Below are 43,745 nucleotides of genomic sequence, written 5' to 3'. Positions count from 1 at the left end.
GTTATGCGGACGTGGCTCAGCGGTAGAGCATCGCCTTGCCAAGGCGAGGGTCGCGGGTTCGATTCCCGTCGTCCGCTCCAAACTTTTATGGCGCCATAGCCAAGTGGTAAGGCACAGCTCTGCAAAAGCTTTATCCCCAGTTCGAATCTGGGTGGCGCCTCCATTACAACTAAACATGCGCCCTTAGCTCAGCTGGATAGAGCGTTTGACTACGAATCAAAAGGTCAGGAGTTCGAATCTCTTAGGGCGCGTATATTTTTCACTTGCTGGTGTGGCGGAATGGCAGACGCGGCGGACTCAAAATCCGCTTCCGGCGACGGAGTGGGGGTTCAAGTCCCTTCACCAGCATTGATGAATCGAAAAGCTCATTATCTGAACACTCAGATAATGAGCTTTTTTGTGTGATGTAAAGCTCCGTATTTCGTACACAATCTGTTAGAATAATTTACATTCCGTTGATGCGGCTTTGAAAATTGTTGAACAATAGGTGCATAAACTTATTGTATAATATAGAAAAATCAAATTGCCGAATGGGGGTAGCCAATTGGATGTACATGACGCGACAGCCTGCAGCTGGAGAGCACGTCGAGTTTTAAAGAAACATGGTTTGGAAGCGCTTCAAATACTGTTAACAATGAATAAACGTTATGAAATTCTCGATCCGACCGGAATGGAGGTTCATCCTTCGTGAAAAAAACATGGCTGCTAGGATTCGGTTTTTTCAGTATTAGCATCACTTGGGCGCTGTATAACGCGTTTGTGCCCTTTTTTCTGGATCATTATATCCATAAAGTTTCACTCATCGGTTTTATGATGACGATCGATAATTATTTTGCTTTATTTTTGCAGCCCTGGATCGGTAACCTGAGCGATAGAACGAATACCCGCTTTGGCAAACGGATGCCGTTTATGTTGATCGGGATGCCCCTCGCCGCAGTATTTGTCATTTTGATTCCATTACATACAACCTTTATTACATTAGTTCTTTTCATGATGCTGATGAATCTGTCCATGAGCATATACCGATCACCTACGGTCGCCTTGATGCCGGATATCACGCCCGATCACCAACGAACGAAGGCAAACGGGATTATTAATTTCATGGGTGGCTTCGGCGGTATTTTGGCTTTCGGAGTCGGTTCAACGCTGTATGGAGCGAATCCGGCCTTCCCTTTTGTGGCAGCAGCGGTGATCACGTTAATTTGCTTGTTCATATTAGTGCGTTACATTAAGGAGAAAAGAGACGTCATCGTCCCTGTTCATACGGAAAAGCAGCCTAAGATCAAGCTGAGAGGGGAATTGGACCGTACGACCGTCCTGCTCCTCATTGCGATTTTCTTTTGGTTTGTGTCCTATCAGGGGGTCGAGGCTATGTTCACTTTATACGGCAAGCACCATATGGGATTAACCGAGCAGGACGCTGGATTCTCACTGACCTTCTTTTCCTTGTTCTTCGTGCTGTTTGCGCTCCCGAGCGGTTGGCTCGGCAACAAGTACGGCAAACGTAAAATCATAATTTCGGGCGTTATCGGATTGTTTCTTGTATTTGCGGTCATTCCGCTGGCCAAGACGGTGCTGGTGCTCCGAATTCTTCTCGCCTTGGGCGGCATGTGCTGGGCTTTGATCAACATCAATTCCTACCCGTTTGTCGTATCCATCGGCAGTGAAACAAGCATCGGAACGAGGACGGGACTGTATTACCTGGTATCCTCGCTTGCAGCCATCGCTTCGCCTCCGCTGCTGGGTCTGATCATTGACCAGTTCGGGTACGGCTCGATGTTCATCTATGCTTCGTCCGGCATGCTGCTTGCGCTGCTGTTCATCTCCCTGGTCAAGCATCATGGCAAAAGCACGGCGGTTCCGGCAGAAAGCGTTCAAGCAAAAGTATAAGCATAAGCTAAGCATGATTCGCGGCTATAATATGATATCAGCATGTACAAGAGCGCCTGAAGTCCGCAGGGCGCTCTTTTTTGACCTTTAAGAAGGGTCCGGTACTTGAAAGACATCGAAGTAATGCCCCGTTTTGCGGGGTTATTTTGCGTCAGACCATCATAACGGCGGGGACCTGCACATAGGGAATAATCACGGATAGCCTTAGGTCTGAAACGTACCCCGTCTAAGGTCTAGGATCAAAAACCGTCTGCGGTCTGTTTTGGAAAAGGGCCGAACCACCTAAAATAAAGACATAAGGTTGATGCAATGAAAGGAAGTGAGAAATGTATGAAAAACCGCAATAACGGAACAGCCATCGTATTGATCGTTATCGGGGCCCTGATGCTTTTCGGATTGTTCGCCCCACTGTTTGGCAAGCTGCTCGGTCTGCTCTTCCCGATTCTGATGATCGCCCTAGGCTATTACGGAATCCGCAGAGGCAGAACGCTCATCGGGACCATCATCCTCGCGTTTGGTGTTTTGTCCCTGCTGGCTAAACTGTCCTGGTTCATCGGACCGCTGCTCGGCATCGCGCTGGTGATCTTCGGAATTTCCCTCCTGAAGGGAAAAAGAAATTCCTACTAACATAAATAACGTCTAACAAGAAAAAAACGAATAAGGAGGGGCTATACAAGATGAGTGTTTTCCGTCGGGTGCGGGATATCACCGCAGCTAATTTAAATGAACGTTTGGAACAAAGTCAGGATCCGGTACGGCTGATCGATCAGTTCCTGGCAACCACGCGGGACGACATCGTCGAAGCCGAAAAGCTTGTACAGCAGTCCACGGCACATATGAGACAGCTGAAGCAGCAGGTGGATCAGGCCGAATCGATGAAAAACAAGCGTGAAGAGCAAGCGCTGCTGGCCTTGAAGGCCGGAGAGGATCATCTCGCCAAGCTGGCTCTGCAGGAAAAGATCATTTATGAAGAAAAGCTGGAGCAGTACAGCGAACTGCTGGACACGACGAAAAGATCCCTGATTGATCTGGAAAGCCAGCTGAACGACCTTAAAATGGAGTATCAGACGGTATACAACAAACGTCAATACTATGCGGCGCGCATGGAGACGCTACGGCTTCAGCAGCGCATGAACCAACGGATGGACGGCTATGGAAGCGGGCAGGATGTACCAAAAATGTTCAATCGCCTCGAAGACCGGATTTCCGATTGGGAACTTGAAGCTCAAAGCTTGCGTGATCTGCGCCGTATGGGTCAACAGTACTTAGACCAGGCCAGCGAAACGGTCTCCGGCATTCTGGAGAAAGAAATGGCCCGGTTGAAACAAAAGCTGAACAACAGCGGAAAGGAGTAACCATATGAGTAAACTCTACCGTTCGGCGCGGGATCGAAAGGTTACAGGACTTTGCGGCGGACTGTCGGAGACGATAGGCATGGATTCCACGCTGCTGCGGGTGCTGTTCATCATCTCGATTTTCTTGACGAGTGGAACGACGCTGTTCATTTATTTCATCGCTTCCCTGGTCGTACCGAAAGAACCGGTACCTCCATACAATCCGTATGGACCGGGACCTGGTTATGGAGCAGGCGGCTACTACGGCGGTCAGCCCGGCAATGGTGGTTACTATGGCGGAAATGGCGGAAACGGTGGCTATGGAGGCCCATCCTTTGATCCAAGAAGCAAATATAACGATCCGTCTTTTGGCAGCAGACCTGCCGGAAGCTTCTCTTCCCAAGCGTCCAATCTGGACGCCATGATGGAGGATATCGAGAAAAAGGCTATGAAGAAAGAACTGGAAGACTTGAAGAAAAAATTGTCCAAATACGAGAAGGGAGAAGTGTAAAACATGGGAGTATTTAAAAGACTGAAAGATATGACGAAGGCGTCGGTAAATGAATTGCTGGATAAAGTAGAGGATCCGATTGTCATGTTGAATCAATACCTCCGCGATATGGAGGCTGAAATTCACGAGGCTGAGGTGACCGTTGCGAAACAAATGGCCAACGAGCGCCGCATGAAGCAGCGTGTGGAGGAAGCGGAGAAAATGTCCGTACAGCGCGAGGCTCAAGCCGAGCTGGCTCTGAAGAACGGTCAGGAGGAAGTGGCACGCAAGCTTCTGGAAGAAAAAATCTACTTCGATCAAAAGATTACCGAATACCGCGATCTGCATGCGCAGTCCGAAACCCAGGCGAAAGAACTGGTACAGCAGCTGCATGACATGAAGGACGAATTCTACAAAATGCGCAACAAACGCAATGAGCTCGTTACACGTGCTCAAATGGCGAAGGCCAAGAAGCAGATGTCCCAAATCAACAGCCTGCATACGATCGAAAGCGGCAGTGCATCCCTTGGATTCCACCGCATGGAGGAAAAAATCATGCAGCTGGAAGCTGAAGCTGATGTGATGCGTGCTCCTTACCGTCCGGCAGCGAGCACATTCACAAGTCCGGTAGACGCTGAAAAGCAACTGAAAGTGGAAGAGCAGCTTAACGCTCTCAAAAGCAAAATGAATCCTACCAGCAGTGCCGCAAAAACAACGAAAGAATAAGTATTCACAAGATAGGGCAGTATGATATGCTATGAAAAGTGAATAAAGAGCGAATTCTTTTGTTCAGTCGATCTAAAAAGAGGAGAGCCATATTGGTGCGCTAGCTGCACCATATGGCTTTTCGAACCTTTACGATATACGATAAACTGACAATCACGAGGAGGTGCGGCATGGAAAAAAGAAATCGCGTTATTGCACTTATACTCATCGGCGTTGGCCTTCTCATGCTGGTCGGCAAGTGGGACGGCTTTTTTACCATCGTCGCACTCCTGTTTTTGTTGATGGGTATTTATACAATCCGCGGAGGCAAGGTGAAACGGGGCTATCGGCTGCTGGCAGTCGGCGCCATTCTGCTGCTGCTGGATCATTTGATGATGGTGCTCGGCATCGCGCTCTTATCGCTTGGATTCTTTTTTATCAAAGCCAAAAAGGTTCAGCCGAAGGAAGGCTTCCTACAGAAACAGAACTTTTCGTCGCATTTTGACTGGGATCAGCAGCCTTGGGTCATGCGCAGCATGAGCGTATGGCATGTGCTGGGGGAGGCGGATCTTGACCTGTCGCTGGCAATACCGGAAGATCGTCAAACGGTAATGATGTTTCAGGGAATCATGGGGGATATGGATCTGCAAATCCCGGAATATTACGGCGTGGAGATTGAGGCGTTCGTGCTGTTCGGCTCCATCGATTTCAGAGGAAACCGCGACAACGGCATGATGAATCGGCTCAACTGGAAGTCGCCCAACTACGACACCAGCGATCAAAAAGTGAAATTTATCGTTTCGTATCTGATTGGAGACTTGGACATACACATATCTTAGGAAAAGGGGGTCCCCGCATGAAGTCAAAGAAGCCGGTGAATATGGTCTCCCGGAGCATGGGCGAGGGAGCCCTTCTTTCTTTTGTTTTGCTGCTGATCATTTTTTACGTTATGTATACATATGGTTATTTGGCTCCATTCGACTCCTGGACAAGGGTGGTGCAGGCAGTGACGACGCTGGTTCTCGTCCCGGTGGGGATCGGGGCCGTGTACGGATTTTATCAAAGCTACCGCACGAAAAGAAGGCTGGAGCTGCTCCGGGATACGCTGCTTTCCTGGGAGAAGGGGAATTTAACCCGGGATGTTCCCGAGCTTGGCGTGGATGAAGTAGGGCGGCTCGGTGAGCAGCTGGGACGGATCAGCAAAAAGTGGGAGGAGCAGGTGACCTCGCTTCAGCGCTTGTCCACCAACAATGCTCAGCTTGCCGAGCAGGCAAGAGTATCGGCGATCGTCGAGGAACGCCAACGTTTGGCTCGCGAGCTGCATGATGCGGTCTCGCAGCAGCTGTTTGCGATTTCGATGACGGCAACGGCCGTCGGACGGACGCTCGCCAAGGATTTTGATAAGGCGCAGCGGCAGGTGGCCTTGATCGAGGAGATGGCTGCCGTGGCGCAGTCGGAGATGAGAGCGCTCCTTCTCCATCTCCGGCCGGTATACCTGGAAGGCAAACCGCTGGAGCAGGGCTTGAAAGAGCTGGTTAAAGAGCTTAAGGTAAAAGTACCGATGGATATCGTGTTTGAGATGGATGAAGGCATTCACCTGATGAAGGGAATCGAGAATCACCTGTTCCGGATCATCCAGGAAGCGATGTCCAACACGCTGCGGCATGCCAAAGCGGAGAAGATGGAGATTCGCATTCACCAAAAGCAGGACACCGTATGGGTGATGATGCGGGATGACGGCCAGGGATTCGAGCTGGATGAGAAAAAGCAGGCCTCTTACGGCCTTTCCAATATGCAGGAACGGGTGAATGAAATCGGCGGTTCGATTCAATTCATCACGGCTCCCGGCAAAGGAACCCGAATCGAAATTACAATTCCGATCGTAAATGAAGATAAAGGAGGGGATGAGGAATATGGAGGAGCTGGAAAAGCCGGAAATTAAAGTTCTGCTCGTGGATGATCACGAAATGGTTCGCATCGGACTCGCGGCTGTGCTTGGCACGGAGGACGGAATCGAGGTCGTAGGTGAGGCGGGCAGCGGCGAAGAGGGAATCCGCCTGGCGCGTGAATATAAGCCGGATGTCGTGCTGATGGACCTGGTCATGGAAGGCATGGATGGTATCGAAGCGACCAGGCAGCTGCTGAAGCTGTATCCGGATTGCAAAGTCATCGTGCTGACCAGCTATCTGGATGACGAAAAAATGTATCCGGTCATTGAAGCCGGGGCGTTCAGCTACCTGCTGAAAACGTCCAGAGCCAGCGAAATTGCGGAAGCGATACGCGCAGCGGCGCGGGGGCAGTCCGTCCTGGAATCCCAGGTTGCATCCAAAATGATGAACCGATTCCGTCATCCCGAGACGGAGGCGCCGGCTCATAAGGAACTGACTGAACGGGAAATGGATGTGCTGCGGCTTCTCGCGCAGGGCAAATCGAATCAGGAGATCGCCGACGATCTGATCATCGGCATTAAAACCGTCAAGTTTCATGTCACGAACATTCTCGCCAAGCTCGGCGTAGATGACCGGACGCAGGCTGCGATTTATGCTTATAAAAATGGCCTTGCGGAATAAAGTTGAATATCTGTTTTTCATAAAAGTAAAAAATGCACCCTTGCCAGCATCGTTCAAGGCACCGTGAAGGTACTTGGCGGAGCAGGGGGTGCATTTTTTATTTAGATCAAGAAGAGCAGGGCAAGCAGACCCAGGCTTAAGGCGAGTCCGGCACCGTATCCATAGCCATAAGGCCGGTAACCATACCCGTATCCGTAACCGGGGTAAAAAGCGCGAATATGGGCTTTAGAATCTGATTTTTTATTTTTGGAGGCTTGCGGACGCTTCTTGTTTGTTTTGACATTGGCTGCATGCAGCGCCGTTTCTTCCTCACCATCCAATATGATGTGACCATCCTTGCAGTGTGTCAGCCTGCCGATGTAGGTCCTTCCGTCGTACGTGCAGGCGAGAACCATTTTACCGCGATGCTGCAAAATATTTTCGGTTGAAAGGGGATATACAGGGATCATGAAAGGGTCAATCCTCCCTCTACTATTTTTATTACAATGTATTCACACCTAGGCCACGGCGCTATGGTTATTCACCCATTTATCCGCATCCATGGATAAGTATAAAAGTCTCTGAAGTCGGACATCCTTTTTAGTAGAATCATAGTTTACAGATTAAGGGGATGGAAGGCGATGAAGGCGACTGCAAAGCTGGTGGGTTTTGGCCTGTTGTGCATTACCGTATTGGGATTCATGTGGGGGAATTTTTGGAATGGCATGACTCAAGCGGAAGCCAAGGAGGCAGATGAGCTGCATGCCTTGCTGGATCTCGGGCAGCAGACGGTTGACCAGCCGTTGAAGGTCGTGGTGAAATGGCAGGGCGAATGGGATGGAAGCGGGACCGATGACGCCAAAGCCGCTGCCCAGAAGCTTAGCCAGTCGCTGGAGCTGCCGCCTGTCTCCGAACGGATGGAAAACGGTCATACGACCTATCGCGTTCTTGATGAAAAAAACAAAGTGGGCATCCGCTTCAACTGGCAGGAAATCAGCGCCGAGCAGAGCTATATCATCATCCAGCTGGAAGCCGGAAGCCCTTCAGAGTGGGCTAACCTGTCCGACCTGCAAAAGGAATGCGGCACGAAAATGCGAGCTGCGGGAATTGATGCGAAATGGAATGCATCTTTGCAGGGATTGGGTAATAAAGAAGAGGACCCCGCTGCCCTGATGGATCGTATTGAAGGGAGCCTTGAGCGCACAATGGATGCCGTCCCTATGGAAACCTATCAGGATGCAACGACGGTGAGCAATGCGTATCAGGTGCCATCCCTGACATCCCGCATTAGAAGCGGAAGCACCTGGCTGAACATGCAGGTGGCTGTGCACGAGGATGAGACAACCGGGGAAAACCGCGTCACCATTGGGCTTCCGGTCATTACGATCGAGTACTGAATGCCGGATACTTTTTTAATCTTATGGGCATAATATCGGAGTGTTTTTGTAAGAAAACGGATGGCATCATTTTCATGAATATGCTAAAATGACGTAACATCATTTTTAACATTGTCTCGAAAAGCCTGTAGGAGTGCAGGCATTTTGTATAAAAAAATACACTATACTACATAGGAAAGAATGAGGGCCATGGCTGAAAATCAAAGTTTAGAAACGCTGCAAACACCAGGCGCTGTATTTTTTATTTTTGGAGCTACGGGGGACCTGGCAAAACGCAAGCTGTTCCCGGCAATCTATAGCCTGTACCGCGAAGGAAAACTGGCTGAAGATTTTGCCGTGGTCGGCGTAGCGCGCCGCCCGCGCACCCAGGATGAATTCCGTGAGGATATCTTCCATTCCATCCAGGAATTTTGCCGTTACAAGACGGAGAAGAACGAAGAATTTCAGGCTTTTGCGCAGCATTTTGAATATAAATCTTTGGATATCAACAATGTGGACGGTTTCCGCGAGCTGCATGAACAGACGCAGGCTTTGGAAGAGAAATTCCACATTCCGGGCAACCGCATGTTCTATCTGGCGCTTGCGCCCGAGCTGTTCGGCAGCGTGTCCTTCAACCTGAAAGAGGGCGGCATGCTGGATGCCGGGGGCTGGCAGCGGCTCGTTATCGAGAAGCCGTTCGGCTACGATCTGAAGTCGGCTGAAGAGCTGAATGAACAGATTCGCCAGGTGTTCAAGGAAGAGGAGATTTACCGGATCGACCATTACCTGGGCAAGGAAATGGTGCAGAACATCGAAGTGATCCGTTTCGCCAATGCTTTTTTCGAGCCGCTATGGAACAACAAGCATATCGCCAACATTCAAATTACGCTCGGCGAGACCGTCGGGGTCGAAGAGCGCGGCGGATACTATGATCATGCCGGAGCGCTGCGCGACATGGGGCAAAACCATATGCTGCAAATGCTCACCATGGTCGCCATGGAGCCGCCTAGCCGCCTGCTTCCGGAGGATATCCGGGACGAGAAGGTAAAAGTACTCCGCTCGCTTCGTCCATACGCTAACGGTGATGAAGTGAAGAAGAATGTCGTGCGCGGTCAGTACGTACAGGGAAGTTCGCGTGGCCGCGATTTACCCGCTTACCGCGATGAAGACAAGGTGGATCCGAACTCCAATACGGAAACTTATTTCATGGCGCGCGTATTCGTGGACAACTTCCGCTGGGCGGGGGTTCCGTTCTACATTCGTACGGGCAAGCGCCTTCCGGTCAAGACGACAGAGATTGTCGTGGAGTTCCAAGGCATGCCGAATAACGTCTATCTCGGTCAAAAGCACAAGCTGGAGCCGAACCTGCTGGTCATCCGGGTCAACCCGATGGAAGGCATTTACGTGAAAATCAATGCCAAGAAGCCGGGCTCGGAATCCGAGATCGAGCCGCTGGCGATGGATTTCTGCCAAAGCTGTATGGTTGGCATCAATTCCCCGGAAGCATACGAGCGGCTGCTGCATGATGCGGCACGCGGTGATTCGACCTACTTTACGCGGTGGGATGAGGTTGCCTCGGCGTGGTCCTTCGTTGACCGCATCGCAGAAGCATGGAGACAGGACGCCGAAGGCCCTTGCCATTATCCGGCGGGCTCCTGGGGTCCGAAGGAAGCGGATCAGCTGCTTGCAGAGGATGGCTTCCACTGGTGGCCTGTCAACGGACAGGATGAAGACAACGTCGTGTGGCAGTTGAACAAATAACCCATCCGATCCATACATTTGAATAAGAAAAAATAATCATCCTCATGCAGTTCCTGCATGGGGGTGATTTGCGTATGGAATGTGGTACAATAATAGACATGACTTTAGTGATGAAGGGAATAGTGAAATGAGCAAAGCGATCAATCAGGCCTTGCAGCAGGAAGTCGATAAGCGAAGAACCTTCGCGATCATTTCCCACCCGGATGCGGGTAAAACAACATTGACAGAAAAGCTGCTGCTGTTCGGGGGCGCCATCCGGTTAGCCGGTACCGTCAAAGCCCGTAAAGCCAGCAAGCATGCAACCAGTGACTGGATGGAAATCGAAAAACAGCGGGGGATTTCGGTAACGTCTTCCGTGATGCAGTTTGACTATATGGGACATCGGATTAACATTCTGGATACACCGGGCCACCAAGACTTCAGTGAGGACACGTACCGGACCTTGACCGCGGCAGACAGCGCGGTCATGCTGATCGACGTGGCCAAAGGCGTCGAGGCGCAGACCATCAAGCTGTTCCAGGTGTGCGCGAAGCGCGGAATTCCGATTTTTACATTTATCAATAAACTCGACCGTGAAGGGCGCAACCCCTTTGAACTGATGGAAGAGCTTGAGCAGGTGCTCGGGATCCGCTCGGTGCCTATGAACTGGCCTATCGGTACCGGCCGTGATTTGTGCGGCGTGTATGACCGCATGAAAAACCAGGTGGAGCTGTTCCAAGGCAATGACCACTCCACGATTAAAGTGCAGAAGGTTGAGGACTACAACGATCCGATCATTCGTGAGATGGCCGGAGAGTATTTGCATGATCAGCTGTGCCAGGATTTGGAGCTCCTGGACGTTGCGGGTGACCCTTTTGACATGGAAAAGGTACTGAAAGGCGAATTGACGCCGGTATTCTTCGGCAGTGCCATCAACAACTTCGGCGTGCAGACCTTCCTGGAGAACTTCCTGCAGCTGGCACCGAAGCCGCAGCCACGCAGCAGCACCGCAGGGGTGATTGAGCCATCGGATGAAAAGTTCGCCGGATACGTATTCAAAATTCAAGCGAACATGAACCCGGCTCACCGCGACCGGATCGCATTCATGCGGATCGTATCGGGCAAATTCCAGCGCGGCATGAGCGTCAAGCATGTCCGTGCGGGCAAGGATATCAAGCTGTCTCAGCCGCAGCAGTTTCTGGCGCAGGACCGCGATATCGTCGAAGAGGCATATCCCGGCGATATTATCGGTCTGTTTGACCCGGGGATTTTCCGGATCGGGGATTCGCTCAGCCAGGGCAGCGAAGTGGTGTTCGATGAGCTGCCGACGTTCTCGCCGGAGATTTTCGCCAAGGTGACCGTGAAAAACGCGCTTAAGCACAAGCAGTATCAGAAAGGGATCGACCAGCTGACCGAGGAGGGGACCATTCAGGTATTCCGCACCGTCAGCTTCGAGGATACGATTCTCGGCGTGGTCGGTCAGCTCCAATTCGAGGTATTCGAATACCGGATGAAGGGTGAATACGGCGTCGACGTCCAGCTTCAGCGGATGCCGTACCAGTTTGCGCGCTGGATTATCGACAAGGATATCGATGCAAGCAAATTCCGGATTAACTCGACCTTGGTCACGGATAAGAAGGGCAACTACGTCGTCCTGTTCGAAAACGAATATGCGATGCGCACCGCCATGGAGAAGTTCCCGAACGCGAAGTTCCTGGATACCGCTCCATAAGTCGTCGCCAACTTCGCATCATCAAAAAACCCCCGCGGCTTTCGCGGAGGGTTTTTCGTCTACCTGGACGTTGTTAAGTTAAGGGACCCGGCGTAATGGTTTTCAGATGTTCCTGCACGATATGGACCAATTCGTCCTGCTTCGCCTTATCTATGTTCTTCCAGATCATTTCAAAAATAACGCCAAGCCCGGGCAGAGCCTGCTCCGGTCCGTCCACCGAGCCTTCGATCATTCCGCGCAGATCGGCGTCATTGCTTCCATGCACCTTGTGAATAATGGCCTGGCGCAAATCAAGTGTAATCGGCATCATTTTCCCTCCATCCAAGAAATCATGGTACCCTCATAATGTTCCCTGGTCTTCACGCCAAAATTCAAGTTTTTCGGACGGTGTGATATAATAATCAGGATAGACTTTTATATAACCCGGGGGGTTAACAAATGGCGAAAAAGCAGTACGCCGTCATAGGCATGGGGCGTTTCGGATTTAGTGTATCCAACGCGCTTAGCGAGATGGGCTTTGATGTGCTCGCAATCGATTCCGATGAGCAGCGTACCCAGGCGGTTTCCAATATTGTAACGCATGCCGTATCGGCCGATTCCACGGATGAGGAAGCACTGCGGGCGCTCGGCATCCGCAATTTCGACGTGGTGGTTGTCGCGATCGGCGAGGATATCCAATCGAGCATTTTGACGACGCTGATCCTGAAGGATATCGGGGTGGAGACGATTATCGTCAAAGCGCAAAACGAGCTTCACGGCAAGGTTCTGAACAAGATCGGAGCGGACAAAGTCATTTATCCGGAGCGGGATATGGGCATGCGGGTCGCGCATCATCTGACTTCTCCGAATATTTTGGATTACATTGAAATTTCCGACGACTACAGCATAGTGGAAATGAAGGCTTCACAAGATATGGTAGGAAAGAACCTCAAGGAGCTGGACGTGCGCGCCCGGTTCGGCTGCAACGTTATGGCCATCAAGCGAGGCAACAAAATGAACATTTCGCCGTATGCGGATGACCGCCTCGAAGAAGGGGACATTCTTGTCATCGTCGGCGAAAAAAGCGATTTGACGAAGTTGGAGCTTGCCTATCCCAAATGAGCTTGAAGGTCATTTGATGCGGAAGCAAGGCTTGAAGAAGGACGGTATTCATGGATATTTTATCACCGCAAAATCCCCGTGCGAAGGAATGGGCGCAGCTGCTCGAGAAGAAGCACAGGGACAAGCAGCATAAATATATAATCGAGGGCATCCACCTGGTGCAGGAGGCCCTTCGCTCAAACGCGGATGTGGAGTGCGTGGCTTTCGATGTCGAGCAGGGCATTCCCGGCGAGCTCTCGCCGCTGGCAGGCACCGAGACGCACGCCGAATGGATCGGCGTATCCGCCGCCGTTATTGCCAAATGCTCGGATACGAAGACGCCGCAGCCGGTGTTTGCGGTGGTTCGCAAGCAGCTGGCTGATGTCGGCTTGCTTGTACAGCGGAAGGACAGTCTCGTCATCGTGCTCGATGGCGTCCAGGACCCCGGAAACGTAGGCACCATTATCCGTACCGCCGATGCCGCCGGGGCGGATGGCGTGATCGTCGGCCGCGGCTCGGCCGATATCTATAATCCGAAAACGATCCGCTCGACGATGGGGTCGATTTTTCATCTGCCCGTAGTCGAGGGCGATCTGCTGGAACTGCTTCCGCAGGCAAAAGAACAAGGCGTTCGTATCGTGAGCACGAGCCTGCAGGCCACCTCGACCTGCTACGGGTATGATTTTACCAAGGCAGCCTGGCTTCTCGTCGGCAATGAAGCCAAGGGTGTCTCGGAGGCTGCACAGCAGCTGGTGGACGACGCGCTGATCATTCCGATGAAGGGGCGGGCGGAGTCGCTGAACGTCGCGATGGCTTCCACCGTGATGCTGTTTGAGGCGATGCGGCAGCGGGACTACCGCAACGCGTAAATGATGAGTGTGATATTCTCTTATAATAAAGGCTGGAAGCGGATCGGTCCTACCGACCCGTTTCCGGTCTTTTCTGCAATATGGCAGCGACGAAGGGGTGAGAATGAGAGGCAGAAAGGATATACATGATGTCCAATAACCTGAAATGCTTGTTATAATGGACATAAATGACGAATTAATGGAGAGTGGCAGAATTGTCGGTACAAAAGGAACATGATGTCGTTATAGACTACGGCGATCCGGCGGTTACGGGCGGCGTGTCTGTGTTCGATGCAAGGTTCGACGAGCTGTTCGCATACGACGGCGATGATCTCGGCGTGCGGTATACGCCGGAAGAAACGAAATTCCGTTTATGGGCACCGACAGCATCGGAAGCGAAAGTGCTGCTCTACCCGGTATGGGCCTGTACGTTTGCTGAAGAAATGGATATGCACAGGGATGTGAAAGGCACATGGACGCTTCGGCTGGAGGGCGATTACAAGGGGATCGGCTACACATTCAAAGTGAAAGTCGGAGAGCAGTGGAATGAGGCGGTAGACCCTTACGCGGCTGCCGTTGGCATCAACGGGGATCGGGGGGCGATTATCGATTTGCAGGCAACAAATCCCGGTCATTGGACGGATGACAAGCCTCCTCTTGCTTCTCCGGTTGACGCGATTATTTACGAGCTTCACCTGAGGGACTTATCCATTCATCCGGGCAGCGGCATTGCCCATCCCGGAAAGTATCTTGGCTTGGCGGAGGAAGGGACGAAGGGCCCCGAAAATATCCCCACCGGACTTGACCATATCCGCAACCTGGGGGTGACGCACGTCCAGCTCCTGCCCGTGTACGATTATTCCACGGAGAGCGTGGATGAATCTAGGCTCGACATGCCCCAGTACAACTGGGGGTATGATCCGAAAAACTACAATGTGCCCGAGGGCTCCTATGCGACAGATCCCTATGAGCCTGCTGTGCGCATTGCCGAGATGAAGCAGATGATCCAGACGCTGCATGACAAAGGCTTGTTTGTCATTATGGACGTAGTATATAACCATGTGTACGACTGGTATCTGATTAATTTCACGAAGCTGGTGCCGGGCTATTACCTGCGATACAAGGATGACGGGACGCTGTCGGATGGAGCGTTCTGCGGCAACGAATTTGCTTCCGAGCGAACCATGGTTCATAAATTCATCGTTGACTCGGTCGTGCATTGGGTGAAGGAATATCATATCGACGGCTTCCGTTTTGATCTGATGGGACTGATGGATATCGATACGATGCGCGAAATCCGCAGACGTCTCGATGAACTGGACCCTTCCATCCTCATGATCGGTGAAGGCTGGAACATGAGCACCATCCTGCCGCCAGAGAAGCGGGCGAACCATGGGAATGCATCCCGGCTTCCGAACATCGGGCAATTCAACGACGGCTTCCGGGATGCGATTAAGGGGAGCATTTTTATTCATAAAAATAAAGGCTTTATCAGCGGCGCCTCCGGGTTTGAGAACGATATCCGCCGAGGCATCGCAGGTGGAACTCCATACAGCGGCAAGCTGCGCCATTTCGCGGAAGAACCGGTCCAATGCGTGAACTATGTTGAATGCCATGATAATCATACGATGTGGGACAAGCTTGTCCTGTCGACAGTTGGCGTCTCGGACGAGGAACGGGTTCACATGCATCGGCTTGGATCAGCGCTGGTGCTGACAAGCCAAGGGATTCCGTTTATCCATGCGGGTCAGGAGTTTATGCGGACGAAGCAGGGCGTGGAGAACAGCTACAAATCCCCGGATGAGATCAATTGGCTGGATTGGGAGCGCTGCGCCGCCCATCCCGGCGATATTCGCTATATGCAGCAGCTTATCAGGCTCCGCAAGGAGCATCCGGCGTTCCGGCTGCGGACCGCTGCGCAGATCCGGGAGCATCTCGTGTTTGAGGAAGCGCCTGACGGCTGCGTGGCCTATACGCTGCGGGAGCATGCCGGAGGCGATCCGGCCAAGCATCTGTATGTGCTGTATCACGCGAGAGCAGGGGAGACGGAAGTCGAGCTTCCCGCGTTGGGAGCATGGAAGATAGGGTTTGGTGAAGAGCAGGTAGAGGCATGGAATACGAGTCGCATCACCGTGTCGGGAATCGGCATGGTTGTGCTCCAGGTTGAATAAGATGGAATCGAAAAAGGGCTGTCCGGGCCAAACCTTATCCCGGACAGCCCTTATCTTAATTAACTAGCATCATTAGACTCTTGCCTTGGTTACACGCCCGCATATGCCATAAAGCCGCCGTCCACGGGAATGACCGTCCCCGTCACGAATCCCGAAGTCGTCTCATCCACAAGCCACAGCAGCGTACCGAGCAGATCCTCAGGAACGCCGAAGCGGCGCATTGGCGTATGCGTGATGATTTTATGAGAACGCTTAGTGAGCGAACCGTCCCCGTTCATGAGCAGATCCCGGTTCTGCTCCGTCAGGAAAAAGCCGGGTGCGATGGCATTGACGCGGATACCCGACGCTGCCAGATGAACGGCGAGCCACTGCGTGAAATTGTTGATGGCCGCTTTGGCGGCGCTGTAGGCGGGCACTTTCGTCATGGGAGACGGGGCGCTCATGGAAGAGATGTTCAGCACGACGGCGCCGGGACGGCCCAGCATGCTCCGGGCGAATACTTGCGTGGGGATCAGCGTCCCCACAAAGTTCAGGTCCAGCACCTGCCGGAATCCCGGAATGCTTAGATCAAAAAAACTGGTGACATCGGCCTGTTCCAAATCCTCCATCCGGAAGGTTTCATGCGTCGTGTTGGCGCTGGGATGATTGCCGCCAGCCCCGTTGATGAGAATGTCGCATGGGCCGTAAGCTTCACGTACAACGTTCTCGGCGGCCTGCACGCTATCCTTGTCGGTGACATCACAGGCCACGGCGATCGCTTCGCCTCCGGCCGTCCGAATCTGTTCGGCGATGGCCTCGCCTTTCCCCGGTGTGCGGCTCAGGATGGCGATACGCGCGCCTTGGCGCGCGAGCTCTTGAGCCATCGCCCGGCAGAGCACGCCGGAGCCGCCGGTAACAACCGCGGTTTTTCCTTGTAAAGCCGGATGATTAGGCAATGCCTGCATGGGAATCCCTCTTTTCCGGTTGCTGTGAAGCTTTGCCGTACGCATCCCAAAGTCCCCATAAATACATAATGCCAAGCGCCCGGTCATACAGTCCATAGCCGGGACGGCATTGTTCTCCCCAGAGATGGCGTCCGTGGTCGGGGCGGCAGTAACCCTCGAAGCCGATGTCATGGTATGCCTTCACAATGCCGGCGATATCGACCGTGCCATCCTGCGTCCGGTGCGAAGTCTCGATGAAATCCCCGTTGTCGTATACGCGGACGTTGCGGATGTGTGCAAACGGTATTCGGCTTCCGAATTCACGGATCATGGCGGGAATATCATTGTCCGGATTGGCTCCGAGCGAGCCGCTGCATAAAGTGATGCCGTTAGCCGGGCTATCCACGAGGGAGAGCAGTCTGCGCAGGTTATCTTGGCTCGTCATGATCCGCGGCAATCCGAAAATAGGCCATGGCGGATCGTCCGGATGAATGGCCATTTGAATTCCGCAGCGTTCGGCAGTCGGAATGATCGCATTCAGGAAGTAGGAAAGATGCTCCCATAAATCTTCTTCGCTTACGCGCCGGTAAGCTTCAAACAAGGTGGTCAGATGGGCGAGCCGCTCAGGCTCCCACCCCGGCATCGTCAGCATGCTGTTATGATTGATGGTCCGCACCAGATCGAACGGGTCAATGCCGTCAATTTTAGATTTCTCGAAAAAGAGGGCGGTGGACCCGTCATCCATCATTTTGTGCAGATCGGTGCGCGCCCAGTCAAAGACGGGCATGAAGTTGTAGCAGACCACCTTAACGCCGACAGCCGCAAGCTTCTCGATCGTCCGGATGTAATTTTGGATATACCGGTCGCGGCTGGGAAGCCCCAGCTTGATGTCCTCATGGACATTCACGCTTTCCACGACATCCAGATGAAATTCATGCTTGTCGGCCTGCTCACGGATCTCCCTGATCTTCTCCATCGGCCATTCTTCTCCCGCCGGAACATCATGCAGAGACCACACAAGCCCTTCCACACCCGGGATTTGCTTGATTTGATCCAATGAAACCGTATCGTTTCCTTCGCCAAACCAACGGAATACCATCCGCATCGTTCACACCGCCTTTTGTATGTATTAAGAATGAAAAAAGTCTTGAACCTGCTTTAATTTGTGAACATCGAAGAGAAGCCTTTACTTAAAATAGTCCGGGTACTGCTTGGTGAGCACGGCCAAATTGGAAATGCTGAGGCTGAGATGCTCTTTCATGAGCTGTTCGGCAAGGTCTGCATCATGATTACGGATGGCATGCACCATATCTTGATGCTGTTTGCAGAGCACGTCCCAATGGGGATCTGTAGACAGCCAAAGAATACGGCTGCGATTCAGATGCGCGTTCATTTGCTGGATGACGTTCCAGGTACCCTGCTTACGTACGCCTTCGAATAAAATGCGGTGGAATTCCTCATCGAGGTCAAACATGCGCTTGCCGTCTTGCTGCTGCATGCTTTCCAGCTGCATCGACACATTGTTCTCAAGCACCGCCAGCTTGTCGTCTTGAAAATGTTCGCATGCGAGCCGGATCACGGCCTTCTCCAGCTGTTCCCGCATGAAGCGGGCTTCTTCGACGAGCTCGGAGTCGATCAGGCTGACGCGCGTCCCTCGCTGCGGAAGCACGAGGACGAGCCCTTCCTGAGCCAATCTGACAAAGCTTTCGCGAACCGGCGTCCGGCTGACCTCAAAGGTCAGGGAGACTTCCTTTTCGGAAAGGAGGGTGCCAGGCGAAAGCTCCAGGCTGACAATCTGCTGCTTCAGCCGGTTGTAGACGATGCTGCCTGCGGAGGCAGCGGAATGCATCGGAATATCGATATGAAGTCACCTCCCGTTTGCACCATACTACCATACAAGTATGGCAGTGAGAATGGGTTATAGGAAAATATTTACGGTAATTATCGTCTCATATGAATTCACAAATCGTTGATTATTCGTATGACCGCAATCACATGGATGATAGGGATCGGTCTTTATACTGGACCTATAGCAAGCAACGGAGCGGGAGAAGTCCCACCCGGATTATTTGCTCAGGTAGTCTGAAACCATCACATTCCATTCACTGGAGGTCATTCCATGAGTCAAATCACGCTGCAAACGCAAGTTTCCGATATTGTCACCGCCATCCCCCAATCCGCCGATCTGTTCCGCGCGCTGCGCATCGATTTTTGCTGCGGCGGCAAAATCCCTCTGGAGGAGGCTGCCGCCAAGCGGAAGCTTCATTCCGGCGAGGTGCTGGAGCAGATAAAGAAATTGGAAACGAAAATAGCAGAGCATCAGGAAAGCCGTCCGGGAGACTTGACCGAGCCTGAACTGATCAATTATATCCAAAACAAACATCATGCCTTTCTGCGTGAAGAGCTCCCTGCGCTGACGCCTTATGTGACGAAGCTGGCCCGCGTGCACGGTGAACATCATCCGGAACTGCTGCGGGTGCAGGAAATTTTTACGGAATTGAAGAATGAGCTGCTTGATCACACCGATGATGAGGATCAAAACGTATTTCCGAAGATAGCGAAATTTGTTGAAGAACGCGACGCTGAAGCCTGGGCCGAGCTAAAACCGTATGTATCCGAGCTGGAGCAGGAGCATGAGCAGGCGGGGGATTTGTTGAAGGAGCTGCGGGAAATCACGAGCGATTTTGCGCTCCCCGCGGATGCATGCGGCACATACCGGCTGGTATATCAACGCCTTGCGCTGCTGGAGAAGGATACTTTCGAGCATATTCACCTGGAAAATAACGTGCTTTTCGAGCGGATTCGCGCGGCGGTGTAGTTCATTAAGATAGCTGCGGTATTCAAGGCCCCTTCTTCATGAAGTGAAGAGGGGTATTTTTTTGTTCAGAGAAAGGTCTGCAATCCCCTGCTTCCCAGCATACTTCTCCTGCCAATCAAGGGATTTCACGAGGGAATATAGGAGTTTCCCTAATAGGAACCGCCATCGGAGGCGCTCATAATTAAGTTAAACGAATGGACGACACATTGATTCCCCGATCATGGTCATTCACAGAAGGAGTTGAAGCGTCCTATGAAACGAAAGCAGGGACTGAAGTTCTTCAAACGATTGGAAAGCTACTCGGACAACTGGTCCGTTCTTGAAGAGAAAAGCCGGGACTGGGAGGATATGTACCGCAAGCGGTGGTCCCATGACAAAGTCGTGCGCACGACGCACGGTGTGAACTGCACGGGCTCGTGCAGCTGGAAGGTATTCGTGAAGAACGGCATCATCACCTGGGAGAACCAGCAGATCGATTATCCGTCCTGCGGACCCGATATGCCGGAATTCGAACCGCGCGGCTGTCCGCGGGGAGCCTCGTTCTCCTGGTATGAATACAGCCCGCTCCGCGTGAAATACCCTTATATGCGCGGCAAGCTGTGGCATATGTGGAATGAAGCCTTAAGCCAGCACAGCGATCCGGTCGCTGCCTGGGCAAGCATCGTGGAAGACCCCGAGAAATCCAGATCCTATAAACAAGCGCGCGGTAAAGGCGGTCATGTACGCGTAACCTGGCCGGATGCGACTAAGCTGATCTCCGCGCAGTTAATATATACGATTCGCAAATACGGTCCAGACCGCATCGCAGGCTTCACCCCGATCCCGGCGATGTCGATGATCAGCTACGCTTCGGGCGCGAGATTCATTTCCCTGCTTGGCGGCGAAATGCTCAGCTTCTATGACTGGTATGCCGATTTGCCGCCGGCTTCCCCGCAAATTTGGGGCGAGCAGACGGACGTGCCGGAATCCAGCGACTGGTACAATGCCGGTTACCTGATCATGTGGGGCTCGAACGTGCCGTTAACCCGGACGCCGGACGCCCACTTCATGACGGAGGTCCGCTATAAAGGCACCAAGGTGGTATCCGTAGCTCCGGACTATGCGGAGAACGTCAAATTCGCGGATAACTGGCTGGCACCGAATCCCGGAACGGACGCGGCAGTCGCTCAAGCGATGACGCATGTTATTCTAAGCGAATTTTATCACAAGCGTCAGGAGCCGATGTTCCTGAATTACGCTAAGCAATATACGGATATGCCGTTCCTTCTGCTCTTGGATGAGCATGAGGGCGGTTATAAGGCAGGACGCTTCCTGCGGGCAAGCGATTTGGGCGACGCCTCGCAGCATGCCGAGTGGAAGCCGGTCATAATCGACGAGAACAGAAATGAAATTACGGTTCCGAACGGTACGATGGGACAGCGCTGGGAGCAAGACAAGAAGTGGAACCTGATTCTGGAACGCGAGGACGGCTCGGTCATTGCGCCGGCGCTTTCCGTGGAATCCCAAGGGGCGGAGACGCAGACGATTAGCTTCCCGTTCTTTGATAACAACGCCAACGGTACGTTCGAACGCCAAATTCCGGCGAAGAAAATTTGGCTGGCCGACGGAACCGAACGCCTCGTGGCCACGGTTTATGATTTGATGCTCAGCCAGTATGGCATTGAACGCGCGGGCAGCGAGCAGCATGCAGTTCGATATGAGGATGCGGACTGCTTCTACACGCCGGCCTGGCAGGAGAAAATCACCGGCGTGAAGGCTTCGGTCGTCGTTCAGATCGCAAGGGAATTCGCACAGAACTCGCTGGATACCGGGGGCCGCTCCATGATCATCATGGGCGCAGGCATCAACCACTGGTTCAACAGCGACACGATCTATCGCTCCATTCTGAACCTGGTCATCCTGACAGCCTCCCAAGGCGTGAACGGCGGCGGCTGGGCGCATTACGTCGGCCAGGAAAAATGCCGTCCGATCGAGGGCTGGTCCACGGTTGCCTTCGCCAAAGACTGGCAGGGTCAGCCGCGTCAGCAAAATGCGACTTCGTACTTCTATTTTGCGACCGACCAGTGGAAATACGAAGAGATGGGTGCCGATTCCCTGAAATCGCCTACGGGAGGGGATATCCGTTACCAGCATCCGGCCGATTATAACGTCCTTGCCGCCAGACTCGGCTGGCTTCCGTCCTATCCGCAGTTCAACAAGAACAGCCTGACGTTCGCTGAAGAAGCGGCCAGCCAGGGCAAGACGAGCAATGAAGAGATCGTGAAGCATACGCTTGAACAAATCGTTTCCGGAGATACCAGGTTTGCGGCCGAGGATCCCGATGCGCCGGAGAACTTCCCGAGATCGCTGTTCGTATGGCGCTCCAACCTGATTTCGAGCTCCGCCAAAGGCCAGGAGTACTTCATGAAGCATTTGCTTGGCGCTTCGGACAGCCTGCTCTCGACCCCGAACGAAGAGGATAAGCCGGAGGAAATGGTGTGGCGCGAGGACGTCGAAGGCAAGCTGGACCTGCTGGTCGCGCTCGACTTCCGGATGACCTCGACGCCGATGTATGCGGACGTGGTGCTGCCGGCAGCGACCTGGTACGAAAAAACCGACTTGTCCTCCACCGATATGCATCCGTTCGTCCATCCGTTCAATCCGGCAGTGGATCCGCTGTGGGAATCGCGCTCGGACTGGGATATTTACAGAACGATCGCGGAAGTCTTCTCGGAGATGGCCAAAACGCATCTTCCGGGCGTATACAAGGATCTTGTGACCAGCCCGCTGGCCCATGATTCGATCAGCGAGATTGCCCAGCCTTACGGCAAAGTGCTGGATTGGCGCAAAGGCGAGATCGAAGCGATTCCGGGCAAAACGATGCCAAACCTGACGGTGATCGAACGCGACTATACGAAAATTTACGATAAATTCGTGACGCTAGGTCCGAACCTGGCCACGGGCAAGGTTGGAGCGCACGGCGTCAGCTTCTCGGTAGCTGAGGAGTATGAGGAGCTGAAACGCATGAACGGCACGTATTACGACGACACGATCAAAAATGGCCTGCCGAAGCTTCATACCGCAAGAAACGCGGCAGACGCCATTCTCAATATATCTTCGGCGACGAACGGCAAGGTGTCGCAGCGCGCCTGGGAGTCCGCGGAGAATGACACGGGCGTCAGCCTGAAAGATATTTCCGCGGACCGCGCGGCCGAGCGCATCACGTTCCAGAGCATCACGGCCCAGCCGCGGGAAGTCATTCCGACGCCGGTGTTCAGCGGCTCGAACAAAATGGGAAGAAGATACTCGCCGTTCACGACGAACATCGAGCGGCTCGTGCCGTTCCGCACGCTGACCGGCAGACAGCATTTCTATATCGATCATGAGATCTTCCTGCAGTTCGGCGAGGCGCTGCCGGTGTATAAACCGACGCTGCCTCCGATGGTGTTCGGACCTCGCGACAAGCAGATTACCGGAGGCAAGGACACGCTCGTGCTCCGCTATTTGACACCGCACGGCAAATGGAACATTCACAGCACGTACCAGGATAACCTGCACATGCTGACGCTGTTCCGCGGCGGACCGACGGTATGGATCAACAATGACGATGCAGCGGCGAACGACATCCAGGACAACGACTGGCTGGAGGTATACAACCGCAACGGCGTCGTTACCGCCCGCGCCGTCGTCAGCCACCGGATGCCGAAAGGCACGATGTACATGTATCACGCGCAGGATAAGCATATCAACGTGCCGGGATCGGAAATTACGAAGGATCGCGGCGGCAGCCACAACGCGCCGACAAGAATACATGTGAAGCCGACCCAGATGGTCGGGGGTTATGCCCAACTCAGCTATGGATTTAACTACTACGGACCGATCGGCAACCAGCGGGATGTATACGTGGCTGTCCGCAAAATGAAAGAGGTGGATTGGCTTGAAGATTAAAGCGCAAGTCGCCATGGTCATGAATCTGGATAAATGCATCGGCTGCCATACGTGCAGCGTGACGTGCAAGAGCACCTGGACGAACCGTCCGGGTGCGGAATACATGTGGTTCAACAACGTGGAAACGAAGCCGGGCGTCGGCTATCCGATCCGCTGGGAGGACCAGGAGAAGTACAAGGGAGGCTGGACGCTGAAAAAGGGCAAGCTGCAGCTGAAATCCGGCAGCAAGCTGTCCAAAATCGCGCTCGGCAAAATTTTCTACAATCCCGATATGCCGGAAATGAAGGATTACTATGAGCCCTGGACTTACAACTATGAGCATCTGACGAATGCCGGGGAGAAAAAGCATCAGCCGGTAGCCCGTCCGAAATCGGCGATAACCGGGGAAACGATGAACCTTGAATGGGGTCCGAACTGGGAAGACGATCTGGCTGGCGCCCATGTGACGGGTCCGAAGGATCCGAATATCGAAAAGATCGAGGAAGAGATCAAGTTCAACTTCGAGCAGACCTTCATGATGTATCTTCCCCGCCTGTGCGAGCACTGCCTGAATCCTAGCTGCGTGGCCTCCTGCCCATCGGGCGCCATGTACAAGCGGGATGAGGACGGCATCGTGCTCGTCGACCAGGAAGCCTGCCGCGGCTGGCGTTACTGCATGACCGGCTGCCCTTACAAAAAGGTGTACTTCAACTGGAAAACGAACAAGGCCGAGAAATGCACCTTCTGTTTCCCGAGAATCGAAGCGGGACTGCCGACGGTATGCTCGGAAACCTGCACTGGCCGCATCCGGTATCTGGGCGTCATGCTTTATGACGCGGACCGCGTGCAGGAAGCAGCCTCCACGCCGGATGAAAAGGATTTGTACCAGGCTCAGTGCAGCCTGTTCCTTGATTCGAACGATCCGGCGGTCATCGAGCAAGCTCGCAAGGATGGATTGACCGAGGAATGGATCGAGGCAGCCCAAAACTCGCCGGTCTATAAGCTCGCGATCGAATACAAGCTGGCCTTCCCGCTTCATCCGGAGTATCGGACGCTGCCAATGGTATGGTATGTACCGCCGCTCAGCCCGATCATGAACTATTTCGAAGGCAGGGATTCGATCGAGAATCCGGACATGATTTTCCCGGCAATCGAAGAGATGCGCACGCCGATCCAATACCTCGCGAACCTGCTGACGGCAGGCGATACCGTGACGGTCAAGGAAGCCTTGCAAAAGATGGCGATGATGCGCTCCTACATGCGTACTCAATCTTCCGGCGCCGAGTTTGACGAAGCGCGGCTAGCGCGGGTCGGACTCACGGCCCATCAAATGAAGCAGATGTACCGGCTGCTTGCCATCGCCAAATACGATGACCGCTTCGTGGTGCCAACGTCGCACAAAGAAAGCCATATGGACGTGTACCGCTCCCAAGGCCTGGAAGGCTTCAGCTCGGGCTGCAGCGGCTGCGGACCGGCAAGCCCGCAGGGCAAAACCGGCAAGGAACTGTACGAAGAGAACTTCTATGGGGGGATCTGGCGTGATTAATCTCGGAAAGCTGCATGAATATAAAAATGTGTTCGGATTTTTCGCGCAGATGCTGACCTATCCGGAGAAGCTGGATTTTCACCCGTCCGTTCTGGAGGAGTCGCTGGACTCCTCCCATCCGGCCTACGCATCGGTCCGGACATTCTGGAACCTCATGCATGAATACAGCATGGAGCAGATCGAGGAGCTGTACGTCCAGACGTTCGATTTTCAGAAAAAGACGACGCTTTACATGACCTATCATAAGTTTGAGGACAGTCGGGACCGGGGTCAAATGCTTGCGAAACTCAAAGAAACGTATCCGCTGTTCGGTCTCGATATCGACAGCTCGGAGCTGTCCGATTACCTTCCGCTTATGTGCGAGTTTATCTATGCCGCCCATTGGCAGGGGCATGAGAAGGAAGCGGCGGAGAGCCTGGATCTCATGCTGGCGGTCATGGAGGACGGCACCTACCATCTGCTGAAGGCGCTGGAGAAGTTCGAAAGCCCGTATTTCCATCTCGTCCAAGGGCTGCGCGAAACGTTCAAAGCATGCATCCAACAGGAGGCGGAGGCTCATGAGCATGATTAATCAGTTTCTGTGGGTCATCTTTCCCTACATCTGCCTCGCGGTATTTATCGTCGGACACCTTTACCGTTACCGCACCGACCAGTTCAACTGGACGGCCAAGTCCAGCGAATTCATCGAGAAAAAGAAGCTGAAGCTGGGCAGCCTGATGTTCCATCTGGGCATCATTCCGGTGATCGGCGGTCACGTCGCGGGGCTTGCCATTCCCCAGTCCTGGATGGAGGCGATGGGGATCAGCAATCATATGTATCACATCGGAGCCGTGTACATTGGAAGCATCTTCGGCATCCTGACTTTGGGCGGCATGATTCTGCTGACCTCGCGCCGCTTTACGATCAAGAACGTCCGCCAGCTCAGCTCCGCCTCGGATATGATCGTGAACGTATTGCTGCTGTTTATCGTGTTCATGGGGATGTACAGCACGCTCGTCACGAACGCCGTCCAGCCTGAATTCAATTATCGGGAAAACATTTCGATTTGGTTCCGTGATTTGTTCATACTCCGGCCGGATGCGGCGCTCATGGCAAACGTACCGCTGTCCTTCAAGATTCATATGCTGGCCGGATTCGGGATTTTCGCGCTGTGGCCGTTTACCCGGCTCGTGCATGTGTGGAGCGTTCCGTTGAATTATGCCGGCAGAAGATATATCCTTTATAGAAAGCACCGCAAATATGAATCGTAGACAAAGAAGGCGAAGAGCCTTCTTTTCTACATCAGAGGAGTTATCGTTATGAAGAATCAGCCGATTTATCATTACCAAGAGGAAATCGACAAGCTCCGGGGCCGGTTTCAATTCGACTTCGTGTCCATGGCTCTGGTGCAGCCGGCTGAGGACCGATTCGTATTAACGTGGCAGTATGCCTCCGGGAACATTAACGAGCGCTATAAGCGGATCGTGCTGCATTCGGGCAAGGGCATTGCGGGCATGGTGTTCAAAACCGGCAAGCCGATGCTGATCCAGAACGTGAACGCCGATATCGAATCCCGGGATTTGTTCAATTATCCGATCATCGTGGCGGAGCAGCTGAAGAGCCTGGGGGCGATCCCTTTGTGGGAAGATAGCCGGGTTAAAGGCGTTTTGCTTGTCGGTTACCGTAATGAAAACCGGCTGGACCAAGCTGCTTTCGAACGGTTTCAGGAAGGGCTTGGAGCGGAATTCGGCGCTTTTCATGCCAGGGAGGTGACGCAGTCTTGATTCAGATGACGGATGAGCATTTAAGCGATCTGCTCAAGAAGATGTACGCGAACAGCATGGAAGCCATTTTTTTTATCGACGAAAAGGGCAGCGTGGTCGCCATGAACCCGGCGGCGGAGAACATTCTGGACATCGACGTGATCGAGCGGATGCATTCCGGCGTCGACGACTCCTTCTGCCAGACCTGCAAAGGCTACACGGATGAAAAGGATCAGATATCCTGCGCGAAATGCTATCTGGATTATCCGAAAGGGGATTTTTCCTCGTTCCAGGTGTATCTTAAAACAAGGAACGAAGGCGTGGTTCCTTATGCGGCCAGCTATCATACCATTGACGAGGAACGGGGGATACGCGTCTTAATGCTGCTCGACCTGACCAAACAGCAAAAGACGCAGGAGATGCTCCAGCGCTCGAATTTGCTGAAATACGTTATTAAAGCGCAGGAGGACGAGCGGAAACGGATTTCCCGGGAGCTTCATGACAGCGTCGCCCAGGAGCTGCTGAGCTCGCTTGTGGACCTGCGTGTGGTCAAATATATGGATGTAGGCGAAGATGTGCTGCAGAAGCTGCAGCAGACCGAGGTGTCGTTGACGCGCCTGCTGGACGATATCCGCCATATGTCGGTGGAGCTGCGACCGGCATCGCTGGATGACTTGGGACTCGAGGCCGCATTCCGCTCGCATTTCAAGTGGATCGAGAAAAACTACGGCCTGCTCGTCGATTTCTCGGCAGAGCTGTCCGCGGCCCGCTACAGCAGCGAGATCGAGACGGTCGTATACCGCATTTGCCAGGAAGCCGTCCTGAATGCGCTGAAATACGCCGGTACGGACGAGGTGCATGTCCGTCTATGCGAAGAGATGGGCAGCCTGCAGCTGACCGTGAAGGATACCGGCGCAGGCTTTAACATGAACGTGAACGAAGCCAAAGGCACGGGCCTCGGCTTGTACGGCATGCGCGAGCGCGCCGAGCTCGTGGACGGGCAGTTCAAGCTGCATTCCGCTCCCGGTGAGGGAACGCAGGTAGAGCTGCGCATTCCATTGACACAGGATAACAAGAGGGAGGCCGATACGCGGTGAAAATTGTCATAGCGGATGATCATGCGGTGGTTCGAAGCGGCTTTTCCATGATCCTGAACTATCAGGAGGATATGGAGGTCGTCGCGACCGCGGCAGACGGCATAGAGGCTTACGCGATGGTGGCCAAGCACCAGCCGGATGTGCTCCTGATGGACCTCAGCATGCCTCCGGGCGAGAGCGGGCTGATTGCGACAGGCAAAATCAGCGGCGATTTTCCGAATACGAAGATCCTGATCCTTACCATGTATGACGATGACGATTATCTGTTCCATGTACTGAAGAACGGCGCCTCCGGCTATGTGCTGAAGAATGCGCCCGACGAAGAGCTGATTTCGGCCATCCGGATGGTATATAAGGGAGGAACCTATATTCACCCGCAGATGGCCACCTCGCTGGTCAGGGAATTCATCAAGAAGGACAGCGAGAGCGCGGACAACGATCCGTTCAACAGCCTGTCCAAACGCGAGATCGAGATTTTGCCTCTGATCGCCAAAGGGTACGGCAATAAGGAAATCGCTGAAAAGCTGTTCGTCTCCGTGAAAACGGTGGAAGCCCATAAGGCCAAAATCATGGAGAAGCTGAATTTGAAAAGCCGTCCGGAGCTGGTGGAGTATGCGCTCAAGAAAAAGCTGCTGGACTTCTAATAGAGGGATTTAGGGAGATCGGATGATTCTGGTTGCATGATATAGGGAAGTTCCCTGATGAGTTTCAGGGAACTTCCCTATTATCTTTGTGAAGGATGTCACGTACAATGAGACATGGGGATCAATGAAAGCAGCCATTCATTACGTTCAGAAAAGGTGATTGGAAATGAATAAAAAAGTGCAGCTGCCGCTGCAAACAATGAATTTGGTGCTTGGTTTTATGGTATGGGTCATCATCTCCGCGCTGCTGCCGTTTATCAAGGAGGATATTTCCATCCCGGCGGACCGGCTGGCGATCCTGACCGCGATTCCGGTGGTGCTTGGCTCTATCCTACGGCTGCCGCTGGGGTATTACGCCAACATCGTTGGCGCACGGATTGTTTTTATCGCCAGTTTCATTTTGCTGCTGTTTCCGGTTTATTTTATCAGCGCAGCCTCGTCCTTTACGCATCTCGTAATCGGCGGACTGTTTCTCGGGGTGGGCGGAGCCGTGTTCTCGGTCGGCGTAACCTCGCTTCCTAAATATTATTCGAAAGAAAAGCTGGGCCTGGTGAACGGGATTTACGGCATGGGCAATGTCGGTACGGCCATCACTACCTTCGCAGCACCTGTCATCGCAACGCAAATCGGATGGTCGAAAACCATCCAGCTGTACCTGATTCTGCTGCTCGCATTCGCCGTATTGAACGTATTCCTGGGCGACCGCAAAGAAACGAAGGTCAAAACGCCGCTCATGGAACAAATCAAAGGTGTCTATAAAAACGAAAAGCTGTGGTTTTTCTCTCTGTTCTACTTCATTACATTCGGTTCGTTCGTGGCTTTTACGGTGTATCTGCCGAACTTCCTGGTAACGAATTTCGAGCTGGCGAAGGTGGATGCGGGAATGCGGACTGCCGGCTTCATCGTGGCCGCAACCTTCCTCCGTCCGGTAGGCGGGTGGCTCGCGGATAAGTTCAAACCGCTGTTTCTGCTCATGGGCGTATTCGTCGGTCTGACGATTGCCGCCATTATCCTGGCGTTCTCGCCGTCCATCGGCCTGTACACGGTCGGCTGTTTGACCATAGCGGTCTGCGCGGGACTCGGCAACGGAATTATATTCAAGCTCGTACCTTTTTATTTCAACAAGCAGGCGGGGATCGTGAACGGGATCGTGTCCATGATGGGGGGCCTGGGCGGCTTCTTCCCGCCGCTGATGCTTTCCTTCATCCATTCGGTTACCGGCCAGTATTCGATCGGCTTCATGGCGCTTTCGCAGGTTGCGCTGGCCAGTCTCGTGATCGTCGTATGGATGTATTTTCAGGATAAACTGGCCATTTCTTCGGAAGTGTTCAACTCGACCGGCCAGGGAATTCTCGTGACGGATGTAAGCGGAAGAATTAATGCCGTGAATCCCGCCTTCACGAATTTGACGGGATACACGGAGGAAGAAGTCATCGGCAAAAATCCAAGCGTGCTGAAATCCGGCCGTCAATCCGGCGAATTCTACGGCAGGATGTGGGCGGAAATCAAGGCGCAGGGAAGCTGGCAGGGAGAAATCTGGAACCGCAGGAAGAACGGCGAGGAATTCTTAGAGCTGTTAACGATTAATGCGGTAAAAGATGACTCCGGCGACGTGGTTCAATATGTCGGAACATTTAGTGATATTACAGCCAAGCCCATTAGCCGATCCGGCGGCGGAAATCAAAATTTCAAGCCCAATCCGCAGCTGCAGGGATAAGGAAAGGCAGCGGATGGGATGACTGAAGAAGGAGGAAGGGGAACATGGCGATGAATCCCGTGATGGATCAGCTGGCAAGACCGATGCGCGACCTGCGGATATCCGTAACGGACCGCTGCAATTTTCGCTGCACGTACTGCATGCCGAAGGAGGTCTTCGGCGACGATTACGCGTTCATGCCGAAGGAGCAGCTGCTGTCATGGGAAGAAATCGCCCGCGTCGCCAAACTGTATGCTTCCCTCGGGGTGCGTAAAATCCGCCTGACCGGCGGCGAGCCCTTATTGCGGCGCGGACTTCCCGAACTTATCCGCATGCTGAAGGGGATCGAGGGCATCGAAGAGATCGGCCTGACGACGAACGGACTGCTGCTTGGCCTGCAGGCCCAAAGTCTTTACGATGCCGGAATCCGGCGGGTGAACGTCAGCCTGGACGCACTGGATCCCGAGCTCTTCGGCCGCATCAACGGCCGCGGCATTCCGTCTTCCGCCATTCTGAAAAGCATGGAACAGGCGCGCCAAGCCGGACTTCAAGTGAAGGTAAACATGGTTGTGCAAAAGGGCCTGAACGATCAGGAGATCATACCGATGGCGGCTTATTTTAAAACGCTTGGCGTCACTCTCTGCTTCATCGAATTCATGGATGTCGGCAATGACAACGGCTGGAGCCTGCAGCGGGTCGTGACGAAGCGGGAGATTTACGAAATGCTGGGCGGGGACGCCGTGCTTGTTCCGGTATCGCCGCGCTATCCCGGGGAAGTTTCCAAACGCTACCGTTACAGGGGTGGGGAAGCCGAGGTCGGCTTTATCACCTCCGTATCCGAAGCCTTTTGTTCGACCTGCTCGCGGGTTCGCTTATCCTCGGACGGCAGCATCTACACCTGTCTTTTCGCCTCCCGCGGGTTTGACCTTCGCAGTCTGCTTCGCAGCGGCGCGACGGATGGAGAACTGCTAGCGGCCATCCGCGGCGTGTGGGAGAGAAGGGCGGACCGTTACTCGGAGGAGCGGACGGAGCAATCGGCCGCAGGCCGGAAAAAGATCGGGATGTCCTATATCGGCGGTTGATTGATTTCGAAGTGGAGAACGGCTCATGATGGGGAAAAGGAGCGGAAGAGATGAAGAAGACAAGCATTGTCATTCCAAGGGAGCACGGCGGATGGGCCATGGTCAGCATGCCCTTTATCATTGCCATGATGGCGACGCAGCCTGTTCTTCTGCATCTCCCGCTGTTCCTGGCCTGGTTCTTCTTATACTTAGCCTCTTATCCTCTGCTGCAATCTTTGAAAAAGACGGCCAAACGTAGCATGTGGCTCACCTGGGGAGCCGGGTATGCTTTCGCGGCCGTCCTCTTCCTGATTCCGGTGCTGCTGAAGGAGCCCTGGCTGTTCTGGTTTGCCCCCGTGCTGATGCTGCTGCTGATGGTGAATATCTGGCATGTACGGCACAAGTCCGAACGGGCGCTGCTGAACGATATGTGCGCCATTCTGCTGTTTTGCTCCGGCGGAGCGGCTGCCTTCATGCTGGGGGGCGGAACATGGGGCAGGGAGCTGTTCGAGGTCCTGCTGTTCAATTTCCTGTATTTTATGGGCACCGTATTTTTCGTCAAATCCGTCTTCCGCGAACGGAAAAATAAACGCTGGACCGCCTATGCCGTCGTCTATCATACACTCGCGCTGGCCGTGCCGCTGTTTACGCTACATCCATGGATGTGCATGCCTTTTCTCTATCCGCTCATCAAGACGGTGATCTACGCCGGCAAGCCGATGAAGCCAATGAAGGTCGGGGTCATGGAAATTATCGGATCGGTCCAATTCCTGATCCTTTCCCTGATCCTGCTGTAACCGAACCTGATTCCCTATACAGTCGTAAACTAGAAAAAAGCTGTCCGAAACCGGACAGCTTTTTTGGCATTTCAGAGCCCGCGGCGTTATACCAAAGGCTGCGTGATGATCCGGTCCACCATGCCGTACTCCAGGGCTTCTTCGGCCGTGAGGTAAAAATCGCGGTCCGCGTCGCGGTAAATCTTGTCGAGCGGCTGGCCGGTTTTGTCGGCGATGAACTGATTCACTTTCTCGCGCGTCCTCAGGATCCGTCGGGCGGATATTTCGATGTCGCTGGCCTGGCCCTGCGCGCCTCCGAGCGGCTGATGCAGCATGAACTCGCTGTTCGGCAGCGCGTACCGCTTGCCTTTGGCACCCCCAAGGAACAGGAAAGCACCCATGGAGGCCGCGATGCCCATACAGATCGTGCTCACCTGCGGCTTGATGTAGTCCATCGTGTCGAGGATCGCAAAGCCGGCGGATATCGAGCCTCCGGGACTGTTGATGTACAGCGAGATTTCTTTGTCGGGATCGTCGGCAGACAGAAAAAGCAGCTGGGCGATGATGCTGTTCGCAACCTGATCATTGACCTCGGAGCCGAGAAAAATAATCCGGTCCTTCAGCAGCCTGGAGTAGATATCGTAAGAGCGCTCGCCCAGGCGGGTCTGCTCCACAACGTAAGGAATCATATTCATGTAATAGCCTCCTTCTCATATCAAAACGAAAGGGCTACGCCGCGCGTAAAAGGAGAGAAGAAGGGGAACTGGAACGGCGCGAAAGCCTCACAGGCGGTTTCGGTGCCTGAACAGCCGTCCGCAGGGAGACGGCCAGCCTTTGCAGCAGCTCGGGCTGCTCCATCCGGATCGCCATCAGCAGCTGACGCTGGAACCAGTCCGCATCGACCTGATGCCATTCCTGGCTTGCTGCCGGAGGTTCCTCCGGCTCTTTCTGATTCCGCTTCTCATCCAATGTACGGCGAGCCCTGTGCAGCAGCGATTTGACGGCAGTCTCATTCATGTCGATCAGCTTCGCAATGTCGGACAGCCTGTATTCAAAAATTTCCTTCAGGACAAACACCAGCAGCTGTTTCGGCGTCAGTCTCTCCATCAACGTATCCAGTCCGCTCATGACCTGCTCCAGAGATTTTTCGGTTGACGGCGCTTCAACCGTCTGGCCGATGCTTTCCCGGCTTCTTTTACGGAGCTGGTCAACCCAGTGATTGCGGGCGATCGTCGTGAGCAGGGGAAAGCTGGCCTGCCGTTTGCCGGAAGGGTCCTTTTGGCAAAATTTCAAAGCTTTAACCATCGAATCATGTGCCAGATCCTCGGCGTCCCAAGAATTACCGGTCATGTTCAGGCAAAAATATTTTAGCTTCGGGTACATTTCTTCCATTTCCTTGTGGATTAACATGTTAATCACTCTCCTTGAGAGGCCTCTATATATACAACGTTTGGTTAGGGGAGAAAAGATACGGGCGTAATTAAAAAAATTACTCGTCATCGAATGTAGATGCTTTTAGTTCATTATATCAAAAGGGTACACGGATGGAATGACCGGGCCCGCCCTTTGAAGCCTGCTTGCTCGTCTTTTTTCAAGGACAGGGACATATGCTGTTAAGGTAAGCACCTCTTCTTCCAAGGAGGGATGGGCCGGACGTGAAAAGAAGAGCGAGATGGCGCAGCAGGGGAGCGAACAGGCCGGGGAGCCGGCGCAAGGTGTGGCTGATTGGCGCGCTCGTGTTCCTGATTCTTCTCCTGCAGTTTTTTGCCTACGTGGAAAATCATTTGAAGCCGCCGATTATGCATTTGGCCAAAATCCGCATGAAGCAGATCGGCACGGATGCCATTAATGAAGCCGTTGCATCCCAGGTTGCGCAAGGAAAAAATGCGGAGCAGCTGATCGACTGGAAGATGGATTCCTCCGGGAAAGTGTCCGGATTCATGTTGAACTATGCGGAGCATATGAAAATCACATCCGATACCTTTAAGGTCGTGCAGACGACGCTGAAAAACAAGCATATGCTGTCCGAAAGCATCCCGATCGGCCAGGCGCTGGGCAGTCCGCTCATCGCCTCCTTCGGTCCGAACGTTCCGATCCGGATTGAGCCGCAAGGAGCCGTGAAGGTAGATCTCAACACGAGGGAAAAGGATGCGGGCATCAATATGGTATTGGTAGAGGTCTATATTCATGTGACCGTCGAGGTGGCCGTCGTGGTTCCATTCGATATGGAGCCTGAGGTAATCGACACGGAAATTCCGGTATCGTACCTGATGGTCGTCGGGGATGTGCCGATGTACTACTACAACAGCCAAGGGCAGCCGGTCGGAGGCAGCGGAGTGAATGCCCCGAACATCGCTTTGCCTGGCATTACCGGTAACGCAGCTTCCAAGCAGACGACGCAAACCGGGCAGAACGGATCAGGAAAGGACAATGCGGCGATACCGGGAATATCGAACCGGCAAACCGGAGTGCCGGAGGGTGAGAAGTCCGGGGGCTCCGATATCCATTAAGTATTGGTAACCGCAAGCTTAACCCAAACGTCTGTATATCTAAAGAGGTCTAATGGCGAGGAGGGAGCTTGTGGATTTAAGAAAAGTATGCGTTCTTGGCTTCTTCGCTTATACTCTGCTGGCAGCCGGCTGCAGTGACAAATCACCCATTGTCGATGATATCACGGAATATGATCTGCCCATTATGAACGAGTTGAAAGGAAATCAGTTCATTTATGCTATAGAGTCAGATGGGATGCTCTATAAAATGCAGTATGCTTTTCGTTCGCAATTAGTTGTCGATCCAGACTATTATCGAACGCATGAAATCATGAGAGGTGACGTCGTTTACATCCAAACCGATGCCACGAACGAAGAAATAAACAGGTTGAAAAATTCAGCGTTTGATGTCGTGAGAGTGATCGCTCTTCCCGGAGAGACCGTTCGAATAGATAAGAGTCAAATTTACATTGATGACAGGGAATTGAAATCCTTTTACGGGAATGAGGCGTTTGCTCGCGGCAGTGAGATCAAGCCTGACCGAACTTTAAACATGGAGGAAGTCATCGTGCCGGATAACCATTATTTTCTTATAGGTGACCTATGGTGGCGAAATGGGAATAACAGCATCCGAAGCGGACCGTTTTCGCATGAACATATATTAGGTAAAATCATCGGCTGGACGGGAAAAATAGAAGGAATCAATACTCCATAATCAGCAGCATGCAAGCCAAAGAGCCTGATCCTTTGGCGGGGAATCAGGCTCGTCTTTTTTTCGATGTCTTCATGCGACCATTTCAATCAGGAGGACCCTTTTTTCTGAATTCCGGGGGTTATCGCAAGAGGAATGCCCGGCAAGGATGTCCCTGTTACCCATGGGTAGCAGAGACATCTTTTTTAATATCGCTGCATTTTTTTATTCCTGTTAAATGATTTTTTAAGGGGAATTTAATGGAGCGGTTCTATACTTTCCATAGCTAGTTCCTTCAGGTTACCTGAACCCGAATAACAAACGGATGAGGTGCATGGATATGGAGAGCTACATAGGTCGTTTTATGAATACGACTTTTTCATTGAAGGTTTCCGATGATGTGGATAAGGGCTGGAAAGAAGAGATGCGGCATTGGTTGGAATATGTCGATCGCGAGTGGTCCCGATTTCGAACCGGCAACGAACTGGATCAGCTCAATCAGGCTCCCAAAGGAATCAGGCTTCAATGTTCTCCCCCTCTCTATGACGTATTGGTCATGGCAGAACGATATCGCCGGTTAACCTCCGGAAGGTTCTCTCCCTACTTAAAAAGAGCGATGGAGCATCAAGGCTATGGCCGGTCGTTTCCCTTTCCTTACGCGGATGTAGAAGAGGCGTTCACCTTTCAGCTTGAGGAGCATCCGGTGCTGTTTCATGGTTCGTATACCCTCGAAAAAAATACGGATCAGCAGTTGGATTTGGGGGGGATCGCCAAGGGATATGCGGTTCAAAGCGCTGCCGAATGGCTGAAGAGGCATGGAGCGACCTATGGCATGGTCGATGGGGGCGGCGATATGTCCTTATGGTCGGATGGAACGAAGGCATGGAAGATTGGCATAGCCGATCCTTGGGAGGAAACCCGCGTCATGGATGTACTAAGCCTAAAAAACAAGGCGGTCGCGACCTCCAACCGTCTTTATCGGAGCTGGCAGCAGGGAAAGGATAGAAAGCATCATCTCCTGGACGGGCGCACGGGAAAGAGTGTCCAGACGAAAATCGTGCAATCCACAGTGATCGCGAGTCATTGTGTGGATGCGGAAGTGTGCGCCAAAATGTGCTTTTTGCTAAAGGAAGAGGAGCTTGAAGAATGGTTCGCCAGGCATTTTCCATCTGTTTCGTATGTCCTTGTCGATGAAGACGGAAAAGTGAACACGAACATAGGGAGAGGGTAGAAGATGAAGCCGAACAAAAAGGCCAAATGGATCATCGGTGTCAGCGGTGTCGCATTTTCCGCATTTGTATTAAGTCAGTTTGGGGTTGAGGACCGTACAACCACGGACTTGTCTCAAACCAGCCAAATGGAACAAAACGATCAACAGTCAGTTCTAAACAATGCCAGCAGCTCCAATGGCGAACCCTTTGCCGATTCTGACGGAAGTTCCTTTACGGGAAGAAGGCATACGGATGGAACGACCAGAAGGTCCTGAACATGAATAACTTAACGGAATTATTCACCTCTTGGCATATCATACGTTGGATGGGTTTCATGGCCTTCTTCTTCTTTACCATGTCGTTAGCTTACGGAATGCTGGGACGATTCAAAAAATTCAAGAAGAAGAAAGCATTATTTAATTGGATTCATATATCATCCAGCTGGGCGGGCGTGTTGACCGTGCTGGTCCATATGCTGACCCTCCTGATCAACCATTACCAACCCTATAAAGTCGTCGAGATCTTTATCCCGTTCACCTCGCATTATATGCGGGTCGCGTCGGCGCTTGGAATAATTGCTTTTTTCTTGTTTCTCCTCGTGGTGTTTACTTCGGATGTGCTTATGAGCAAGTTAAAGCGGACTACCTGGAAAACCATACATCTGCTTGTCTTCCCTTCGTGGCTGTTCATGCTCGCTCATTCGATCTGGATGGGAACGGATACCCGGACTTGGTGGGGCTTGGCGGTCTACCTGGGGGCAACGGCGATCGTCTTAACGTTATTTGCCTTTTATCAATGGGAGCACAGAAAGCATACGGTTTCAGCGAGAGGCTGATCCTGCATGCCAAAAGAGCCTGAGTCCGTTCAAGGGATTCAGGCTCTTATTTTGGTTTTGTTCGCGAGGAGCACTACGTCTCGGAGGATCTTTTTTTCTTTTTCTGGATGGCCTGGCGCTCCTCCGTCTCCCAGTGGCGCAGAAGCGGGTACGGATCAAAGGACCACTCGGCCAGACCGTTGTCCCGGTAAATGCCGTAGTGAAGATGCGGCGGGAATTTCCCCTGTGTGCCGGGTTTTCCGTAACCGGAGCTCCCGACCCAGCCGATGGTTTGCCCGGGGGTGACGATATCGCCTTGGTTCAGCGTTTTCTCGAAGCCCTGCAGATGCGCATAATAGTGATACCGGTTCTCCAGGTCCCTGATGCCGATCCGCCATCCGCCGAACGGATTCCATCCCTTCAGCTCCACGACCCCGTAGCAGGTGCTTCGGACAGGCATGCCATAGGGAGCGAAAATATCCGTCCCTTCATGAATTCGGTATCCGCCCCAGCTGCGACCGGTTCCCCAGGTGTCCCGGTAAGCATAGGAATCGGAAATGGGGAGCGGGAAGGCATGGCCGGAGAGATCGAGTGTTTGAAACTTTTCATAGAGCTTGGAAAATTGCCGGATACGCTGGACGGAGCGGCTGTTATGGTAATACTCCCATAATGCGATGCTGAAGTCCTCCTCGGACTGACCATAGCGTAGAAGATAAGATGCCATGCTGTAGAGCAAATCCATATCATTATTCAGGTCTGCTTGCCCGTCGCCGGATCCATCTTTGCCGTAACCGTTAAAAATGCCGATGGAACGGGGATTGCTGTCATACGGATCGGGATTGAACATCCCGCTCCATACCGGTTCATTCATGAAAATGCCGGTGAGGCGCTTGGGATGATTGCGGTCCTTTGGATGAACCTTTGTCAGCGTGTGCTCATATTGATCGATCGCCGCGATACGGTACCATGGAATATGGGTTGCGGCGGCAGCTTTCTCATAGAGCTTTTTTCTTGAAGCCAGTATTTGTTCCCGGCTCAGCTTATCCAGCGGTTCCGCGGTTTGCGTGGGTGCTGGAACGATTGGGGTAGCGGCGGACGCTCCCCATGCAGGAGAAGCTGCTTCTCCGAGAACGACGGCTGCAGCGGCAGCGCAAATTAGTATACGGCATGCTTTGCTTGGCTTTGAAACGGAACCTTTCATCGTCAACCTCCTGCTGGCAGCGTTAGCTTTTTTCCGGACCGAACGGGCATAAGCTTAGATTGGTACGAGATAAGACATTTTATCCAGCATTTGAAATGGAAGTATTTTGGGTTATTTCATGATATAATATGGGGCATGCAGCAGTTAATCATGAGCGAAAGAAGGTCAGATCATTGCCTAAAGAAACTGTCAAGGAACCAAAACCGGACTGGATTCGCATCAAACTGACGACCGGTGACAACTATCAGGAAATCAAGAGCATGATGCGCTCCAAGACACTACATACCGTGTGTGAAGAAGCGCGTTGCCCTAACATATATGAATGCTGGGCGAACCGTACAGCGACTTTCATGATTCTGGGCGACATTTGTACGCGTGCCTGCCGTTTTTGCGCTGTTAATACCGGACGACCTACCGAACTGGATTTGCAGGAGCCTGAACGTGTGGCTGAAGCCGCCGAGAACATGGGACTGAACCACTGCGTAGTAACCAGCGTCGCGCGGGACGATCTTTCTGACGGAGGCGCAATGATTTTTGCTGAAACCATCAAGGCTATTCGCAAACGCCTGCCGCTGTGCAGCGTCGAGGTGCTGATTCCTGACTTTATGGGAAATTGGGATGCGCTCAAGGTTGTCATGGATGCTAAACCGGACATTTTGAACCATAACATTGAAACGGTTGAACGGATGTCGAACCGCGTTCGCGCCAAGGCAAAATATGAGCGTTCCCTCGAGCTCTTGAGAAGAGCGAAGGAAATGCAGCCTAATATTCCGACCAAATCAAGCATTATGCTGGGTGTAGGCGAGGAATATGATGAAATTTTGCAGGCGATGGATGATCTCCGTGCGATTGATTGCGATATCATGACGATCGGTCAATATCTGCAGCCGTCTCCGCAGCATTTGAACGTCGTGAAGTACTACCATCCCGATGAGTTTGCCAAGCTGAAGGAAGAGGGCATGAAGCGGGGCTTCAGCCACGTGGAATCCGGTCCGCTTGTCCGCAGCTCCTATCATGCGCATGAGCAGGTAAAATCGGCAGCGGGCCAGAAATAATCATTATTTTCTTTTAGATGAAAGGCAGGGGGAGCACATTTGATTCTGATTGGCGGAAAAAGCTACGAGCTGCTGAAAGACCATAAAAACGGCTGGAACCCCGAAGCCTTTCGTGACCGTTACAGCGAAGTGCTGGACCGTTACGATTATATTGTCGGAGACTGGGGTTACAACCAGCTGCGGTTGAAAGGGTTTTACCGGGATAAGCATCCCAAGGCCACCAAAGATACGGCTTTCTCCGGCATGGTGGATTATATTAATGAATACTGCAATTTCGGATGCGCTTATTTCGTTATTCAGAAGAATCGGGATGCCCAGCCGCCGAAAGAGAAGGAAAAGCCGGAAAAGCATGAAAAAACAGACAAGCCGGAAAAGACGGAAAGACCGGAAATGCCGGAGAGACCCGATAAGCCGGAAAGATCTGAAAAAACCGATAAGCCGGAAAAACAGCCTGAGAAACCGGAAAGACCAGATAGAACGGAAAGACCAGATAGAACGGAAAGACCAGATAGAACAGAAAGATCCGAAAAATCGGATAAGCCCGAGAAAGCCAAAAGCGGTCCCCATTAAGGGAACCGCTTTTTTGTACATTATACAACGTATTGGAGCATCAAAATGGGGTCTCCCATCAAAGAGTCGCTAGTCAAATATGCTGCTATCCAAGGAAAGCTTCTCTGACGCGGTTCCAGAACGGGAACGGACGATAGCGGGCAAAGCTTACTTTATCCTTCGCGACCTGACATCGCACCGAAATCAGATCGTCCACTTGAATGTTCACATGGTCGATCGTGAGCAGCAGCCGCTGCTCCTTACGCGAAAAGATGTTCGTATGATGATGTTTGGGCAGCAGCAGCGGGGAACCCATCGTACGGAAGACGCGATTGTTGATCGAGGCGATTTCTGCGATCTGCAGCGCTTCGATCGTCGGATGAACCATCGCTCCGCCAAGACTTTTGTTGTAAGCGGTGCTGCCGGACGGCGTCGAAATACAAATCCCGTCGCCGCGGAACATTTCAAAGGTCTGGTCGTTGATATCCACCTGGGCCACGACCGTTCCATCTACGCCCTTGAGCGTAAATTCATTTAACGCAATATAAGAAGCATTGCCCGATTTGCGATGGATCTCCAGTTCCAGCAGCGGGTATCTGACGATCCGCGGACGGATGGATCCGGATTTGCTGGCCGAGCTCATCAGGTCAATCAATTGGGGCAGCTCGTCTGCCTGCCAATCGGCATAGAATCCAAGATGGCCCGTATGAACGCCGACAAAAGCGATATCGGGAATGTGGTCGATAAACGTATGAAAGGCATGAAGCATCGTACCGTCTCCGCCAATCGAAATGACAATCTCGGGAGATTCGGCATCCAAACGAAATCCGCGCTGCGCGGCTAGCTTATGGAACTGCTCGCTCAAATCAACTGACAACTGATCACCGCGATCCAGGACATAATATCTCAAGAGAGTTAAGCTCCTTTATTTGGGTATATAACGATCATAAACAATATCGGAGCATAACACAACGTTCATTTGGCAGGCCGGTGGTTTGCGCTGCGCCACCAAGCGCGGAGCCAGGCCCATAATGCCGAGGCCAGCGTCATGAATGCGATCAGGAGGCAGAAATACGCGATCCGGTCTGCAAATCCGCCCGCCGCCGCGCCAAATCCAGGATCAGCCTGCAGAGGATTGAATGCCGGAGCCGGCATCATTGTACCCATTAAGGGATCCCATAGCAGCAAGACGAGGAACGCAGCAATCAAGGCATGAATCAGGCGTGCAAACATAAACGGAAGATAACGCAAATTGGTCGCATGCAGGATGCTCGCGATTTGGGCATGCACGGATAGGCCGCCCCAGGATAGAATGAACGCCGCCGCTGCCGCTTTATAAGGCAGAGGTACAGAGGAAGCGGCTTCTCCAGCAGAACGCGCTCCTAAAGTTACCTCGAACAATCCCCCAACCAGCGCCTCCGACAAGGAAGGCGGAAAACCGACAGCAGTAAGCAAATGGTCCAGCATGAGATACAGGCTCTTCATCACCCCGGCTTGTGTCAGAAGCCCCAGAAATACGGAAAAGAATACAACCAGCCCCCCGACGACAATAATAAGCTTTAAAGAAGATTCTACCGCCTGCCGCAGCATCTCGCCCATGCCCCGGCCATCCTGCATCCGTGCATGATGCATTGCTGCGAAGGCCCGCTGGATGCGAGAGCTCTTTGCTTCTCCTTCTCCCGCGGCCGGAGCTGCGTTAGGTGAGCCTCCGCCGCCGGAAGTAGCCCTCTGCTTGCCGTGAAATCGCATGAGCAGCCCGATCAGGAATCCGCCGCCGTAATGGGCAGCCGCCAGAATGATCGCGATCTTGGGATTATGGAAAAAGCCGACCGATACCGCGCCAATCAGAAATATCGGATCCGAGGAGGTCGTAAAGGCCACCAGCCGTTCTCCTTCATCCCGCGTGACCATGTTCTGCTCCCACAGCTTGGCCGTCAGCTTGGCGCCGATGGGATAACCGGAAACGTAGCCCATGGCTGCCACGAAGCCCCCGCTGCCCGGAATGCGGAAAAGAGGCTTCATGAGCGGATCGAGCAGCGTGCCGAACAGATGAACGATACCGAAGCCGAGCATCATTTCAGAAATGATGAAGAACGGGAACAGGGAGGGGAATAGCACATCCCACCAGATGGCAAGTCCTCTCAGAGCAGATTCGAGATAAGCCCCGGGAAAAACGGTCATAAGCAGCATTAATCCAGCGAGAGATGCCAGCATCAATGGCAGACCCAGCTTTTTAACGGACATAGTCACACCTACCTGTATGTATATGGGTCATATGAATCGAATCGATATACCTAAATTTATGAATTGCATCGGACAAACAGTACAAAAAAAAGCAGAAAGCGTTTACAAAAAATAATGTTTTTTTGGCGATGTATGTTAAAATATACAAAACCAACTACTATTCAATGTCCAAATTTTAATATATGGATGGAGTGATGAGATCATGAGTATTGTCGCCGGTGTTCTTGTCTGCGCTTTCGTGTATGTCATTCGCGCCTCACTGGTCCATTCCGGCGAAGAGGATTGGAGCAGCTACTGAAATACGCTACAAGGTGCTAAACAAACGTTTAGCGCCTTTTTTTGTTTTTTGATATAATGGAAATAATTTTAACTTGCCAAAAATGGAGCCATGGCATCTCATTCGGCTTTCGGGTCCTGCTTGTCATTTTTTTGCATCATACACCGTGGATCGTGGGAGATCTAGACGAAAGACATGAAAGGAACGTGGGGAAGTGACTTTGGAACCGCTTTACTCCATCAAAGTGACCTGTTATAACTGCGAGCATGAATTTCATACTTCACGCGTGCGTCCCAGCTTTAAGAAGGCGATTCGCACGGATTCCGATTTCTGCGCTTATTACAAGGACGAGAACCCGGATTATTATGTGGTCCGCGTGTGTCCGGAATGCGGATTTGCTTCAACCGAAAATTCGACAGAGCGCCTGAGCGACGCGCAAAGGCATCGCTTTAACGACAAAATCAGCAGCCGCTGGATCGCGCGTGATTTTAACGGTCACCGGGAGTGGGAAGCCGCATTGGAAACGTACAAGCTGGCACTGCTCGTCGCACAGACGATCGGAGAGAAAGAGCGGATTATCGCCAGCCTGCTGCATCATATCGCTTGGTTGTACCGCTATAAAGGGGAAGAAGAGCAGGAGCAGCGCTTTTTGAAATACTCCCTGGAGTCTTACATAAAGGTGTATGAGCTGGAAGGCGTGGGAGCCAACAACGCCCGCCTGCTTTATCTGATCGGGGAGATGAACCGGCGAATCGGCGAGTTCAGCCAAGCGGTGAAATGGTTCTCGAGGGTCATCAATGATAAAAACATTATCGACGCAGCCATGATCCGCGCATCCCGCGAGCAGTGGGGCGTGCTTCGAGAGCAAATGCTCGCACGGAAACTGGAGCTTCCGGAAGAGATGAATGCCTGAAGCCAAGCAGCACAAAAAACACGCATGAACCATGCGTGTTTTGTTTAAGAGATCAGAAAGTATAAGTTTCAGAGCTTCTGCTTCCTGATCTCGCAAGAAAAACTTCCGCTAAACGCGGTCTGTCTTCTTTGAAGGTACATCGATAGACGTTTTACTTAAGATTATAGAATTTATAAA

43 protein-coding genes and 4 tRNA genes are annotated in these 43,745 nt (G+C 52.7%); 37 read left to right on the top strand and 10 right to left on the bottom strand.

What is annotated here, in order from left to right:
* The first annotated feature begins 5 nt into the window (after positions 1 to 5).
* The 12 genes from PCH05_RS17600 to PCH05_RS17545 all read left to right on the top strand — a co-directional run bounded on the left by PCH05_RS17600 (position 6) and on the right by PCH05_RS17545 (position 6,989).
* Positions 6 to 80, top strand: a tRNA-Gly gene (locus tag PCH05_RS17600).
* Positions 81 to 89: 9 nt separating this feature from the next.
* Positions 90 to 163, top strand: a tRNA-Cys gene (locus tag PCH05_RS17595).
* Between the two features lie 14 nt (positions 164 to 177).
* Positions 178 to 251: transfer RNA gene (locus PCH05_RS17590), tRNA-Arg, on the top strand.
* A 14-nt stretch (positions 252 to 265) separates the two neighbouring features.
* Positions 266 to 348: transfer RNA gene (locus PCH05_RS17585), tRNA-Leu, on the top strand.
* Between the two features lie 339 nt (positions 349 to 687).
* Positions 688 to 1,890, top strand: a complete 1,203-nt coding sequence (locus PCH05_RS17580) for an SLC45 family MFS transporter (protein ID WP_127604212.1) — start codon at positions 688 to 690, stop codon at positions 1,888 to 1,890.
* Positions 1,891 to 2,220: 330 nt separating this feature from the next.
* On the top strand, positions 2,221 to 2,517 hold the full coding sequence (locus PCH05_RS17575) for a LiaF transmembrane domain-containing protein (protein ID WP_127604210.1): 297 nt from the start codon (positions 2,221 to 2,223) through the stop codon (positions 2,515 to 2,517).
* A 50-nt stretch (positions 2,518 to 2,567) separates the two neighbouring features.
* Positions 2,568 to 3,245 (top strand): PspA/IM30 family protein, encoded by a 678-nt coding sequence (locus PCH05_RS17570; protein WP_127604208.1) that lies wholly within the window; start codon positions 2,568 to 2,570, stop codon positions 3,243 to 3,245.
* Positions 3,246 to 3,249: 4 nt separating this feature from the next.
* Positions 3,250 to 3,735 (top strand): PspC domain-containing protein, encoded by a 486-nt coding sequence (locus PCH05_RS17565; RefSeq protein ID WP_127604206.1) that lies wholly within the window; start codon positions 3,250 to 3,252, stop codon positions 3,733 to 3,735.
* A gap of 3 nt (positions 3,736 to 3,738) precedes the next feature.
* The gene (locus tag PCH05_RS17560) at positions 3,739 to 4,440 is read left to right on the top strand and encodes a PspA/IM30 family protein (RefSeq protein ID WP_127604204.1); all 702 of its coding nucleotides are present in this window, start codon (positions 3,739 to 3,741) and stop codon (positions 4,438 to 4,440) included.
* A gap of 170 nt (positions 4,441 to 4,610) precedes the next feature.
* Positions 4,611 to 5,258, top strand: a complete 648-nt coding sequence (gene liaF / locus PCH05_RS17555; protein WP_127604202.1) for a cell wall-active antibiotics response protein LiaF — start codon at positions 4,611 to 4,613, stop codon at positions 5,256 to 5,258.
* 17 nt (positions 5,259 to 5,275) lie between these two features.
* Positions 5,276 to 6,361 carry a sensor histidine kinase gene (locus tag PCH05_RS17550; protein WP_127604200.1) on the top strand — a complete coding sequence of 362 codons (1,086 nt, stop codon included), beginning with the start codon at positions 5,276 to 5,278 and terminating at the stop codon, positions 6,359 to 6,361.
* Positions 6,333 to 6,989: a response regulator transcription factor gene (locus PCH05_RS17545; protein WP_174806276.1), complete on the top strand. Its 657-nt coding sequence runs from the start codon at positions 6,333 to 6,335 to the stop codon at positions 6,987 to 6,989. Before PCH05_RS17550 ends, PCH05_RS17545 begins: the two co-directional genes overlap by 29 nt.
* Before the next feature lie 101 nt (positions 6,990 to 7,090).
* On the opposite strand, the gene PCH05_RS17540 is transcribed toward PCH05_RS17545, so the two are convergent.
* On the bottom strand, positions 7,091 to 7,438 hold the full coding sequence (locus PCH05_RS17540; protein ID WP_127604198.1) for a hypothetical protein: 348 nt from the start codon (positions 7,436 to 7,438) through the stop codon (positions 7,091 to 7,093).
* A gap of 171 nt (positions 7,439 to 7,609) precedes the next feature.
* Between PCH05_RS17540 and PCH05_RS17535 the strand changes: the two genes are divergently transcribed.
* The 3 genes from PCH05_RS17535 (at position 7,610) to PCH05_RS17525 (ending at position 11,816) form a co-directional block, all read left to right on the top strand.
* Complete coding sequence (locus tag PCH05_RS17535; protein WP_127604196.1) at positions 7,610 to 8,365, top strand: YwmB family TATA-box binding protein; 756 nt, start codon at positions 7,610 to 7,612, stop codon at positions 8,363 to 8,365.
* Positions 8,366 to 8,554: 189 nt separating this feature from the next.
* Positions 8,555 to 10,105 (top strand): glucose-6-phosphate dehydrogenase, encoded by a 1,551-nt coding sequence (gene zwf / locus PCH05_RS17530; protein WP_127604194.1) that lies wholly within the window; start codon positions 8,555 to 8,557, stop codon positions 10,103 to 10,105.
* Between the two features lie 127 nt (positions 10,106 to 10,232).
* Positions 10,233 to 11,816, top strand: a complete 1,584-nt coding sequence (locus PCH05_RS17525) for a peptide chain release factor 3 (RefSeq protein WP_127604192.1) — start codon at positions 10,233 to 10,235, stop codon at positions 11,814 to 11,816.
* A gap of 73 nt (positions 11,817 to 11,889) precedes the next feature.
* Here PCH05_RS17525 and sspI read toward each other — a convergent pair whose 3' ends face one another.
* Positions 11,890 to 12,123, bottom strand: coding sequence for a small acid-soluble spore protein SspI (gene sspI, locus PCH05_RS17520; RefSeq protein WP_127604190.1), 234 nt, complete (start codon positions 12,121 to 12,123; stop codon positions 11,890 to 11,892).
* 131 nt (positions 12,124 to 12,254) lie between these two features.
* Here sspI and PCH05_RS17515 point away from each other — a divergent pair, with 131 nt between their 5' ends.
* The 3 genes from PCH05_RS17515 (at position 12,255) to pulA (ending at position 15,915) form a co-directional block, all read left to right on the top strand.
* On the top strand, positions 12,255 to 12,917 hold the full coding sequence (locus tag PCH05_RS17515) for a potassium channel family protein (protein ID WP_127604188.1): 663 nt from the start codon (positions 12,255 to 12,257) through the stop codon (positions 12,915 to 12,917).
* A 50-nt stretch (positions 12,918 to 12,967) separates the two neighbouring features.
* Positions 12,968 to 13,765 carry a TrmH family RNA methyltransferase gene (locus PCH05_RS17510; protein WP_127604186.1) on the top strand — a complete coding sequence of 266 codons (798 nt, stop codon included), beginning with the start codon at positions 12,968 to 12,970 and terminating at the stop codon, positions 13,763 to 13,765.
* 194 nt (positions 13,766 to 13,959) lie between these two features.
* A complete protein-coding gene (gene pulA / locus PCH05_RS17505) occupies positions 13,960 to 15,915 on the top strand; it encodes a type I pullulanase (RefSeq protein ID WP_127604184.1) in 1,956 nt (651 codons plus the stop codon).
* An 89-nt stretch (positions 15,916 to 16,004) separates the two neighbouring features.
* Here the strand turns inward: pulA and PCH05_RS17500 are convergent, their stop codons facing one another.
* The 3 genes from PCH05_RS17500 to PCH05_RS17490 all read right to left on the bottom strand — a co-directional run bounded on the left by PCH05_RS17500 (position 16,005) and on the right by PCH05_RS17490 (position 18,687).
* A complete protein-coding gene (locus tag PCH05_RS17500; protein ID WP_127604181.1) occupies positions 16,005 to 16,859 on the bottom strand; it encodes an SDR family oxidoreductase in 855 nt (284 codons plus the stop codon).
* Entirely contained in the window at positions 16,843 to 17,943 is a 1,101-nt protein-coding gene (uxuA, locus tag PCH05_RS17495; protein WP_127604179.1) for a mannonate dehydratase, read from the bottom strand. Before uxuA ends, PCH05_RS17500 begins: the two co-directional genes overlap by 17 nt.
* Positions 17,944 to 18,024: 81 nt before the next feature.
* Positions 18,025 to 18,687: a GntR family transcriptional regulator gene (locus tag PCH05_RS17490; RefSeq protein ID WP_127604177.1), complete on the bottom strand. Its 663-nt coding sequence runs from the start codon at positions 18,685 to 18,687 to the stop codon at positions 18,025 to 18,027.
* 270 nt (positions 18,688 to 18,957) lie between these two features.
* On the opposite strand from PCH05_RS17490, the gene ric reads away from it, so the two are divergent.
* The 11 genes from ric to PCH05_RS17435 all read left to right on the top strand — a co-directional run bounded on the left by ric (position 18,958) and on the right by PCH05_RS17435 (position 32,145).
* Positions 18,958 to 19,656, top strand: coding sequence for an iron-sulfur cluster repair di-iron protein (ric, locus tag PCH05_RS17485; protein WP_127604175.1), 699 nt, complete (start codon positions 18,958 to 18,960; stop codon positions 19,654 to 19,656).
* Positions 19,657 to 19,908: 252 nt separating this feature from the next.
* Positions 19,909 to 23,583 carry a nitrate reductase subunit alpha gene (locus tag PCH05_RS17480; protein WP_127604173.1) on the top strand — a complete coding sequence of 1,225 codons (3,675 nt, stop codon included), beginning with the start codon at positions 19,909 to 19,911 and terminating at the stop codon, positions 23,581 to 23,583.
* Complete coding sequence (gene narH / locus PCH05_RS17475) at positions 23,573 to 25,108, top strand: nitrate reductase subunit beta (RefSeq protein ID WP_127604171.1); 1,536 nt, start codon at positions 23,573 to 23,575, stop codon at positions 25,106 to 25,108. Before PCH05_RS17480 ends, narH begins: the two co-directional genes overlap by 11 nt.
* Positions 25,101 to 25,679, top strand: a complete 579-nt coding sequence (gene narJ, locus PCH05_RS17470) for a nitrate reductase molybdenum cofactor assembly chaperone (protein ID WP_127604169.1) — start codon at positions 25,101 to 25,103, stop codon at positions 25,677 to 25,679. Before narH ends, narJ begins: the two co-directional genes overlap by 8 nt.
* The gene (gene narI / locus PCH05_RS17465; RefSeq protein WP_127604166.1) at positions 25,666 to 26,358 is read left to right on the top strand and encodes a respiratory nitrate reductase subunit gamma; all 693 of its coding nucleotides are present in this window, start codon (positions 25,666 to 25,668) and stop codon (positions 26,356 to 26,358) included. Before narJ ends, narI begins: the two co-directional genes overlap by 14 nt.
* A gap of 48 nt (positions 26,359 to 26,406) precedes the next feature.
* Complete coding sequence (locus tag PCH05_RS17460) at positions 26,407 to 26,871, top strand: GAF domain-containing protein (protein ID WP_127604164.1); 465 nt, start codon at positions 26,407 to 26,409, stop codon at positions 26,869 to 26,871.
* A gap of 5 nt (positions 26,872 to 26,876) precedes the next feature.
* Positions 26,877 to 27,947 carry a sensor histidine kinase gene (locus PCH05_RS17455; protein WP_371860561.1) on the top strand — a complete coding sequence of 357 codons (1,071 nt, stop codon included), beginning with the start codon at positions 26,877 to 26,879 and terminating at the stop codon, positions 27,945 to 27,947.
* The gene (locus PCH05_RS17450) at positions 27,944 to 28,591 is read left to right on the top strand and encodes a response regulator transcription factor (protein WP_127604160.1); all 648 of its coding nucleotides are present in this window, start codon (positions 27,944 to 27,946) and stop codon (positions 28,589 to 28,591) included. Before PCH05_RS17455 ends, PCH05_RS17450 begins: the two co-directional genes overlap by 4 nt.
* A gap of 166 nt (positions 28,592 to 28,757) precedes the next feature.
* Complete coding sequence (locus PCH05_RS17445; protein WP_127604158.1) at positions 28,758 to 30,308, top strand: nitrate/nitrite transporter; 1,551 nt, start codon at positions 28,758 to 28,760, stop codon at positions 30,306 to 30,308.
* A gap of 44 nt (positions 30,309 to 30,352) precedes the next feature.
* Complete coding sequence (moaA, locus tag PCH05_RS17440; RefSeq protein WP_127604156.1) at positions 30,353 to 31,369, top strand: GTP 3',8-cyclase MoaA; 1,017 nt, start codon at positions 30,353 to 30,355, stop codon at positions 31,367 to 31,369.
* Between the two features lie 50 nt (positions 31,370 to 31,419).
* A complete protein-coding gene (locus tag PCH05_RS17435; protein ID WP_127604154.1) occupies positions 31,420 to 32,145 on the top strand; it encodes a YwiC-like family protein in 726 nt (241 codons plus the stop codon).
* A gap of 86 nt (positions 32,146 to 32,231) precedes the next feature.
* Here PCH05_RS17435 and clpP read toward each other — a convergent pair whose 3' ends face one another.
* Both clpP and PCH05_RS17425 read right to left on the bottom strand, forming a co-directional pair.
* A complete protein-coding gene (gene clpP / locus PCH05_RS17430; protein WP_127604152.1) occupies positions 32,232 to 32,819 on the bottom strand; it encodes an ATP-dependent Clp endopeptidase proteolytic subunit ClpP in 588 nt (195 codons plus the stop codon).
* A 34-nt stretch (positions 32,820 to 32,853) separates the two neighbouring features.
* The gene (locus tag PCH05_RS17425) at positions 32,854 to 33,534 is read right to left on the bottom strand and encodes an RNA polymerase sigma factor (RefSeq protein ID WP_164766693.1); all 681 of its coding nucleotides are present in this window, start codon (positions 33,532 to 33,534) and stop codon (positions 32,854 to 32,856) included.
* A 245-nt stretch (positions 33,535 to 33,779) separates the two neighbouring features.
* Here PCH05_RS17425 and yunB point away from each other — a divergent pair, with 245 nt between their 5' ends.
* The 5 genes from yunB (at position 33,780) to PCH05_RS17400 (ending at position 37,350) form a co-directional block, all read left to right on the top strand.
* Positions 33,780 to 34,634 carry a sporulation protein YunB gene (yunB, locus tag PCH05_RS17420; protein WP_127604148.1) on the top strand — a complete coding sequence of 285 codons (855 nt, stop codon included), beginning with the start codon at positions 33,780 to 33,782 and terminating at the stop codon, positions 34,632 to 34,634.
* 70 nt (positions 34,635 to 34,704) lie between these two features.
* Positions 34,705 to 35,328, top strand: coding sequence for a signal peptidase I (lepB, locus tag PCH05_RS17415; RefSeq protein ID WP_164766692.1), 624 nt, complete (start codon positions 34,705 to 34,707; stop codon positions 35,326 to 35,328).
* A gap of 340 nt (positions 35,329 to 35,668) precedes the next feature.
* Complete coding sequence (locus tag PCH05_RS17410) at positions 35,669 to 36,535, top strand: FAD:protein FMN transferase (protein ID WP_164766691.1); 867 nt, start codon at positions 35,669 to 35,671, stop codon at positions 36,533 to 36,535.
* 3 nt (positions 36,536 to 36,538) lie between these two features.
* Entirely contained in the window at positions 36,539 to 36,790 is a 252-nt protein-coding gene (locus PCH05_RS17405; protein WP_127604142.1) for a hypothetical protein, read from the top strand.
* Positions 36,791 to 36,792: 2 nt separating this feature from the next.
* A complete protein-coding gene (locus PCH05_RS17400; protein ID WP_127604140.1) occupies positions 36,793 to 37,350 on the top strand; it encodes a ferric reductase-like transmembrane domain-containing protein in 558 nt (185 codons plus the stop codon).
* Positions 37,351 to 37,423: 73 nt separating this feature from the next.
* On the opposite strand, the gene PCH05_RS17395 is transcribed toward PCH05_RS17400, so the two are convergent.
* A complete protein-coding gene (locus tag PCH05_RS17395; protein ID WP_127604139.1) occupies positions 37,424 to 38,530 on the bottom strand; it encodes a M23 family metallopeptidase in 1,107 nt (368 codons plus the stop codon).
* A gap of 173 nt (positions 38,531 to 38,703) precedes the next feature.
* Between PCH05_RS17395 and lipA the strand changes: the two genes are divergently transcribed.
* On the top strand, positions 38,704 to 39,585 hold the full coding sequence (gene lipA, locus PCH05_RS17390) for a lipoyl synthase (RefSeq protein ID WP_127604138.1): 882 nt from the start codon (positions 38,704 to 38,706) through the stop codon (positions 39,583 to 39,585).
* A 39-nt stretch (positions 39,586 to 39,624) separates the two neighbouring features.
* Positions 39,625 to 40,155, top strand: a complete 531-nt coding sequence (locus tag PCH05_RS17385) for a YutD family protein (protein ID WP_127604137.1) — start codon at positions 39,625 to 39,627, stop codon at positions 40,153 to 40,155.
* 85 nt (positions 40,156 to 40,240) lie between these two features.
* Here PCH05_RS17385 and PCH05_RS17380 read toward each other — a convergent pair whose 3' ends face one another.
* Positions 40,241 to 41,044 (bottom strand): NAD kinase, encoded by an 804-nt coding sequence (locus PCH05_RS17380; RefSeq protein ID WP_127604136.1) that lies wholly within the window; start codon positions 41,042 to 41,044, stop codon positions 40,241 to 40,243.
* A 65-nt stretch (positions 41,045 to 41,109) separates the two neighbouring features.
* Positions 41,110 to 42,378, bottom strand: a complete 1,269-nt coding sequence (gene spoVV / locus PCH05_RS17375) for a dipicolinic acid transporter SpoVV (RefSeq protein ID WP_127604135.1) — start codon at positions 42,376 to 42,378, stop codon at positions 41,110 to 41,112.
* 491 nt (positions 42,379 to 42,869) lie between these two features.
* Here spoVV and PCH05_RS17370 point away from each other — a divergent pair, with 491 nt between their 5' ends.
* Entirely contained in the window at positions 42,870 to 43,568 is a 699-nt protein-coding gene (locus PCH05_RS17370) for a DUF2225 domain-containing protein (RefSeq protein ID WP_127604134.1), read from the top strand.
* Positions 43,569 to 43,745 lie beyond the last annotated feature (177 nt).

It is taken from the genome of Paenibacillus chibensis (assembly GCF_004001045.1).
Taxonomy (GTDB): domain Bacteria; phylum Bacillota; class Bacilli; order Paenibacillales; family Paenibacillaceae; genus Paenibacillus_AQ; species Paenibacillus_AQ chibensis.
Note: the sequence above shows the minus strand (reverse complement) of the source record. Positions and strands in the feature narration are given on the sequence as shown.

Excerpts from the sequence above, each read along its gene's own strand:
- PCH05_RS17575 (WP_127604210.1), top strand. The coding sequence starts at position 2,221 with ATGAAAAACCGCAATAACGGAACAGCCATCGTATTGATCGTTATCGGG.
- PCH05_RS17570 (WP_127604208.1), top strand. The coding sequence starts at position 2,568 with ATGAGTGTTTTCCGTCGGGTGCGGGATATCACCGCAGCTAATTTAAAT.
- PCH05_RS17565 (WP_127604206.1), top strand. The coding sequence starts at position 3,250 with ATGAGTAAACTCTACCGTTCGGCGCGGGATCGAAAGGTTACAGGACTT.
- PCH05_RS17560 (WP_127604204.1), top strand. The coding sequence starts at position 3,739 with ATGGGAGTATTTAAAAGACTGAAAGATATGACGAAGGCGTCGGTAAAT.
- liaF (WP_127604202.1), top strand. The coding sequence starts at position 4,611 with ATGGAAAAAAGAAATCGCGTTATTGCACTTATACTCATCGGCGTTGGC.
- PCH05_RS17550 (WP_127604200.1), top strand. The coding sequence starts at position 5,276 with ATGAAGTCAAAGAAGCCGGTGAATATGGTCTCCCGGAGCATGGGCGAG.
- PCH05_RS17545 (WP_174806276.1), top strand. The coding sequence starts at position 6,333 with ATGGAGGAGCTGGAAAAGCCGGAAATTAAAGTTCTGCTCGTGGATGAT.
- PCH05_RS17540 (WP_127604198.1), bottom strand. The coding sequence starts at position 7,438 with ATGATCCCTGTATATCCCCTTTCAACCGAAAATATTTTGCAGCATCGC.
- PCH05_RS17535 (WP_127604196.1), top strand. The coding sequence starts at position 7,610 with ATGAAGGCGACTGCAAAGCTGGTGGGTTTTGGCCTGTTGTGCATTACC.
- zwf (WP_127604194.1), top strand. The coding sequence starts at position 8,555 with ATGGCTGAAAATCAAAGTTTAGAAACGCTGCAAACACCAGGCGCTGTA.
- PCH05_RS17525 (WP_127604192.1), top strand. The coding sequence starts at position 10,233 with ATGAGCAAAGCGATCAATCAGGCCTTGCAGCAGGAAGTCGATAAGCGA.
- sspI (WP_127604190.1), bottom strand. The coding sequence starts at position 12,123 with ATGCCGATTACACTTGATTTGCGCCAGGCCATTATTCACAAGGTGCAT.
- PCH05_RS17515 (WP_127604188.1), top strand. The coding sequence starts at position 12,255 with ATGGCGAAAAAGCAGTACGCCGTCATAGGCATGGGGCGTTTCGGATTT.
- PCH05_RS17510 (WP_127604186.1), top strand. The coding sequence starts at position 12,968 with ATGGATATTTTATCACCGCAAAATCCCCGTGCGAAGGAATGGGCGCAG.
- PCH05_RS17500 (WP_127604181.1), bottom strand. The coding sequence starts at position 16,859 with ATGCAGGCATTGCCTAATCATCCGGCTTTACAAGGAAAAACCGCGGTT.
- uxuA (WP_127604179.1), bottom strand. The coding sequence starts at position 17,943 with ATGCGGATGGTATTCCGTTGGTTTGGCGAAGGAAACGATACGGTTTCA.
- PCH05_RS17490 (WP_127604177.1), bottom strand. The coding sequence starts at position 18,687 with ATGCATTCCGCTGCCTCCGCAGGCAGCATCGTCTACAACCGGCTGAAG.
- ric (WP_127604175.1), top strand. The coding sequence starts at position 18,958 with ATGAGTCAAATCACGCTGCAAACGCAAGTTTCCGATATTGTCACCGCC.
- PCH05_RS17480 (WP_127604173.1), top strand. The coding sequence starts at position 19,909 with ATGAAACGAAAGCAGGGACTGAAGTTCTTCAAACGATTGGAAAGCTAC.
- narI (WP_127604166.1), top strand. The coding sequence starts at position 25,666 with ATGAGCATGATTAATCAGTTTCTGTGGGTCATCTTTCCCTACATCTGC.
- PCH05_RS17460 (WP_127604164.1), top strand. The coding sequence starts at position 26,407 with ATGAAGAATCAGCCGATTTATCATTACCAAGAGGAAATCGACAAGCTC.
- PCH05_RS17455 (WP_371860561.1), top strand. The coding sequence starts at position 26,877 with ATGACGGATGAGCATTTAAGCGATCTGCTCAAGAAGATGTACGCGAAC.
- PCH05_RS17445 (WP_127604158.1), top strand. The coding sequence starts at position 28,758 with ATGAATAAAAAAGTGCAGCTGCCGCTGCAAACAATGAATTTGGTGCTT.
- moaA (WP_127604156.1), top strand. The coding sequence starts at position 30,353 with ATGGCGATGAATCCCGTGATGGATCAGCTGGCAAGACCGATGCGCGAC.
- PCH05_RS17435 (WP_127604154.1), top strand. The coding sequence starts at position 31,420 with ATGAAGAAGACAAGCATTGTCATTCCAAGGGAGCACGGCGGATGGGCC.
- clpP (WP_127604152.1), bottom strand. The coding sequence starts at position 32,819 with ATGAATATGATTCCTTACGTTGTGGAGCAGACCCGCCTGGGCGAGCGC.
- PCH05_RS17425 (WP_164766693.1), bottom strand. The coding sequence starts at position 33,534 with ATGTTAATCCACAAGGAAATGGAAGAAATGTACCCGAAGCTAAAATAT.
- PCH05_RS17410 (WP_164766691.1), top strand. The coding sequence starts at position 35,669 with ATGAATACGACTTTTTCATTGAAGGTTTCCGATGATGTGGATAAGGGC.
- PCH05_RS17405 (WP_127604142.1), top strand. The coding sequence starts at position 36,539 with ATGAAGCCGAACAAAAAGGCCAAATGGATCATCGGTGTCAGCGGTGTC.
- PCH05_RS17400 (WP_127604140.1), top strand. The coding sequence starts at position 36,793 with ATGAATAACTTAACGGAATTATTCACCTCTTGGCATATCATACGTTGG.
- PCH05_RS17395 (WP_127604139.1), bottom strand. The coding sequence starts at position 38,530 with ATGAAAGGTTCCGTTTCAAAGCCAAGCAAAGCATGCCGTATACTAATT.
- spoVV (WP_127604135.1), bottom strand. The coding sequence starts at position 42,378 with ATGTCCGTTAAAAAGCTGGGTCTGCCATTGATGCTGGCATCTCTCGCT.